The organism is Variovorax sp. J22P240 (genome assembly GCF_030316855.1).
Classification (GTDB): Bacteria; Pseudomonadota; Gammaproteobacteria; order Burkholderiales; family Burkholderiaceae_C; genus Variovorax.
In genome coordinates, this window is record NZ_JASZYR010000020.1 from 1 (window position 1) to 56,087 (window position 56,087).

Here is a 56,087-nt window from a genome sequence, read left to right on the forward strand (position 1 = left end):
AACCCTGAATGACACATAGGACTTCAAAAGTCCGTCAAGGAGATGAGGCGCTCGTCAGCGGATTACATCGGGGCCAGTGGGGCAATCGGGGCAACTCGGCAACCCACACAAGAGGCCGGATACAAGGCAGCAGCCGACTTCTTCACAACACGACGGCGGGTAACTACCTATCGCCGGGAGGCATCCATACAAGATGCGTCATGGCCTCCCACTTTCCTTTCATCACCGACGCGCAATTCGAACTGCTGCTTCGCAATGGCCGCATGGCGCTGGCCTACCAGGCGCAGGGCCAGGACTTCGATCCGCGGCCGGTGGTCAAGCTCTTCACGCCCGATGCGGGCGCGACCTGGCTGCTGACGGAGATCGAGCCCCAAGCGCAGATCGCTTTCGGCCTGTGTGATTTGGGCATGGGCTATCCGGAACTGGGCCATGTGAGCCTGGCTGGGCTTTCCGTGGTGCGCGGGTTGATGAACCTGCCGATCGAGCAGGACCTGCACTTCCGGGCCACGCAAGCGCTGAGCGCCTACGCGCGTGAGGCGCGACTCGCCGGGCGGATCCAGGCCTGAGCGCCTGCCGCCGGCCTGTGCCGGCGGCATGGCCTTCGACTTGACCCGGCGTGGCGCGCGGCAGCGAACTGTCGCGCGCTGTCCTCGATCAGGCCACGCGGTGCGCGGCCGATCCAAGTCGTGAATGCGTGACTCGCGCCTCTGCGTCGCAGAGGAAGACCGAACGGCCTGCGGCCCCGCGCTGCCGGGCGGTGTGCCCGCGTGGTCCACGGTGCGTGCCGCGGCACCTCTGCCTTCAGAGCCACCTCTTGATCGACGCATAGCTCGCTCGGTCCGCTGTCCAGGGCTTCGGGCAACGCCTCCGTCCTCACCCGGTCCTCGCTGCGCTCGGCTGCGGCCTCCGGGCGGTCCCTGGACATCGGCCCTTGCTGCTCGCTCTTCATGCGTCGAGGCGGCTCCGAAAGCAGATGTTCAACCCCCGCGGCACACCCCCCGCAGAAAGGCTTCGCCATGCGTGCAACTCCCTCCTCCGGTCAGCGCAAGGCGCGCACCGCCAACAGCCCAACAGCCCCGGGCGTTCCCCCCGTACCCCCCGAGGACTCACCCAAAGCAGGCGCCTTGAAAAGCCAGAGTTCCGCAGGGCGCACGGGCAGCCGGATGGACGTACGTCAGGCCGTCACCGACCGCATCATTGCGATGCTCGAGAAGGGCGGCAATGTGTTCCGGGAGCGCTGGACACGGGCGGCCTCACGCGGCATCCCTCGCAACGCGAAGACGGGTGCGCCGTATCACGGGGCCAATGTGCTGCTGCTGTGGGATGCAGCCATCGAGCAAGGCTACGCGTCGAACGTCTGGTTGACCTACAAGCAGGCGGCGAGCCTTGGCGCCCAGGTGCGCAAGGGCGAGCGCGCGGTGCTGTGTGCCCACTTCGAACGCAAGGGACGCCAGGGCGGCGCCGAAAGGAGCGATGCGGAAAGCAGTCCGGAAGTCGACGAAGCGGGCGATCACGAAGAAGCCCGACGCGACGGCATGCTGCAGTGCCTGCCGTTCTGGGTCTTCAACGTGGCGCAGATCGACGGGCTGCCCCGCGAGGTGGTCGACGCCTGCGGCGAAGCACCGGTGCCTGCCTGGGCGCCGGTGGAGGCGGCGTGCCGCCTGCTCGGAGGCAGCGGCGCCACCATCCGTCATGGCTTCGAGCGGGCCATGTACTTGCCCGCACTGGACGAGATCCGACTGCCCTGGCCCCAGCGCTTCACCAGCGCCCAGGCGTATTGCGCGACGACCCTGCATGAACTGGTGCATTGGACAGGCCATGCGAGCCGCCTGAGCCGGGCGTTTGGTCGGCGCTTCGGCGATGCGGCGTACGCGTTCGAGGAACTGGTCGCCGAGCTCGGCTCTGCCTTCGCGATGGGACACTGCGGGCTCGTGGACGCGTCCATCGAAGGGCATGCCGCATACCTCGACAGCTGGCTGCAGGTGCTCAGGAACGATCGAACGGCGATCTTCACGGCCGCACGGCACGCGGGCGAAGCGTTCGACTACATCCTGGCCCGGGAGATGCCGGCGCTCGACGGGTCAAGCATCCTGCCCGCGGACGAATGAATCCCGGGCAGTGGCCGCAGGTTCGGCCACCTTCCAATCAATCCCGGCGCGGGCCCATGGGCCTGCGAGATCTCACTAGACTCCAGCCTTTCCACTTCTGATCGTTTCATGACCAAGACCTACGCCCAGTTGGCACGCGAAATCGCGGCACTCCAGGCCTCCGCCCAAAAGCAACTGGCGCTCGAAGCCAAGGGCGCCATCGCGAAGATCAATGCAGCGATTGCGAAGTACGGCCTCACGGCGGGCGATCTGAAGTTCGCGTCGATCTCCGCGCCCATGTCGCCTGCGGCCCGCAAGAAGCCCAAGACGAACGGGAAGGCTGGCGCTGCGTCCAACGGCGCAAGGTTCAGCGACGGCAAGGGCAACCAGTGGGCCGGACGCGGTCCCAGGCCCGCCTGGCTGCGCCAGGCGATGGCAGCCGGCCGGACACTGGCGAGCTTCGCGACAGGCGCGACGCCGGCACCCGTCGCCGCCGTCCCCGCGGCACCTGCCGCGCGCGTTCCAGCCCGGCCGACCCGTTCGATCCAGTCGAAGCGGGTCCCGTCCAAGCGGGTCCCGTCGGTCGCAACGGCCAAAGGCTCTTCCCAGAAGACCACCCCGGCCGCGGCCTCATCCCCCAGCGCTGCGGTTGCACCGGCCACGGTCGCTCCGACGAAGGCGGCCCGCGCGAAGAAGATGGCAGTGAAGACGCCCGCCGCATCCGCTGCCGCTGCGTCTGCGCACGCGGTCACACGGCCGGCAACCCAGTCACCGGCGAAGAAAGCCGCTTCGACCCAGGCGACGGGTGTGCCGAAGTCCTCGACGAAAGGCACCGACCCGAAGGCCTCGGCGGCAAGCTCGAAACCTGTCCGGCCGCCCAAGAAAGCGGCCGCCCCCGCAGCGCGCAAGAAGACCGGGCCCAAAGCCGCGCTGCGCAAGGCCGCTGCGGTGAAGAGCCCGCCGCCGGCGGCGCCCGAAGCGGTCCACGCGACACCGGCGCCCTGACGCTTCCAGCAGAAGGCACGGCCGTCGCGATGGTGGCGGCCTCGACCGCGCGGCAGCTTCGATGCGCAGCCGGCGCCCTGCGAACACCGCGCGGTTGCGCAGTTGCCGCTTGTCGCTCGAGGTGTCCACCCTCTACGCCACCTTCTACGCCACCTTCTTCGATGCTGCTGCACCGTCGCAGGCGGCGTCGCTGGCGCATGCGGCGCATGGGGCGCTCGTCGCGGCGAGCGCCTGTCTCGACGGCAAACCGACCGGCTCGACGGCCAGGATCCGCCGCGCAAGGCGCGACGCCGATTTCTGGTCGTGCGCGCACTGGCACACCGTGCCAGTCGAGACCTGGCGATCCCGCGTCATGACGCTCGCTCTGGCGCGCTACTTCGCCCCAGAGGACACCAGCCATCGCCTTGCTCGGGCCCCTCGCGGCTCGTCACGGCATCTTCCTACTCCAATCGAGCGATCTTTCCTCCAGTCGCGCTGCACTGAAAGGCGGACCGTCAGGCCCTGACCTGACTTTCGGGGTGGCAACATGGAAACCTGGTCCCTTCTCCGACGAAGCGCCGCACTCGCCGCGCTGACGCTGGCTGCATGCGTCTCGGCGCCGCAGCGATGGGGCGAATGGGTCGATCCGACGCTGGGGCCCAACTCCGGCATTCTCAGAGGCGGCAAGGTGCTCATCGCGTGCGACACCTTCGATCTCCTCATGCGCCAGCCCTGCCAGGACGACCTGGCCCGAGCGCTGGCGGCCAGAGGCGTCAATCCCGTCATGGCCCCGGTGGCCACCACCCTGAACGCGCGCGAGTCGGAGGCCCAGCTGGCCACCAGCGCCACGGCCGTCGGCGCCGATACGGTCTTCGTCCTGTCGCTGTCGCCCGCGGCGATGTCCACGGGCTCCGGCATGTCCGTCGGAATCGGCGGCTCCAGTTGGGGACGCAGCAGTGGCTTCGGCATCGGCCTGAGCGCGCCGGTCGGGGGTGGCTGGGGCAGCACCGGGTTCTCGGCCACGGGGCGCGTCACCGATGTGCGCAATGGACGCATGGTATGGAGCACGACCTTCGTGGCGTCGCCATCGTCGGACATCGGTGGACAGGTCCGGGAGCTGACGCGCAACGTGCTCGACTCGGCGCAAGCCGCAGGCCTGCTTTGAAGCCCGGGGCGGGCGAGCCCGGCCACGTCATGCCGGTGTCGGACTGGCCTGCCAAGCGCGTTCGCCCTTCACTGGCCCTCCTCGCATCGCTGTCCCCCGAAAGTGGAGCCTCTTTCCGGCGCCAGACCGCGCCACCCACCACCAGGAGCCAACATGCCAGACGACAAGACCCAACCCGGCGGGCAGGACCGCACGCGCATCAACATCCACGAGGACTACGAGCTGCGGGACTGGTCGGAAGCTGGGCGTCTCGCCCGAGGTCCTCCAGGCCGCGGTGCGCGCTGTCGGGACGCATGCCGCCACGGTGGAACAACACCTCAAGGGTCAAAGGAAGTAATCCGGTGATCGACAACCAGCACAAGGAGCCGTCCATGGCATCTGACGACGTGAAAACCGCCTCCGAACTTGCGGAAGAAGCCAGGCAGGCAGGGCACGATGCGGTCCTCGCCGCACAAGGCCATGCCCAAGAAGGCCAGCGCATCGGCCGGGAGGCCGCGCGGTCGGTTCGCGCGAGCCTCGCCGATGCCAAGGAGACCGGCAGCGAGGCGCTCGACACCGTCCGGGGCCTCTCCAACGACGCGCGCGATCTCGCGACGGACGCGATCAGGTCCGGCCGGTCCTCCGCGCGTGATGCCGTCAGCGCCGTGGGCGAACGGGCCCGGGCCCTGGGCGAACGCATGCAGCACTCGAAGGAGGCGTGCGCGGGCTACATCGCGGACCAGCCCGTACGCGCCACGCTGATCGCCATGGCGAGCGGCGCCGCCGCCATGACGCTGATGCGTCACTTCCTCAAGGGCAGACGCGGCCATTGAGCCTCGCCCGCTCGACATCGAAGACCTCGACGAGCGGGACCTGCGAGCCGCGGCGTTCTACGTCCGCCTGCCTGAAGGTGCGCAGCACCTGGCCGGGGGAGGGCACCCGTTCCATCGACGAAGAGACAATGCCTTCACGCCCGGAACTGCCGGGCCGCAAAAGCCCAGGCCATGCGCGACGCATCGGGCCCGAGGCCGTCGCTGTACAACTGGCGCGCCGCACCACCGCTCCAGGCGTGTCCGAGCCCGTCGATCTCCACGAGCGTCGCGACCGTGCGGCCGCGACGCTTGAAGTCGGTCACGCTCGTCGCGTAGCGCTTTCCGCGCTGGACGCTGCGCGGGCCGGCGGGCGTCGCTCCCGCCGCATCCGCCCACACCTGCACGGCGGCCCGGCCATTCGAGGCCGCGACCACTTTGTCGCGCGTTCCATGGATCACCATCAAGGGCGGCCAGGCCGTCGGCCTGGCCGCCGCCCTGTCCGCGAGGGGCCGGGTCGGCCGATGCCCGTGCATCGCGCCCAGCGCCGACAGCGGCGAGTGCGCGGTCCCCGGCGGAATGCCCGAGTGCATCACCACCGCACCGAAGCGTTCCGGATGCCGCGCGACCAGCAATGCCGCCATGCTGGCCCCCGCGGAAAGTCCCGCCACCGCGATGCGCGCGCGATCCACTGCATACATCAGACACACCTGGTCGATGGCTTTCATAATCAAAGCGGCCTCGCCGTAGGCGCGACCCGACGCGGTGTCGAACCAGTTCCAGCAGCCCTGGGGATTCGACACCAGGTCCTGCTCCGGATAGAGCACGAGAAAGCGCTCGCGCGCCGCGATCCGGTTCATGCGCGTGCTGGTCGCAAAGGTCTTCGCATCCTGGCCGCAGCCGTGGAGCATCACCATCAGCGGCAGGCGCTCGCCGAACACGATGCCCGGAGGGCGGTAGAGCCGAAAGCGGCGCATGCCCGACGCGCCGACCGCCACGCCCGAGATCCACTGGCCCGGACCGGCCGGCGGCCGACGCTTGTCGAGCACCGGCCGGACCGCCTGCTTCACCGCCGCCGAGCCCGTGCGCCACGTGCTGCTGGTCAGCGCCTGCATGCTGCGCGCGAACACGCCGGCCCAACCGCCGGCCTTCCTGCGTCGCGCCATCAGCGGCGCGGCTTGCGCTTCGTCGCCGTCCTGGCCGTCTTGCCGCTCCAGAAGTCAACGATCTGCCGGGTCGCGTCCGCCTGCGCGGCGCCGATCTCACGCTTGGCGGCGCGCGTGGCCTGGCCGCGCGCGGACCCGATCGTCCTGTTGGCCGCGCTGAGCCACATGCTCATCAGGGGATTCTTCTTGGTCCAAGGGTTCTTCATCGCTGCTCCGCTTCGACCGACGGCCGATGCATCGACTGTCTGCCGGGATCGGATGCGGCAGTGCAGCATTCAAGCTCGAATGCAGGTGGCCCGTGTCCTACGCCGTGCGCTTCGTCGCCGACCCCTCGGCCAGCGATGCGCCAGCCCTGGGAGAAGGGGAAGGCAAGCGGAGGCAGGCAGAGGTAGGTAGGGAGTGGAAGCGGGAGGCGTGGTAGGGCAGGGGCATGAGAGAGGAGGGGAGAGGAGGGGAGGGCTTGCCTGTGAGCCCTCACGCTACCCCACCGTTCTCGCGTTCAAGGCCCTGCGCCCGCTGCGCGGGCTCGGCGCGTGCCGCGCGCCTTCGGCGGCCTGGAGCGCTGCGCTGCGGCGGGGTCGGTGCGGGGCCCGCAGGCAATCCCGCCTGTGGCATCCACAGGAGTTCCGCCATGACCGAATCCACCGACCTCAACGCGCAGCAACGCCACGTCCTCGAGGCGCTGCGTCCCTTCCTCGGCCACGAGGCCGACGACCTGTTCGAATCGAACGGCCGGTCCCTGCGGCAACTGGCCCGCTTTGCGCGCGACTCGTCGCTGCCGGGCTGCCAGCGATTCGTGACCGGCCTGGCGCTCGCGCAGGCGCTGCTTTCCGAGGAGCTCGGCGATCGCTCGGTGTTCGATACGCCCCAGGCGGTCGCGGACTTCCTGCAGCTGCATTTCGCCGGCCAGGCGCACGAGAGCTTCGCCGTGCTCTACCTCGACGCGCGCCATGCGTTGCTGGCCTTCGAGGACCTGTTCCGCGGCACGCTGACCCAAACCAGCGTCTACCCGCGCGAGATCATCAAGCGCGCGCTGCACCACAACGCCGCCGGCGTGATCCTGGCCCACAACCATCCGTCGGGGTCGAGCGACCCGTCGCACGCCGACCGCGTGCTGACGCAAGTGCTGCGGACCGCCCTGGCGCTGGTCGACGTGCAGGTGGTCGATCACCTGGTGGTGGCGGGCGCCCAGACGCTGTCGTTCGCGCAGCGGGGACTGCTCTGAGGCACACCGGCCGCCCCGATTCGCGGCGGCCCGACCGCGGTCTCGCGCGCGGTCGCGCGCGACCTCGCGGCTCAGCGCCCGCCCGCCGGACCCGGGCGAGGGAGGGCCGCGCGCACGACCTCCTGCAGCTGGCGCGCCGAGGGCAGCTTGCCCTTCATCTCGGCCGGCAACTTGCCCTGCAGCTGGTACTCGGCCACGCCGATCGGGTTGGACTTGCTCTTGAGCGCGAACTCGACCTCGAGGTTGTCCTTCTCGGCGCACAGGATGATGCCGATCGAGGGGGCATCGTCCGGCGCCCGCTCCTTGTCGTTGAGCAGGTTCAGATAGAAATCCATCTTGCCGGCGTACTCGGGCTCGAACTTGCCGATCTTCAGCTCGATCGCCACCAGCGACTTCAGGAAGCGGTGATAGAACAGCAGATCGATGAAGTACTCGTTGCGGCCCAGGGTGAGCCGGTGCTGGCGCCCGATGAAGCAAAAGCCATAGCCGAGCTCGAGGATGAAGTCGCGCAGCTTGTCGATCAGCTGGTTCTCCAGATCGCGCTCCTTCACGGCCTGACGGATGCCGAGGAACTCCAGGTTGTAGCTGCTCTTGAGCGCTTCCTCGGCCTGCTCGGCCAAGTGCCCCGGCAGCGCGACCGGAAAGTTGTGGCTCTTGCCTTCGGACAACGAGCGTTCGTAGGCCCGCGCCTTGATCTGGTTCAGGAGCACATTGCGGCTCCAGCCGAAGGCCGCGACGGCCCGGAGGTAGAAGAGGCGCTCGGCCGGCTCGGTCACCTTGCCGAGCACCACCAGGTGGTGGCCCCAGGGAACTTCTGCGACAAGCTGTCGCAGAAGTCCGAGCCCCGGCTCGACGCCGGCCGCGACCGCCGAACGCCCGGCGCGGCGCGGCGGCGTGCCCGGGCTTTCTGCGACAAGCTGTCGCAGAAACGGCGTGCCCGCGTAGGCCTCGTACAGCCGACGCATGTCCCACACATTGCGCGCCGAAAAGCCCTGGGTGCCCGGAAACGAGGCCCGCAGGTCGCGCGCAATCTGCTCGACGACCGCCTGGCCCCAGCCCAGCGCCTGCTGCTTGTCCAGGATGGCCTTGCCAATGTCCCAGTACAGCGCGATCAGGTCGCGGTTCACCGCGCGCGCGGCCGACAGGCGCGCCGCGGCGACCCGCCGCTTCAGGTCGTCGATGAAATGTGCGTAATCGCTCGTCGGATCGGGAGTGCGGGTCATCGCACGAGACTGTAGACGACGCCACGACGCGGCCTGGGGTCGCGTGGGCTCGCGTGGCGTCGCCTCCAGCGAGCCGGCCTCACGTTCCCGAGCGTTGCCCCGCCAGGCGCAGCATGCTCAGCTGGCGCGCTTCCTCGGCATCGCGCAGGCTCTTGGCCGCGCGCCTCGCGACGTACTCGACGTACAGCGCATCGATCGTCGCAGCCCATTGCCCGATCGCGGCTCGACGCGACTCGGACACCGATCGCTTCCCGGACCACGCGGCGTTGCCGCGTGCGTCCGGCTCCTGCGCCTTCGACCGAGGAGGGCCGGACGGAAAGTCCGGGACGGCCACCCCGGCCCTGCGCAGGATCGCTTCCTTCTGGTCTGTCGTGAGCATGGCAAATCTCCAGCAAACAGCGTTCCGGCCTGGCGCGAGGAAAGTGGCGAAGGCGTCGATTCGTCTTTCTGCGCCAATCGCCGCCTTCGCGGGGACGGAGGCCGGGCGTCTCCTGCCTATCTGGGGCGCCGCGCGCGCCCCACAAGGCAGGGCTTTCTCTCTTGCCACCGCCATTCGCATCTCCGGGCCTGCATCGCTCCCGCCCGATCCCGGCGCGACACCGCGCGAGGGCAGGGCGGGCCAGGCGAGTGAGCGCGTGGGCAGGTGGCGGACCTGCCGCTCCCTTCAGGCTGCCACGCCGTTCTCGCGGTCAAGGTCGGCGCGCACCCGCGGTGCGCTCGCGGCCCGAGGCCGTCTTCGAACCTCGAGCGCTGCGCTGCGGCGTGCCCGCCGACGGTCACGGGGGCACTTCCGCCCGCAACCGTTCAAGGAGAACGACCCTGTGCACCTTCATCACCGACATGCAGCGCCTGGCGCTGCCAACGGCCATCGGTCGCAACAGGGAGGTTTCCTCGCCTTTGCCACCTTGGCCGCCTTTGCCACCTTTGCCACGGGCCACGAGTCCAGCGTGCCGACCGTAGGCCATGCCCCGGCATCGGAAAGTGCAAGTCAACCCCTGCATCGACGCCTTCTCGCGCTCGGGGCTCTACCGCGGACATCACCGTCGTTTCTTCTCGCGCGTCGCGGCGGCGATGACGGCCTTCCGTTCGCGTCGGCCCGATCGAAGCCCCCGGGAGCGCGCGCCGTCATCGCGCCCGAGGACCCTTGGCGTTCTCGCTGCGCCAGTCGCCTCCGGGGTGCGCTGCTTCCTCATGCAGCCTGTCGATGTCCAGGCCGTCGATCTGAACCAGCAACCGCTGCAGCATCCGCCGGGTCCGGTCGGACTGGGTCGGTCCGCTGACCAGGGCGGCATCGATCTCATGCCAGCTCCCGCCGACCAGCAGGACCCTTGCCCTGTAGTGCGCACGACCTTCCCCGTGCTCGATCTCGACCTCGTAGTTGACCAGCTTGCCGGTCCCAGCCTGTTTCGCCTGGCCGCAGATTCTTGACATGTCCGTCCTTGCCTCACCCCAGCCGTGAGGCCGTCATTGGAAGCCCCGCGCCGGCGCCTTGGCAACTGGCCATAGGGCAAGGGGGCCTCGGCCTGGCGGCCGAAGGCCGGAGCGGCTGCATGTCGCTGGCGCCGGCGCGCCTGCGCGCGAGGCGGCCTGGCCAGGGATCGGGCGCGCGCGGATCTCGTCGCTGACTGCGCGCGGCCCGATAGGCCGCGCGCTGCGAGCGGAGCCGCTGCAGCGAAGAGGTCGATCCCGGCCGTCGACCGGCGGATGTCGCTGCCTGCCGAAATGAAGATCGTCCCCTGCCGCCTGACGTTGGCGGGCGCCCCACCGGCTTCGCCGCTGTCGGGCTGCTCCAGGTTCGCGCCTGCGCGCTCATCCCCTCCCGGGGACGGCCTGCGGCCGCCTTGCGCATCCCTGGCGCAGGGACTGCGTCCCTCGAACTACCCCTGATCAGAGGCGCCTGCGGCGCCTGGGCGCGCTCGCCGCGCGGCGGTTGCGGGACGCGCCGGTGGCGCCGGCGGGCTGCCGTTTGCCTGAGCCCTTCGCTGTCCCCGGGGAGCTTGCGAGCGCGGTGCCGGCTGACCGGCTGCGCCTGCAAGGGGGTGTTCATAACGCTCACGCGTTACGAATGCTTCCCCCTTGCTCCGCCGTCCCAGCGCGCGCCGCTTCTCCCCCGGGCGAAGAACTCAGGAAAACGGCGGCCAGCACCGGGTCGGCGGCCGATGCGTCCCGGAACCCTTTCACGAAGGGCTCCGAATCTAGGAACCCGGCATCACTTCGTTTGATTCATCGAAAGGAACCGTCATGACCGTCATCGACAAGGCAAGGAAGAACACGGGCGTGCGCGCGCGCAAGGGAAGCCCGAAGCGGAGCGGATCGGACGTCGCCGCCGGCGACCCGCACCGTCTGGCCTCCGACGCCCCGGCACGCGACCTGCTCGTGCCACTGGACCGGCTGTGCCTCAGCACGGCGAACGTGCGCAAGGCGAGCCCTCCGCATGGCCTCGCCGAACTCGCAGCACTGATCGATGCGCAAGGCCTGTTGCAGCGCCTGAGCGTCATCGCGCAGGACGATGGCCGCCATGCCGTGGTGGCCGGAGGGCGGCGACTGCAGGCGATCCAGATGCTCGCGGCGCAAGGGCGATGGCCGGCGGATCGACCCGTCGCCTGCACCCTGTTCGAAGCGGACCGGGCCGTCCAGGTGTCGCTCGCCGAGAACAGCGGGCGCGAAGCCATGCACCCGGCCGACCAGATCGAGGCCTTCCAGCGACTCGTCCACGAAGACGGACTCGATGTCGCCCAGATCGCGGACCGCTTCGGCGTGTCGCCACTGACGGTCCAGCGCCGCCTCAAGCTGGCCCGACTCTCGACGCGCTTCATCGACCTCTACCGGGCCGACGAGATCGGCAGCGAGCAGCTGCAGGCCCTGGCCCTCGTCGACGATCCTGCAGCGCAAGAGGCCCTCTGGGACGGACTGCGTCCCTGCGACCGCAGCGCGTGGCGCATCCGCGAGGTCATCACCGCCGAGGCCTGCACCGCCGACAGCCGCCTCGCGCGCTTCGTCGGTCTCGATGCCTACGAGGCCGAGGGCGGCGGCGTGCGCCGCGACCTGTTCGCCTCCGGCGAGGATCCGCGCAGCATCTACCTCGACAACCTGCCGCTGCTGCACACGCTCGCGGTCGACAAGCTGCGCGGCGTCGCCGCCGCACTCCACGAGGAAGGATGGTCCTGGGTCGAGTGCGCGATCGAGCCCGATGGTCTCGCCCTGCGTCGCTTCACGCGAGAGCCGGAAAGCGAACGCGAACCCACCGCCGACGAGGCGGCGGCGCTCGAGGCCCTGGCCATCCGGCTGCGCGAGCAGACCGACGCCTACGACCAGCTTCAGGACGAGGTCGACCCCGATGCGGACGACTTCGACAACCTCGAGCAGCAGATGGCGGACGCGATCGACGCGACGGCTGATGAACTCTCCCGTCTGCGCCAGGCACTGCGGACCTGGCGCCCCGAGCAGAAGGCGCGAAGCGGTGCGATGGCCGGCCTCGACCACCGGGGTGGCCTGCACATCGAGCGCGGGCTCGTGCGTCCCGCCGATGACCTGGGCCCGGACCGCGCGCGCAGACTGGACCCGGACGAGGACGAGGACGAGGGCGACGCGGTCGCTTCCCCTTCCGCCCGGCCCGGTTTCAGCGAACGGCTGATGCGCGATCTCACGGCCCACCGCACCGCAGCCCTGCAGGCCGCGCTGATGCAGAACCCTCGCATCGCCCTGGTCACGCTGGTCCATCGCATGGCGGAGACCGTCTTCGGGCTCTACGGTACCGGCAACGACGTGGTCAAGGTGACGGTCCGGGTGACCGGCGACAGCACCTTGTCGCAGGACGCCAGCGACTATGCGTCAAGCCCCGCCGCGACGCTGCTCTCACAGGCCGAGACCGAATGGGGCGACCGCCTGCCAGGCTCTCCCGCGGCCCTGTTCCAGTGGCTGCTCGGGCAGCCCGATACCGCCCTGCAGGACCTGCTCGCCTACTGCACGGCGCGCAGCATCCACGCGATCACGCCGCGCAGCCGGTCCCGCGACCACAGCGACATTCTGGCCGAGGCGCTCGGCGTCGACATGGCCGACTGGTGGCTGCCCACTGCCGCAACCTACCTGTCGAGCGTGAGCAAGGCCCAGGCACTGGAAGCCGTGAAGGAGGCCACCGGCGTCGGTGCGACGGCGGTCATGGCGAAGATGAAGAAGGGTGAACTCGCCGCCCATTGCGCACGGCAACTCGAAGGCACGCGCTGGCTGCCCGGCCCGTTGCGAGCGATGCCAGCCACCGCCACGCCCGACCCCGACGACGACGCATGACCGATGAAGGCTCCGCCCGATCGGCGGGGCCTCATCGCGATCGCGGACCGCCGTTTCCGTTTCCGTTTCATTCGACTTTGAAGGAGACTTTCATGAAGACCCGGACCCCTCTCATCCTGTCGGCCGCTGTGCTGTCCCTCGCCGGGCTGGCCGCGATCGCCCTGTTCCGTTCCGATGCCGGCGCGCCCGCACCGCAACGCGCCTTCCAAAGCAGGTTCCAGCCCGTGCTGACCGAGGCCCAGATCGGCAGCTTCAAGGAGCTCCCGCCCGTGCCGCTCGAGTTGCCCGCTCGCGAGTACCCCTTGCCGCCTGCGAAGCCAAAGACCGGAAAGGAGCCCACGCGATGACAACGAGCGCACCCCTGCCGAATCCCACTCGCCACGCCGGCGACGCGGCGACGCCGCGTCCGGTGCTGAGTCCGTTCGAAGGGCACTGCCTGTGCCGACGAACGCGGGAATGCGCGGAGCTGCTGCAACTCGCCGTGCTCGGCGTCGAGCAGACCCGTGAGCGGCACGCGCCCGACGCGGATCTCGTCGCGATCGCAGAGCATCTCGCGCAGGCCGAGCACCACGTCGAGCGAGCGCGACAGCTCGCCTCGCGCTGGAGCGAGTGATGGCGACCAAGTCCTGCAAGCCCGTCACCCGGGAGACTTCAGCCATGGTGCGCGAGCGAGGGCTCCGTGCCGTGATGGTGACGCTCGTGGGCGGCGTGATCGAACTGCGCGCAAAGGGCCTGCGATCGACGGAGACGGTCGATGTTGCCTGGTGCTACTACACGGCGGTAAAGCAGCGCGTGGCGCTGGAGCGCGTGCAGCGGGCCCGCCAGGGGAGGGCGGCGCGACGTCCCTCGCGCTGACCGTGGCGCCCGAAGTCCAGCCCGTCCCTCGGGACGGGCCTTTGCCTGGGCGCCCGTGTTCGGCATGCCGAACACGCGGCGCATCGTGCCGAGCGATGCGACCCTGTCACTCGTCGCCCGCGCCGTCAGTCGCAGTCCGCCGGGATGTGTCGCTTCGTCACTTCCTTGGTGCCAGGCCGTCTTGCGTGCAGTCCGGTCCTGTGAGATCCGGCCGCGAGTTCGAGCGCCATCGCCTTTGACAACGAGGGAATTTGCAGGCAAGGTGTTGGTTGGTGCACACTTCGGCACGCCCCATGCGTGCGTCATGTCAGGCGCCGCCCGGCCGTCCCTGTGCTCCGTGACGGTGCTTCGAATGTCTCCTCCACCATCTCTTGGTGGATTGGCCCCGCGGTTCGCGCCCCGGGGCCTTTCTTTTGGTGAGGCTCTTCGCGACGCGAGAACGCACGCCTTCGCCCAAGCGTTCGGCATGCCGAACACACGCACATGCGTTCATGCGAAGGATGAGCGACGGGACCTCCGGTCGCGCGCGTTGCTTGGCTACCGGGCAGCCTGGAGCGATGGTGTCGGCCGCCGGCTCGCATTCGCTGTTCGGCCGACGGCCGTCGGTGTTCGGCATGCCGAACACTTGCTCATCGCGTGCCCGTGACCCGCCCGACTCTTTCGAGAGAGATGTTCGGCATGCCGAACATCCGAGGGCTGAAACCCGAAGCGCGATCGATTTCGCCAGCTTTCTCAGTGCCACGACGCCAACTTGCCGTTGATCGCTGTTCGGCATGCCGAACACTTGCGAGTTGCCTGCGTCGTGTAGCACGTTGGCGGAGCACGGCCGAAGTTGTTCGGCATGCCGAACATGCAAGGTTGCAGGCAATGCGATGCGTTGCGTTGTCGACCCGCTCAATGCCACTCACTCACTCTGATGGTCGCGTTGGCGGGGCTGCACGATCGCCCAGTCGTGTGCGCGAAGCGTGACGATGGAGCGCGGACTTCAATTGTTCGGCATGCCGAACGCTGAGGCCTTGTTTGGCTTTGATGGCAGGATAGACTGGCGTCAGACATTGTTAACGTTTCGTCGTTCACCATGCCCAACGCCCCTCGATCCGTCGTCATCGGCACCCGGACTTCGAGCGATACCAAGGCTCGATTTGCCGCGCTGGCCGCGCGTCAGGGCCTCACTGAATCCGCATTTCTCGCGCAACTGGTCGAACACGTGATCGCGTCGAACTCACCGAGCGATGCGGCTGAGGTACCGCCTTTCGCATCTGATGCGGGTCGCGCCAATGACCGTCTCACCCTTCGCTTGCGGCCAGGCGACCGTGCGCTCGCGGACGCGCGGGCAGCATCACGCCGTATGAAGACCGCGAGCTATGTGACCATGCTCGTGCGCAGCCACGTCCGAGGTACGCCGGTAATGCCACCGAAGGAGTTGGAGGAGCTGCGCTGCGCGGCCGGACTTTTGGCGTCCTTCCACCGCCAGTTCCGCTCGCTTGGTGCTAATGCTGTGGGCTCCTCAATCGCGCAATCCGACGGGCAAGCGCCGTGGGCAGATGTCGGCCGTGTCATCGAAGGCGTCGGCGACGCGGTGGCGTCCGTCGTTCGCGCGAACCTGATCAGCCGGGAGGCCGGACGTGCCTAGGCGCATCGTCACCTTACCGCGCACGGAAGGGATGGAGCTCGACATCGTCAGCTACGGCCGCCGCGGTCCGGGTGCGCGTGCGACGCTCAGTGTGGAGCAGATCGAGCAGGTCAAGCGAACAGTGGGCCGCGCGGCAGAGGTCCTGGTGAAGGTCTCGGGTGGCGCGCGCGATACAGGCGCTGCCAGAGCGCACCTGAAGTACATCGATCGTCATGGAAAGCTCCAGGTCGAGACCGACGAAGGAGTCACGCTGCAAGGTCGGACGGTCGCTGATGGGCTGATCGCAGACTGGCAACTCGACCTGTGCCGAAGCCACTACATAGCGAAGCCTGCCGCAGGCGCGAAGGACTTACGCGCGAAATTGGTCCATCACATCGTGCTCTCGATGCCGGCAGGCACCCCACCCAAAAAAGTGTTGAACGCTGCGCGAAGTTTCGCGCGCGAAAACTTCGCGCTCCAGTATCGATACGCCTTGGTGCTGCACACCGATCAAGCCCATCCCCACGTGCACCTCGTCGTCAAATGCAACCACGAGTTCCAGCCGGGCCGGCGGCTGTACGTGCGCAAGGACACTCTGCGTGCATGGCGGGAGCAGTTCGCCGCCCTGATGCGGGAGGAGGGCGTCGCTGCCAACGCGACGCCGAGACAACTGCGGGGCGCGCGCAAGGGTTTCAAGGACCCGATTCATCATCGCCTGCGTGAGCTGCGGGTTTCCAAGGATGCGAGAAATGAGACGGTTGAGCGAGCACCGGCCGTCTCGAGCTTCATGCGCCGCCGCCTGCAGAGCGTGGCGGAGGAAATTCAGAAGGGCGGCGCGGTCTGGGAGGGCGGTAGGGACAGGTTGTTGGCGACGCGGTCCGAAGTGGTGGGCGCATGGCGTGTGGTGGCCGGCAAGCTGCGAAGCCAAGGAGACCTGCAGCTTGCGAGTGAGGTCGATCGCTTCGTGTCCAGCTTGCCTTCGCCAGCCACCGACCGGGAAGACTTGAAGGCGCGCTTGCTCGCGCACCTGAACGACAGGCGTCGCGCTGCGGCAAGCGTTGAGCGGACTGCCGAGATACCTCCGCGAAATGTGAACTCGCGGTAGGCGTGTTCGTTCGGGCGGTTGACTCACAGGAACCTTTCTCGACCTGAACGAGCGAACCTCAGAGGGCCAGTCGCGAAAGGCGATGAGAGGAATCCTTCGGGGCATCAAATGTGGACAAGCTTTGGAACCTGGCGAAGAGTGTGACCGGAACTCCATCGATGGAAACGATCCGGGTGTGTGTGTGTGTTGATGCTCGTATAAATAAGAACGGTCATTCAAATTAAGAACTGTCACGCCAGCACTTGATTTGAGGCTGTCTGCGGGCTGGACCGACCTAAGGTGGGTTGTTTCTTGCCATTGGTGTCTGAGACAGTCCATTAACGAAGTGCTTGCAGTCAGGAACAGTCGCTCGACGCGGTCGCTTTTGGGGCGATTCCATGTCGCTCTGAATGCTGCTGAGCGGCTGAGCGAGGCAGGTGGCCCTTGAGTCCCATTTCGAAAGTAAGGACCTCAAATGAACAGCGAAAATGCTCCTCCTCTGCCGAGCGGCTACGCGAGCTGGCTCGACTATGCAGTGGACACTTTTGACACCCGCGGGCTCTGGGTCGAATCGTTGTTTGAGGACGGGGCGCCGTTAGATCGTGACGCTGTCCGAAAGGCGGCTCAAGACGAGCTTAGTGAGTTGCGAGCTCTGGCTGCTCGGGCTCGGGAAGGCATTCCCCAGCCGCTCTGACCAATGACCGGGTGGATCAACGAACGATTCGGACAAATACCGGGTTAGCCGGATAAGATTGATTGGTGTTCGACTGAATCCTCGCGAATTTTTGCACTCGAGACCGTCCTATCCGGGACCTGCTTGGGCCCGGTCTCCGGGTGCACGGCCTGAGCTTGGTTCACGTTGAAGGGGATGGTTCGTTCAGTTTCCCTACGCAAGTGGCAGCAGGAAAAACCTATGCAGTCACAACGCAAGGCCCGAGAAATTCTGAAGAGAAGGAGTCAATTCCGAAGAAAGACTGAAAGACTGTCAACTGGCGACGTCGCTACCACAGATCAGTTTGCCTCGGACTTCGCTCGGCAACTCGCGAAAACAGACCCTGGCAACTTCGCTTCAAGACTGAGTGCAGTCCTTCACGAGCGACCGGCTGTAGGGAAGCAACGCTGCTGATAGCAGACCTGCAAACGGACGTTGACGGGTTGACCTCTACACCTGCTTCAGAGGGAGGCGGTGTGGAGTGACGAGCCTTACGGTTGCGAATGGTTTCCCAAGGGAAGATCGCACTGTGTCAGGGGCGCCAGCGGCTCCGGGTTGAGGGATGGACTCAAGCACGCAAGCTACGACTGAGTTCGACTGGCGTTACTTGGGCATCGTTGCATAGTGGGCTACTACGTCCTTGATTCGAGCCAAGAGCGGATCGAAGCCGCTGAAGTCAATGGTGGCTGCGTTCGGTGTGACCACATGCTCGGCGAAATACGCCTTGCCATACTCCTTCGCCTCGTTGATTTGCTTGCTCTTGTAGTTGAACTTTTTGCCACCGAGCGTTGTAGCCAGCGTGGCCGGTTGAAAGCACTCTTCGATGCAGGACGACGTGGCACCGACCGGCAATGGAGACGGCACTAAGTAAAGATTCGCAGCAACGTGCTCGAAAGGCTTGAGCATGTCGAAATGCTTTTTCATTTCCTTGCTTGCAGCCGCGTAGGGGCCCTTGCCACCGTCGTCGTGATCAACGACCAAGATCACAGGATTCTGTGAAACTCCCGGCGCCTTGAAATGTTTGAACACTTCGTCAAGGTACGCCGCGATGAACTTGCTCAGCTCGCCCTGGCCTCCGCTCAGATTCAGCGTCTTGCCGGCGCTCCTGTTGACGTACTTGAATATGCGGAGCAGGAGTTTTATCTCGCCTGCCGCACTGACGGAGGCAAGCTCAGGGAAGGTTGCTGCGCGTGAGCGCAGTGCGTGAAGCAGATATGTGTTGTCGGTCTTTCCTTCGCACAGAATCACCGGCGTCGGAGCGCAAAAAAACTGGCTAAAGAGAAAGAAACGTTTGAACAGCCGGACTCTTCCGGGTGTCCCAGTGTCCTTTTTGTCTCGAACGTCCGCATTGAACTGATCGACGTGCTTGATGTGGGCCAGCATCCCCTGCAGTTGCTCAGCGGTGCCGGGCTCAGCCTTCTTGGTGAGGTTGCCGGCGGCGTCCTTGATCAACGAGTCATGCGTAAATGAGCCTGTGCGGAACAAGGTTCTTGCCATCACCCTCAGCGATGAGCGATAGGTTGCTGCAGTGTTTGCTTTGCGATTCACCACAAGGCCAGTGACTGTCTGTCGACTGTCCTCATACTGCATCCGCACCTTCGCGCTATTGATAGCGAATCCTGACTGCTTGATCACGTTCGCCAACGGGGCTCCTATGGCCCACGCGCCGCCCTCGACGAGCGCGAGGTCCTCAGGAAAGGTCGGGAGGTTAGTGCTAAACGTGAGGTCGTCTGCGTATCGGGTGTAGACGCAGTCGTTCCGACGTGCAAGCTTTATAAGATGAACATCGAGCACGTTTCCGATGAGATTCGAGATAACAGGCGAGGCCGGGCTTCCCTGTGGCAGGCTGTTCTGGAAACATGCGATTTGCGCCAAAACTGTTGCCGCTGCGGGCTTCAAAGCAAAGTCCTTGTCGTTGATAAAAAATCCCCGCACACGACCGAAGTTAATACTGCCGAAGAAATCCTGCAGGTCCAGATTCAGCACATACGCGCGGCCTCGGTGCTGGTGGGCATTCGTGAGTATTGAACGACCGGTGATGAACCCATGGGATGCTCGTCGGTTGTGCTTGATGTTCAACTCGATCAGGCAATCGAGCAGCACATCGGCAAGCTGCCGCTGGATGTGCTTAAGGTCCGCAATCGGAGCACAGATGGTCCGTGAGCCACCGCATCGTTTCGGTATGTCGAACTTTTTGTACTTTGTGGCGTCTGCCTTTTTGTACAGGTTGTACGCAAGATGGGCTGGCTTGAGTGCAAGCAAATGCGCAACGTCATGAAGGCCAGCGCAGTCTTGGAGAAGTTTCAGCTTCGACATAAGTAAGGTGGACCGGCCGACACTCATACGCCAGTCGCAGGCGATGCGGCAATGTCGTAGCTGAAAGGACGTGGAGGGCATAGCCTTCCACATTTGGTTCACATGCTGCGATGTGCGCAGCAAAAGGTCTGTCGACCGGTCCGGCATGGAATCTAACATCCGTCCAATGCGAGTCAGGCCGTGGTGTCGGCATGAGGTCGGGACTATTTGGCGTACCGAAGACTTTTCTCGCGAGAACCTCAAGTCCGGCGGCCCCGCAGGGACCTCGTAGGCCAATGCCCCTGCGTAGAAGGCACGGTCAGGCCCAGGTGCACCTGAGGTCCCGGGATCGCGCCAGCGCTTCCCGTAGCAGCAAGGGAGGCCCCGGGAGGCCCTGGGAGGCCCTGGCGTCACCAGGAGACCCAGGAACAAAAAATCAGTGGCTGGGAAGTGCATGCCACCAGGAGGCGCCGAGACTCACAGGGCTACGTCCGCCCCGGCCTCAGCGACCAATCGGAGCGCTCGATCCGTGATCTTCACGGCGGTGCCTGTCGGATCGCTGCTGGAATATGCTCTGCCGCCCATATTCGGTGACCTAGGACCCTACACGATGTCAGACCTTGAATACGCCAGAAGCCTGCAAGAAAAGTTTGAGCTGTACCTGCTTGCTCTTGTCTTCACGATCCTCGGACTGGCCATCCAGACTGCGAAGCTCGGTGCAGGCAGCTGGCCAGACCTTCTGGAATTCTCAGGCTGGGTAGCGCTGCTGCTCTCGGGCCTTGTCGGTCTCTGGCGAATGGAATGGATTCCGCCGCTGTACAAGTCGCACACCGCAGAGGCGCAGATCGCGAAGGAGCTTGCGGACATGCGAGAAGCCCAAGGGAACGGCCAGCAGCTTGTTCAATTCGAGGATGGGCCCGTGCCCATTGCTGAGGCCATCCAAGGTCGTGAGGCGGGGTTGGCGAAGGCCAAAAAGCAGGTCAAGGAACGCGAGCGAGCGATGCACATCAAGTACAGCTTCCACAAGTGGCTCATGGTCCTCGGATTCATGATGCTGATTGCATCGCGCGGCCAAGGCCCCATACAGCTCATCACGACAGGCATCAGAGGTGCGCTTTCCGCATAGGTTGGTCAGCCGCTCAGTGATGCCGTCCGCTGTTGCTCATGGTGAGAGGTCTGAAGATATTCGAAGAAGGGGCGGGGCACAATGCCTGCCTCCACAGCTATTGCAATCGACATGAATCCCGCATCCCGCCTGCTCGCCATCTATGACAACCTTGTCAGCAGCAATGAGGAACAGCCTATGGTTCGCGTGTGGGCGCGTGTCTTTGATTTCAACTACGACAAGGCCACCATCGAAGATGACCTGACAGCCTGCCTCATTGGATTGCGGGGCGAGATTGACTACGCCCGCTTGCGCCTCAGCGAGCATGGTGTGCCCCTCGAGTTGACCGATCCCGGATTCATGCGGCTCAAGGATGTTGCTGCGCCTGCGCGTTTGCACACCGGTTGGAACTCGTTGAGGGGCAACGTTCAGCCGCCCGAGTGTCGCCAGGCGTTTCTGTGGGGCGCTTGGATTCTCCGCGAGGAGGACGAGGATGTGATGCCGGGCGACGACATGCAGGGCTTGAAAGCCGAACTAGAGGCGCTGGAAGTAGGACTGAAAGATGCCGCCATGTCGCCGTTCCTCCGCGAGTTCGTGCAGAAGCAAGTGGACGCGATCCGTGCAGCCCTACGGCTCTACGCGGTGCAAGGCAGTAGGCCCCTGCATGACGCTTTGCATACGGTTGCCGGGGCTTGGACGGTTTCAGGGGCTAGAGTCGAGGCAGAGAGTGCGAAGGCAACGCCAGAAGCAAAAAGCGTGGTCGCACGAGCTGCCCAGGCCATTAGGAAGACGGCCGAGGTCTGCGACAGTCTCGACAAGATTCGGAAGGCGGGTGAGGGCGCTTGGAGCCTTGCGACTACGGTGGGGCCATTGGTGTTGCCGTATATCGCGAAGCAAATCGGGAATTCCTAGCGGCCCCCTTCAGGGCTCCACAAATGACAACTTCAGCGCGGGATGGATCGCCTCCACGGCCGCTCGAATCTCTGCACGGGTCTTGTGTTCATCGACGGTGGTCCAGATGCTGCCCACGGTCTTGTGGTTCGCTACTTTTTCCATGGTCGCCTCGCTATGCCCCGCCTTGCGTATGAGGGGGCGCAAGGTATGGCCTGAAGCAATGGAAGGGCGAGCGCCCGCATTGGGCTGCCCTCATTTGACCTTTGACCTTAGCAACCGGGGTTGGGGCTACGGGTAAGACGGGAAAGCGCCGGACTGCGGGCGTTCGCGTCGCAAGGTGGGAAGGGCGGCTTTCGCTGCGGAACGGCATTTCCCGGTTGCCCTCTTGACGGCGATTCCGGGCCCAACGCAGTCGGTCAGCATCGACCGTCGCGCGGCTGGTCCACAGCGATAGCCGACCTTCAGCCCGATAGAAATGAACGACTGCAAGCTGCCGCTGTGCAGTCATGCCATCGACGCACTCGGACGCCTCCTCCTCCGTGCCCTGTTGACGGCCTCAGGATCTTGGCCTGAGCGGCATCTTGCGCGTGGACACAAGTCCCGGGAAAAGAGGCGGCGATGCCTCACGGCGCGGCGAGACTAGACCTCTTTCGTCCAAAGGTCGATTGCAGAGCCGAGCATGGGCGTTAACGGTCGGTTTCCCGTGGCGCATCCCCGACGCCTGTTGCCGTCGCGTTGCCGGCTTGCCGACGCCATCATGACCGGGCGACCAGAGTTGGATGGCGTTGCGATGGAGATCGCAGAGCGCCTTCCGGAGTTGCTGCGGCATGCGCGCCTTACAGACACCTCCGACAACCGTCGCAAAGTCATTGAGCTCGTCATGGTCCGATGGGCCGCACCCAAGACGCGCATTCCTCTTCGCACGTATCGCGCACTGGCGCGGCGATGAGAGAAGAACCCCGGCCCTGCGCCCGGCGGCGGCGCTGGGCTTGAAACCGGACAAATCGTGATCTTTCGCACGCCATTCTCTATGTGTGAGTGAGCGGAATGGTGTTGATATGTTAGCATTTTGTATACAATCCATCCTAGGGTGTGACGCCGCATTCGCGGTCGAACAGGTCAAGCGTCGGTCGGGCCGCCACGCAGGAAAGACCGTCTCTGCCCAATCCTTAAAGCGCGCTCGCTCGCGCCACTGTCCAAATTGCTTCCAACGTGCCCGGCAACCTTGCCGGCTTGAGCGAGACACGCTTCAAACATCTGAAGGCGATCCCGCAAGGGGCTGAATGAGGTCTATGCGGACGGCCTCACCGCTCGCCCGATTCGCGCACCACGCCCGCGACCCATACGACTTTAGGAGATTCATCATGTTCAAGAAACTCGCTACCGGCTCCCTTTTTGCTTTCGCCGCCTTTGGCGCCTCCGCTCAGACCTCGCCCATCGAACTGGGCGGCTTCACGCTCGGCGCCCCGATGGCAGCGTGCCCGGCCGACTTCGAGTCGAAGACGACCGGCGTGGTGACCGTTTGCACGAGCGCCACCCAATTGATCGGCGGCCAGTCGGTCGAGCAATTCACGCTGTCGCTGTTCGAGGGCAAGATCAATAGGATGGGTGCCAAGCGCATCGCTGCACCGCAAGACGTGGTCGCGAACTTCGGCAAGCCAAGCGAGACGAACGGCGGGCGCATGCTGCGCTGGAAGGCTGACGCGTACGACGCGATTTTCATGCCCGGCAATGCGAACCTTGCCAACCATCTGTCGATTGGTGTTCCGGGAAATGCGATGTACCAGGCCCAACAGGCGTACAAGGCCGCTACTCTTCCGGCCGTCTATGAATTGAAGGGCTATGCGCTCGGCGCCGAACTGACCGCCGCACCGAAGGGTTTCCGCACGAAGACTGACGGCGCGATGATCACCTACGAAAGCGATACTGAGACGCTGGCTGGCAAGCCGGTCAAGGCCTTCGTGATCAGTACCTATCAAGGCAAGATCGCATCAGTCGGCGCGGCTGGTTTTGACCGACCGACTGAGGTCGCGAACGCGATCAAATTGAAGTTCGGCGAGCCGAATGCTTCAATGTCCAAGCCGCATATTCAGGAGTACACCTGGGCCAAGGGTGGCGACAGCGTCATGATCGTCAAGGCGTACAGCAGCAACACCAGCATGGTGATGCTCAAGGACATGAAGCTGTCCACTGCGGCACAGGACGTTAACGCTGCCGCTGCGCAGTCCGATATCTGATCAACGCCCTGCGCAGCCTTGTACGCCGACCGTTGCAAACAGCGTCACGTCGAAATCAAAAGGCCTCCCGCCTGTCGACGGAAGGCCAGTGTCAACCGAGGGGCGGTCCGACGATGCAACGCGCAGTGTTGCAGCCGCTGTACGAAGGATTCACGGAGGGCTTCGACACCTCGCGATGTTGGCGCGGCGAAGCGAGTGCTCGGCGTGCCCTAGCACACAGTGCGTCGGTTATTGGCTCCAAGATGGCCATCACGTCTGCAGACTGACGGCGAGCAGACACAACGATATGTCCAACGCAAAGACCGCTTTCGCTTGCGCATTCAACCGGTCGATGCAACACCCTGAAAACTGCCGTAGGCACAAGGAGTGTTGCAGATGGCGTACCGGACGCGAACCTACTACACAGACAGCCAGAAGGCATTGATGTGGGAACGATGGAGGCCGGGATGGACCCTCCATCAGATCGCTCAGCTGTTCAATCGACCGCACACGTCGGTACAGGGAATTCTGTCGCGCACCGGCGGCATTCAGCCGCCGGAGCGAAGCCGTTCACCGAAGGCACTGACGCTGGCCGAGCGCGAAGAGATCTCGCGTGCCATGGTGGCTGGCTTCTCGATTCGCTCGATCGCGGTGATCCTCGGGCGAGCTCCCTCCACCATCAGCCGCGAGATCAAGCGCAATGGTGGTCCAGAATGCTATCGGGCGACCCAGGCCGACCAGGCAGCCTGGGACCGGGCTCGTCGGCCCAAGCGCTGCAAGCTGGCCGAGAACCGGGTCTTGGCGCGCATCGTCACGGGCAAACTTCGCCTGCAATGGTCTCCGGAGCAGATTGCGGGGTGGCTCAAACACACCTACCCTTGCGACGAGACCTGCCACGTGTCACACGAGACCATCTACCGCAGCCTGTTCATTCAAGCCCGCGGGGCCTTGAAGAAGGAATTGCTGCAGCACCTGAGACGAACGCGAGGCATGCGACGCTCACGCCAGTATTCGCAGAAGACCGACACCCACGGAAGAATCGTTGACGCCGTCTCGATCAGCGAGCGCCCGGCCACGGTTGAAGATCGAGCGGTTCCTGGCCACTGGGAAGGCGACTTGCTGTTCGGAAGCTCCAACAGCCAGATCGCCACGCTGGTTGAGCGTCAGACACGTTACGTGATGCTGGTGAAGGTCGACGGCAAAGACACGGAGACGGTCGTCAACGCGCTGGTCAAGAATGCTCGCAAGCTGCCGCAGGAGCTCTACAAGTCACTCACCTGGGATCGAGGCAAGGAGATGGCAGGCCACAAGCAGTTCACTTTGGCAACCGACATCCAGGTCTTCTTCTGCGATCCTCAGAATCCCTGGCAGCGCGGCACCAACGAGAACACGAATGGATTGCTCAGGCAGTACATGCCGAAGGGCATGGACATCTCAGGGTTCTCACAGCTTCAACTCAACGCGATCGCGAGACAATTGAACGAGAGGCCGCGCAAAACGCTCGGCTTCCATACACCCGCTGAGATGTTCAGCGAATGTGTTGCATCGACCGGTTGAATCCGCACTGCAATGCGGCCATCCTTGTGAGATCAGCGTTGCAGCGACACGATCAGCCAGAAGATCTGGTCGTACGCAAGCTGGGCGAGCTTGAGCTTGGGATCTACGCCGCCGCCGGTCGATTACAACGGCTACTACCGGAGTGGCAACTACCCAGCGCGCAGATTTGGTTGGCTTGGCGCAATCGCGGTACCAACCGACAGGCCGTAGCCCTTGTTGCGCAGCACCTACGCTCTCACCGGATGTCGCGACTGCAGACTGAATGACCTGGAAAGACCGCAGGACCGAACGAATGCATCGGCAGTACCAGGACTGCCGACGCACTCATACCCTAGATCGCGCGAGCCAGTTCCGGAACGGCCGTGAACAGGTCGGCTTCCAGGCCGTAGTCGGCCACCGAGAAGATCGGCGCTTCCGGATCCTTGTTGATCGCCACGATCACCTTCGAATCCTTCATTCCGGCCAGATGCTGGATGGCACCCGAGATGCCCGCAGCGATGTACAGGTGCGGGGCCACGATCTTGCCCGTCTGGCCCACTTGCCAGTCGTTGGGGGCGTAGCCCGCGTCCACCGCGGCGCGGCTGGCACCCAGGCCGGCACCCAGCTTGTCGGCCAGCGGCGCCATCACTTCCTGGAACTTCTCGGCGCTGCCCAGCGCCCGGCCACCGGAGACGATTATCTTGGCGGCCGTCAGCTCAGGGCGTTCGCTCTTGGTCACTTCACGGCCCACGAAGGCGCTCTTGCCCGAGTCGGCCACGCCAGCGGCGTTTTCCACCGAGGCGCTGCCGCCTTCCTTGGCCGCAGCGCCGAAGCCGGTGGTACGCGCGGTGATCACCTTCACCTTGTCGGCGCTTTGCACCGTGGCGATGGCGTTGCCTGCGTAGATGGGCCGCTCGAAGGTGTCGACGGAGACGACCTTGGTGATGTCGCTGATCTGCGCGACATCCAGCTTGGCGGCCACGCGCGGGGCGACGTTCTTGCCGTTGGCCGTGGCCGGGAACAGGATGTGGCTGTAGTTCTTGGCGATCGCCAGGACTTGGGCGGCGACGTTCTCGGCGAGGTTCTCAGCGAGAGATGGGCTGTCGGCCACGATCACCTTGGCAACGCCTGCCACTTGTGCAGCGGCGTTGCCGGCTTCGGCGGCATTGGCGCCAGCGACCAGCACGTGGACATCGCCGCTGGCACAGGCAATCCCTGCGGTCACGGTGTTCAGGGTCGCCGGCTTGAGCGTGGCGTGGTCGTGTTCGGCAATAACAAGTACGGTCATGTCGTGTCTTCCTTCTTTTGGCCTCAGATCACCTTGGCTTCGTTCTTCAGCTTGTCCACCAGCGTGGCGACATCGGGCACCTTGATGCCGGCGCCGCGCTTCGGAGGCTCGGAGACCTTCAGGGTCTTCAGGCGCGGCTTGACGTCCACCCCGAGGTCCTCGGGCTTCACGGTGTCGAGCTGTTTCTTCTTGGCCTTCATGATGTTGGGCAAGGTCACGTAGCGCGGCTCGTTCAGGCGCAGGTCGGTGGTGATGACCGCGGGCAGGCCCAGCGAGATGGTTTCCAGGCCGCCGTCGACTTCACGGGTCACGTTGACCTTGTCGCCCGAGACTTCGACCTTGCTGGCGAAAGTCGCTTGCGGCAGATCCGCCAGTGCCGCAAGCATCTGGCCGGTCTGGTTGGCGTCGTCATCGATGGCCTGCTTGCCCAGGATGACCAGCGACGGCTGTTCCTTCTCGACCAGGGCCTTCAGAAGCTTGGCCACCGCCAGAGGCTGCAGCTCCTCGGTGGTTTCCACCAGGATGGCTCGGTCGGCGCCGATGGCCATGGCCGTGCGCAGCGTCTCCTGGCACTTGGCCTCGCCGCAGGAGACCGCGACGATCTCGGTGACCACGCCCTTTTCCTTCAGGCGCACCGCCTCTTCGACCGCGATCTCGTCGAAGGGGTTCATGCTCATCTTGACGTTGGCGATGTCCACGCCGGAGCCATCGCCCTTCACTTGAACCTTCACGTTCGCGTCGATCACGCGCTTGACTGCCACCAATACCTTCATAGGTTGACTCCTGAATTCAAGAACGGAACTCTTTGAGGTCGCGGAACATCAATCCTCGCAGCTGCCTCACTCTGACCTCTGCCTGCTTCAGTCTTGCATGCACAGGTACTTCAACTCCAGATACTCATCCAGACCATGGCGCGAGCCTTCGCGTCCAAGCCCCGATTGCTTGACGCCTCCAAAGGGGGCTACCTCATTGGAAATGAGACCCGTATTCACCCCCACCATGCCGCACTCCAGCTGCTCACTGACGCGCCAGATGCGGCGACGATCTTCAGTGAAAAGGTACGCCGCCAGACCGAACTCAGTCGAGTTGGCCATGGCAATCGCTTGCTCCTCGGTTCCGAAGGTGAAGACCGGGGCAAGCGGACCAAACGTTTCCTCACGCGCGACGCGCATGTCATGGGTTACGCCGCTCAGGACGGTTGGCAAGTAGAAGTTCCCACCCGCGGGATGAGGGCCGCCACCGGTACGCAGTTTCGCGCCGCCCGCGAGTGCATCGTCGACGTGCGCTTGGACCTTCGCTACCGCTCTCTCGTCGATCAGTGGCCCCTGTGCCACGCCAGCTTCCAATCCGGGACCAACGGCTAGCGCACGCACACGTTCCGTCAAACGCTCAACCAGAGCATCGTGAATACCATCCTGCACATAGATCCGATTCGCGCACACGCAGGTCTGACCGGTGTTTCGGAACTTGGATGCGAGGATGCCTTCCACCGCAGTCTCCAAGTCTGCGTCATCGAAAACGAGCAATGGTGCGTTGCCGCCGAGCTCGAGCGAGAGCTTCTTCACCGTGGGGGCGCACTGCTGCATGAGTAGCTGCCCCACACCGGTCGAACCCGTAAAGCTGAGCTTTCGAACGGTTTCACTTCTGCAAAGCGCACGACCAATAGCTGCCGCATCACCCGTGAGAATCTGCAGAACTCCAGGCGGAACGCCGGCTTCGAGGGCGAGAACTCCGAGCGCAAATGCACTCAGCGGCGTGAGTTCTGCCGGCTTGACCACAATGGTGCAACCAGCTGCAAGGGCCGGCCCCACCTTGCGGGTGATCATGGCCGCAGGAAAATTCCATGGCGTAATGGCAGCGCAAACCCCAACGGGCTGCTTGATCACCGCAATGCGCTGGCCAGAGCGCTGCGGTTGAAGAAGCTCGCCATCCGCGCGCTTGGCCTCCTCGCCGAACCACTCAAGAAAGGACGCCGCATACGCAATCTCACTGCGTGACTCGGCCAGAGGCTTGCCCTGCTCCAGTGTCATGAGCTTGGCTAGGTCCTCTTGGTTTGCGAGCATGAGATCTGACCACCGGCGCAGCACCTGGGCACGTTCACGAGCCGTACGGCCGCTCCATGCCTGCATCGCCTCCGCTGCCCCTGCAATCGCCCGCTCCGTTTCCATGCGCCCCATTCGCGGAACCCGTGCAAGCAGACCAGCAGTCGCCGGATCGACAACGTCCAGGGTCTCGCCCTCATCGGCGCGAACCCATGCACCGTCGATGAGGCAGGCTTGCTGCAGCAGATTGGGCCGTTTGAGGCTCGATGAAATTGCTTCGGACATGAATGTTGCTACCAGCGCTTGACGCGCTTCAACTCGTTATCGGTGGGGTACTCCCCTACGAGGAGCATTGATTGAGGGAGGCGCGGCGTCTTGGCGGCAGACTCGCCGGTCACTGCGCATTCAGTCTGCACGTGACGCGCACTGGGTGGCGTCCACAGGCTACGGCCGCTTCAGCTCAGAAAGGTCTTTTCAAGAACGCACTGCCTTCCGCGAGTCTTCGTGCGGTTCGAATTACTACGAGCCTCCGGACCTTGAAACCGGCCGACTCGAGGTCCGCGTCTACGTTGATGACCCCGGAGGGGTGCCCGAAGGTCAACGTCGTACCCCCGCGGCGTGCATCGTTGGCTGCGATCAGCCGGTGGGGAAGACTGCCTGGCAGCCGGCATGCAACGCCAGTTGTCGCCGTCAGTGTTCCTGCAAGAGTCTTGCTGGCCGAGCCCGAAGCGTACTGGCGCACGACGAGATCGAAGCTCTCGGCAGCTACCAAGTCACTCTGGGTGCAAGTGCGATAGGACTGGGGACCGCTCAGGACGATGAGCATTGGCGTCGACGGTGCCAGCCGACTGTCCCAGTATTCGCGCAGTCCACAGCGATAGGCCACGACCTTTCGAATCGCGTCCATGCGCGCCTTGAGCTCTTCGTTCGAATCGATTTCATCGGGAGATTCGACGCCACTCATTCCGAGCGATGAGTGATGAACGTAAACGGCCAAGTTCGGACCGTCAACGATGGAGGCTTCAACGTGGCCCACGCCTGGCACGTCCAGGAGATCCAAAACATTGCCGGTAGGGAGCAGCGTTCCCGTGATTGATCCCACTGCCTCGGCAAAGTCGAGTGAAATGGGAGCCCCTGTACCTGGAACTCCACCAATTTGTGCATTGCCCACCGTGACGGGCCTGCCCTGCTTCACCGGAACTTCAACGCGAACGACGCGATTGGTGTTGACCGTGTGAACTCGGACGACGGTCGTCCCTTCCACGGGTGCCACGAATCCTTCTTCAATCGCGTAAACGCCCACCGCGGCGGTCAAATTCCCGCAGTTCAGGTTGTAGTCCACCTCAGGACGGACAGTCCCTACTTGGCCAAACAGATAGTCGACATCGGTACCCCCTCGACTCGGCGGTCCGATGATTGCCGCCTTGCTGGTCAGCTTGTCGGCCCCGCCGAGGCCATCAATTTGACGGCGATCCGGGCTGCCGAACAGGTCGAGTAGCAGGTCTGTCAACTTCGCCCTGTCGGAAGGCACGTCCTCCTCCTTGAGAAAGACGCCCTTGCTTGTGCCTCCGCGCATCAGCACAAAGGGAAGTTTTTCGCGTGACACTGCGCGTTCCTTAGCCGGCGCGTTGGAAGCGAGGGATCGAGATCTCCGGGGTCACCGGATCGAAGACCACCTGCACCCGGTCGCCAACTTTGACCTCACTGGGAGGGAGCCCGACCACATTGCTGATCATTCGGGGCCCCTCTTCGAGCTGGATCAAGGAGACGTTGTATGGTACGTCACCTGCAAACGCCTGGTTGTAGACCTGGTGGAAGACGATGCTGGAGTAGACAGTGCCTCGCCCAGACACTGCCTTCCATTCGAACCGGTCGCTAAGGCAATGCGGGCAGACGTGATTGATGGGGTACCGTACTTTCTCGCAATCGGCGCAGTGTTGCAGTGCCAGCTTGCCGGAGCGCGCGGCGTCCCAGAAGGGCTTGTTGCTTGCCTCGAGGGACGGAAGCGGCTTCGAGTAGTTCAAGGTTTCAGTCATTGGTGAATCTCCTCAGGCGGGGCACAAGATCATTGCGTTCGAGCAGTTGAGCGTCATGCCGCGGCCGGTCACCAGGCAGGTCTCCGCGTCCTTCACCTGGCGATCACCGCACTCACCTCGCATTTGTCGGACGCCTTCGACGACATGGAGCCAGCCTTCCATGTACGACTCCGAAAGGTTCCCGCCGGCCGTATTGACGGGGAGCTGCCCACCCAGTTGGATCCGACCACCTTCGGTGAACGGACCGCCTTCGCCCACGCCGCAGAATCCGGCGTGCTCCAGCCAGAGAATCACGCTCATGGAGAAGTTGTCATAGAGCTGGGCGACATCAATGTCTTTGGCGCTCATGCCGGCCATTGCGAATGCGCGGTCCAAGGCATCCTTCTGGTGAGGTACGTACCACCAGTTCTCCCGCTCCATGTTCTGTGTGGTGTAGGCCTGGCCCATGCCGGAGATCAGAACGGGCTTTTGCTTCAGATCTTTGGCGCGCTCGGCCGACGTCAAAATCACACACACACCACCGTCGCTGATCAAACAGCAATCGAGCAGATGGAACGGCTCGACAACCCAGCGAGAGTTCTGGTGGTCATCGATGGTGATGGGGTCGCGCATCACAGCGTTCGGGTTCATGGAAGCGTGCTTCCGGCATGCGACCGCGACATTGCCAAGGTGGCGACTGGTGGTCCCATACAGCGCCATATGCCGGCTTGCCGCGATGGCACTGTTTGCGGCAGCACCGAACATCCCCCAGATGCCCCAGGAATCGCCCCAGCCAGAGGCGCGCGAGAACCGATAGTTGCCGGTACGTGCCGTATCGGCAAAGACGCAGGCAACGTAGTCGGCCATCCCGGATTCGATCGCCATCGCTGCGTTCTGGATCAGGGCGCCGCACGTGCCTCCGCCCATCGTCATGCTGCCCGTGTACTTTGGATCGATTCCCAAGGTCTCGCCCATCCTCAGGTAGTTCAGCGAAGCTTCCGGCGAGGTGGTGCCGGGCATGGTCAGCAAGCCGTCGATCTGATCCTTGTGCAAACCGGCGTCATCTAGCGCACGTTTGAAGGCTTCGGTTCCGAGCGTAATAGGGGTAGAGCCCGGGAGCTTGCCTTGTGCCGTCGCTCCGACGCCAACGATGGCAATTTTGTCTTTCAATGTGTTGGTCATGGTCCTTCAGTTCTCCTTAGCGTCCTCGGTAGACAGGTGGGCGCTTCTCTTGGAACGCACGCCTGCCTTCAATGCGGTCTTCCGTGTCTCTCAACATGCTGAACACGTAGCTCTCCATTGCGATGGCCTGGTCGAGGGGCAGGGACGAGCCATCACGAACGAGTCGCTTCACGGCTCTCACGGACAGCGGCGCGTTCTGCGCGATGCGGTCGGCGATCGTCAATGCTGTGTCGAGCAACTGCGCTTGAGGCACGACCTTGCTGACCAAGCCCATGCGCAGGGCCTCCTGTGCGTCAAAGCGCTCGCCCGTAAGCAGCATCAACATCGCGTCGCTTCGGCCTATCAGCCTGGGCAGGTTCTGGGTTCCACCCGCGCCAGGAATGCTTCCGATGCGAACTTCGGATAGCGCGAACTGCGCGTTGTCAGAGGCGATGCGAACGTCGCAGGCCAGCGCCAGCTCCATGCCGCCCCCCATCGCATACCCGTTGATGGCGCAGATGAACGGCGTGTCGATGTCCATGCCTGCAAGCAGATGGTTCGAATCGACCTGGCCGAACGCCAACTGAGCAGTGCTTTCCTTGGGGGGCATGGTCTTCTTCAGATCCGAACCCGTGCAGAAGGCTTTCTCGCCGCTGCCCGTGAGGACGATGCACCTTACTTCCGAATCCTGCGCGGCTCGACGCCAGGCATCCCGCAGTTCGGCCCGCGTCTCCGGGTCAATCGAGTTCATGGCTTCGGGACGGTTCAACGTGACGATGGCCACGCCTCCACGCTTTTCGTAGAGCAACGACATTTCTGTCTCCTTCAGTGATTCTTGGGAATGGCGAGGTCGAGCCAACGACGCATCGATACCTGATCAAGCGACAGCGCACCCTTGATCACTTGGTCGACGTCAAGCGCGGCACCGCCCCATGAGAAGCAGTCTCGGACCTTGGTCTCAAGCTCCTGCGAGGTGAGCGGAGCGCGGGCCGATCCACGGAGAACATCGACGCGCTTCTCGAGCCGCTGGCCGCCGCGCAAGGCAATCTCGATCTCTGACCAGCGAGGGAACGTCGGTCCGTCGTGCTTGTCGTCAGTCGTGACGCGAGAGAAGAACGCCTGCGCGTCGGGACGGCGCACGGCCTCGTCCGTGAAACTCGACAATGTCACTGATCCGTCCAGCAGAGCCGCTGTCACGGCGTACTGCATGCTGAACTTGGCTTCCAGACCAGTCTGTGGGCGCAGGTGAATCAGCGGCGTCAAGGCACCTGCACTCGCACGGATATGTACCGACTCCACATCCGCCAGCGTCACCTGGTGGCTGGCCCGGAGGTCGAGCACGCCGTCGAGCGTCAGATGGGTCGCGTAGCAAAGCGGATATTTCTTGACCTCAATTCCGCTGGTGACGATCTCAAGCGGGTGTTGCCCCAGCGCTTGGAGCTGGGGAAGCAGCTCTTCATTGTGGGCGTAGAGTTCCATGTACCCGAACGGCCCATCCAGAGCGGCTTCGGCTGCGTCGAACCCCTCGGCGGCCAAGAGAGCTGCACGCAGGCCGGCCGCGTTGCTATGTGCAGCCTGGAATGACTTTGCGTGGGTACCAAAGTTCGCGCGGCAGCCGGAGGCCTGAGCGACCGCCAGGCCGACGGCATGAGTAGTCCGTTGCGCATCGAGCCCGAGCAACCTTGCGCACGCGACCGCTGCACCGATTACCCCGATGCTCGAGGTCGAGTGCCACCCTTGGGCGTAGTGCTTGACCGCGATGGCTCTCGCCAGCTTGCAGATCACCTCGAATCCAGCGACGTAGGCAGCGATGAACTCTGTACCGTCGGCGTCCATGGCCTCAGCGAGCCCGATGAGCGCAGGAATCATCGCAACGCTCGGGTGACCCCGCAGCGGCGACGTGACATCGTCGTAGTCGAGGACGTGCCCTGCGACCGCATTTGTCAGGGCGGCCATTTCTACTGGCAGCACCTCACCAGAGCCCCAGTCCCGCGCAGCGCGGCCAGGCGCGGCGAGCGCACCGGAACGCGCATAGCGCAGAGCAAGCGTGTAGGCATCCTCGGTCCTGCCAGCAACGGCTACCGAGTAGGTATCCAGCAGAACCCGGCCAACAGCTTCCACGATCTGCTGGGGCGGGCTCCCCAGCCGAAACGTGGATACGAACTCCCCTATGAGTCGGGCAGCGCTCACCGGAGTGGTCATTGCAGAGCTCCCTGCGATCTCAGCGCCTCGATCTCGTTGGGCTTCAACCCAAGCATCGACTTGAGTACCTCGTCAGTGTGTTCACCGAGAAGAGGCGCGGGACGATTGGGATACCCCGGCGTCCGCGACATCCGGAACGGCAACGCGTTGTAGACGGTACGGCCCATCTCTGGATGCTCGAGGTAGACCCAGTGGCCGCGCGCCTGCAGCTGCGGGTCCCGCAGGACATCTGCGGCGTCGTGGACCGGCGCGGCAGCAACGCCACTGTGCTGCAGCTGCATTGCCAAGGGTTCAGCGTCATGGCCCGCCGTGATAGTGGAAAGCAGCGCGTCGAGCGCTTCTCGGTGCTCCCACCGGCCGACAGATGTGCGGAACCTGGCGTCCTGCCCCAGGGCGGGATGCTCCAGCACTTTGGTCAACGCCGACCAAGCCGCTTCCGTAGGCGCGGAAATCGCAATCCAGCGATCCTCGCCACGTGTCGGGTACACGCCATGTGGAGCAGCCGTGATGTGCTGATTGCCGACGCGGCCGGCAACGACGCCGTTGGCCGTGTAGTTGAGGACTGCCGGTCCCAAGAGGGCGATGGTGGGCTCGATCTGAGCGACGTCGATGAACTGTCCCACGCCAGTTCGGCGACGGTGACGCAAGGCAGCGAGGATGGCAAAGGCCGAATGCGCCGGATTGGGCACGTGGTCCGGGAAGTTGGTGCCCGTACCCGCCGGATCAAGTTCCGGGCGGCCGCACAGATGATGCAGGCCGGTGACTGCGCCCATGGTCAAACCGTACCCCAGGTACTTGGACTCCGGCCCGGTTTGACCATGCATGGACATCGAGATGTAGACGAGGTCCTTCTTGAACTCGCGAACCGCTTCATACCCGAGGCCAAACTTCTCCATCGTGCCGGGGGTGAAATTGTTGGCAACGACGTCGCTCTTGGCGATGATTTCGCGTGCGAGCTTCCGTCCTTCCTCGGACTTCAAGTTGAGCGTGACACTGCGCTTGCTGGAGTTGCGATCAGCGAAGTACCCGCTTCGATTGAGGCCTCGGATGCCGCCTTGGAATGGCTTGGCATCTCGCAGGGTGTCGATGCGCTCGGTGCTCTCGATCTTGATGACGTCTGCACCGAAGTCCGCAAGGATCTTCGTTGTGTACGACCCGGCACCAATCCAGGTGAAATCAGCAACCGTAATGCCGGCTAGTGGAAACTTGCTCACGCGATCACTCCCTCACGCAAAAGAACTGCCTGCTGCTCGTTCGACAGGCCAAGCTCCGCCAGAACTTCATGGGTGTGTTCGCCCAGTTGAGGCGCGGGACGCCCGAGCGTCCACGGAGACTGGCTCAGTCGATACGGAGCTCCGGGGACGAAGAATGAGCGCCCGGAATGCGGGTGAACCGTCTCCTCAAAGAACTGCCGATGCGTCAGCTGCCGGTTCTGCAGCAGGTCGGCAGTCGTGCTGACTGGGCAGATCGGAATGCGGCGCCGTTGCCCCTCTTCATAGAGCTCAGCCTTGGTGCGCGTTGCTGCATAGGGAAGGAAGATGCCAGCGAAGAGCTGCTTGGCTTCCGCTGTTTGGAGGAACGCATGATCGAACCAACGGTCGTTCAAGAGCTCCTCGGCGCCGGCCGCCCCGGTTTCCACGAGCCAGTTGGCGGTTGTCTTCCAGAACTTGTTGGATGCAACGCCGCCGGCCATCAGGTAGATCATCCCGTCACCGCAGGGGAAGACACCGGTCCCCGCCTGGCGCTGCTCGCCGCCGTTACGCTTTCGGATAGAGCCCTCGAGCTCCACGAACTGCACTGCGTTCTCGAGCGCCATAGCGACGCTTTCCTGGATGGAGACGTCGATATGCTGGCCGGTCCTCGGCTCCGACTGTCCCTCGACTTCCCATAGGGCCATCATTGACGCAACTGCGGCGAATTGAGCAGCAGACAAGATGGCCTGATTTCCGTAGGGCGCGGTGGGAGCCATTTCGGGATAGCCACCGAGCGACAGCAGTCCGCCGAACGCCAATGTGACAAGGTCTCCACCTTCGAACTGCGCGTAGGGCCCCTCCTGACCAAAGGGAGTGATGCTGGTGACCAAGAGCGATGGATTGGTCTGCGACAACGATTTTGCGTCGAGGCCTCGCTCTGTCATCAGCCCTGGACGCTCGCTTTCGATCACCAGGTCAGCCCCGCCTGCAAGCTTCAGCAGAACGTCCTGACCCGCACCGGAATCCAGATCCAGTGCGATGCCGCGCTTTCCTTGGTTGAAGTAGGCGAAAGACAGGCTCGTTTCCGGATGGGCGCTCCCATCGATGAACGGGGCCTCTCTGCGCTGGCTGGAGCCAGCAAGCGGCTCTACGAGCAGAACATCTGCGCCAAGTTGCGCGAACAGCTTGCCACAATACTGTTCGGCGCCACCGGACAAATCGAGGACTCGAATTCCCGCCAAGGGACCGAGTTGGGGTTGCATTACGTCTAACGTCATCTTGGCGTCGATCGTAGGTTCGGGCACTGCTCAAAACAATCTGTCCGCGGGTCAATAGCGTCCATATAGTGAGAATGCACAGGACGACCTTCGATCGGCTGGCCTCCCTTCGAATCTCGCTATATGGACGTATTCATGTCTCGACCCAGTTCCCAGCGCGCGCCGGCTACCAGAAACTTGAGTCAATCATTTCCAGGAGCCTCAAGTGACCTTCAATCCGCGCCGTAGGCAGTGCATGCACATGGCCGTCGCTTCTTTTTGCCTTGCCGTCGCCTCTGCGTCGAACGCTCAAGACTTTCCAACCAAGCCCATTCGACTGATCGCGCCCTTCGCTGCAGGCGCAAGTACCGACCTGCTCGCCAGAACAGTCGCGCAATCGATGTCCAAGGACTTGGGGCAACCTGTCATCGTCGAGAACAAACCCGGCGCGGGTGGCATTCTTGCTGCCGAGCAAGTCGCCCGCGCCGCACCCGATGGGTACACGTTCCTGCTGACCTCTGCAGGTATCGTGACAATGAACCAGCACATCTATCCGAGGCTGCCGTACGACCCGATCAAGGACTTCACGCCGTTGACCATTGCAGTCCGCATGCCAATCGTTACGGTGGTGCATCCGTCGCTGCGAGTGCGAAATGTTCAGGACCTTCTCGCGTACGCGAAGGCGAATCCCGGCAAGCTGAATTACGGCTCCGCTGGAACCGGCACCTCCCAGCACTTGGCCGGAGAACTGTTCAAGTCGATGGCGAATGTGAGCATGCTGCATATCCCGTACAAGGGAGGTGCCCCTGCGATGAATGACCTACTGGCTGGGCAGGTGCAACTCATGTTCGTTCAGGTGCCTTCGGCGCTGCCGCAGATCAAGGCCGGAAAGATTCGAGCGATTGCCGTGGGTAGCGACAAGCGAGATCCAAATCTGCCTGATGTGCCGACCGTGAGCGAGAGCGGCGTGAATGGCTACAACTCCGATACCTGGTATGGTTTTGTGGCCCCATCGGGAGTTGCCGAGCCGATCATTCAAAAGCTACACGCTTCAATCGTGAAGGCATTGAAGGAGAACGCATCGCGCTTGCAGGAGCAGGGCTACATCGTTGATGGAGGCTCCGCCAAACAAATGGGCGACACGATCAAGGCCGAATCAAAGAAGTGGGAGACCGTGATCAAGGCAGCGGACATCAAGCCGGAGTAGTGCCGAAGGCGACTTTGAATGCACTACAAGCACACGTTCCGCGCTACGAGCCACGCCCTGCGAATCTACAGCGGCCAGGGCGCACTGGCGAATTTGCCGTCTGAGCTTGCGCGCTCGCAGGCACGGCGAGCTGTGATCGTTTGCGGTCGCACTATCCGAGAAAAGTCTTCGTTGGTAAACGACGTTCTTGCAATGGCCGATGGCCGGGTCGCTGGCGTTTTTGCCGAGATCTCCGCAGGGGCGCCTCGAAGTGAGGTCGAGGCTGCTGCTGCCTATGCGCAGCGACTTGAAGCTGATGCCTTGATTGCGATAGGCGCAGGGAGTGTGACGAAGGCCGCGAGGGTAGTTGCGATTCGCCTAGGAGAGGCTGGAGCACTTGAAGACCTGGCCACTCAGTACGTTGACGGGAGGGCGGTCGGTACCAAGCTCCGGGCTCCTAAGGTGCCGATCTACAACGTGCTCACCGCGGCCACAAGCAGCCAGAACCGCTCGGGGGCGTCGATTCGCGATGTCGACGCGGACCGGCAGTTGGAGTTCTTCGACCCGAAGACTCGACCGCAAGCTGTCTTTTGGGACGCGCAGGCCCTTCTGACTGCGCCGCCTAGCCTTGTGCGCTCTTCCGCTGGGATGGAGTATTGGTGGGCATCGATGGGTCTTGCCGGCTCGTCCGCCGCCAATCCGCTCGTCCTCGCCAGCCGAAGGCAGTGCTGGGAGATTGCACGCAATGCTGCCAGCCGCATCGATGACCCCACCGATTGGACAGTGCGGGCCGAACTGTGTGCCGCTGCAATGCTTCGCACCCGAGACGAAGATGACGGAGGTGCCCCGCTAGGTGCGGCCGCCGGCAGCGTGATTCGCATGCACGCCATCAGTCGGGCGACCTACATGCTCGCACAGGGCCTATTCAACAGAGGTCTAGGACCAAGCCAGTCCGAAGTGACGCTGGCGGTCACCGGAGCAGCCATTCGCGCATTTGGCGACCTCTGTCCAGAAGCAGTTTCGGACCTTGGTCGACTGCTGGGCGCGAAGGACGAGTCATTGGATCACGTCGCCGATGCAGTCGAGGTGGCCCTCAGCATGTATGGGCCCAGTAGACGTCTCACCGGGCTTCAACTAACCCAGCGTGCCACTGACGCGGTACTGCAGGAGGCGCTACGAACGTTCAACTGCAATGCCGATGGCTGGATGGACGACAAAACCGAACGTCTAGCACGGATGCTGAACTCTGTGACCTCAAATTAACCGTAAGCAACTGAAGTCAATGAACCGAAAGCAATTCACCAGAGTGCTAGCTACGCTGGCAATGTCCGCGGTAGCCATGAGCTCGGTCAGCGCACAAGATTTTCCGACTCGCCCGATCAGGATGATCGTTCCGTTCAATCCTGGCGCATCAGTTGACACCATTGCTCGCTACATGGCTCAGTTGATGGCAAAACGCTTGAATCAGCCGATCGTTGTGGAAAACAAGCCAGGCGCAAACGCAGCGATTGCGGCACAAGCAGTCGCCAATGCTCCGGCCGACGGGTACACGCTCTTCTTTGCGTCGGACTCGGCACTTGTATTGAACGGCCTGCTTTACAAGAAGCTGGGTTACAACGCGGATCGGGACTTCGCCGCGGTGGCCTTGGCTGCAAACGTTCCGTTGGTCCTGCTCGTGAACGCCTCGCTACCGGTCAACAACCTTCAGGAGTTCATAGCCTATGGGAAGGCGCACCCAGGGAAGCTGAACTACAGTTCCACAGGCACGGGAGGAGCATTTCATCTCGCAGGCGAGATGTTCGCACAGGGTACGGGCATCGACATGACACACGTCCCCTATACGGGGGGCGCTCCGGCAATCCAAGCGTTGCTCGGAGGTCAAGTGCAGGTAATGTTTGGAATCGTGGGCTCCTCGTTGCCCTACGTGAAATCAGGAAAGCTCAAAGCCCTCGCTCTTGTCACCAAGGAGCCTGTGAATGTTCTTCCCAACGTTCCGACGCTGAAAGATGCCGGCTACCCGGGCCTGGAGGCGATGGTGAGGTATGGCATGGTGGCCCGCAAATCCACTCCGCCTGAAGTTCTGGCAGTCTTGAATGATGCGGCCAACTATGCACTTTCTGATCCTGGCTACAAGGAACGCTTCCTCGGCGAGGGCTACCTCGTTCCCGCACCTCACAAGCCGTCTCAGTTCGACCAGATCCTGGCTGAGGACAAGGGCCGGTGGTCTGCGGTGATCAAGGCCAAGAACATCACATTGGAGTAACTCAATGGCTGCTCAAGGCTATACCAGGGTGCCCATTCACCTGCGAGACGTGTCCTACCGAACCTTCCTTCGCAAGGATGAGCTGTGGGACATTGAGGGCTCACTCTTGGACACGAAGGGGTACGACCAGATGGCCACCGAACGTGGCCCCCTTGCCGCGGGCGATCCCATTCACAAGATGAAGATCCGCTTGACCATCGATGATGATTTTGTCATTCGAGAGGTATCCGCCGAGATGGAGGCAACCCCTTTTGGAGAGTGTCAACAGGCCAAGGCTCCACTTGAGAAGCTGATTGGGCGCTCGATCAAGTCGGGTTGGCGCAAGGTGATTGCGGAGACGATGGGAGGCGAGGCCGGCTGTACTCATTTGCGAGAGCTGCTCTTCGGGATGGGAACTGCTGCCTTCCAGACGGTTGGCCGATACCGGATGCATCAGCGTCGGCTCGCGGGCATTCCTGAGAAGGTGATGGCAACACCAAAGGCCCCGCTTGGCGAGTGCCTGGGATGGGCATTCGACGGTGAGCCGGTTCGGCGCTACAGACCGGAGTTCTTTGGCTGGCGCCCTCCGGAGACGCCTACCTCGGGGCGCTGAGTCTTTGCAAGAGGCGCCTGCTCTCTTTCAATCAGCGCAGCCTGGATAGCATCGACTGCTCTACGCAGCACCTCAGCAACTTCTTCTGCGCGTGCCTCCGGCATCCGACTTGACACAGTTGACACACTGACCGCCGCGATGGGAGACCCGCCTGGATCACGAATAGCTACGGCGACCGTTCGCACGTCGGGCAACTCGATCACCTTGCTGTAGACGTAACCGAGCATGCGTGCTCGCGCAACGTTCCTGCGAAGCGAGGTCTCGGAGTACCGCGGAAACCGCTTCAGGGTGCGTTCAAGATTGCTGCGGCAGACTCTGTCGAATTCGACGTTGTCCATCGCGCTGAGGATCGCGCACGAGCCTCCTCCCACGGTCAGTGGTCTACGCTTGCCGACGTCGAGAACGTACGCCTTGATTGGTGCGTTGCCTTCGGCCCTATCAATGCATACGCCATCCAGACCAGAGCGCTCTGTGAGGAAGACAGTATCGCCGGTGAGCTGAGCGATGCGCTCCAACTGCGGATGGCAAATGTCTCGCAATGCGAGCTGTGGAGACGCCGCCAAACCCATTTCGTACATCGCGGGACCCAGAAAATAGCGACGATTCTGGCCGTCTTGCCGCAGCAGCCGTTCCGCGACCAGCGCCTGCAGTAGACGATGGGCCGTCGGTCTCTCGAGCTGGGCGGTGCGATAGAGGTCCGCAAGGCGCAGGCCCGAGCGCTGCGAGGCAGCAACCAGGCGCATCAGTAGTGCAACTCGCTGTACCACCTGGCTGCCCCCTCCTCCGCGTGCCGCGGACCCGCTCTCTTCTTGTCTCATCTGATGGACTCCTTTTGCCTGTCTCTGGCGCCAAGTCTAGCGTCATTGTTCCTATGATTGTCCATGTCGGACGCGAGCAGTCTGTCCACTTTATGGAACATGGTAGAGAAGGAAAGCGCAGATGAACTTTGAGATGCCGGAAACAACAAGGATGATTCGCGACACCGTGCGCGAGTTCACCGAAAGAGAACTCAAGCCCCTGGAGAGCCTCGTGATTCGACGCGAATCCGAGAGGGGTATGAAGGACGATCCGCTGTTGCCGCCGGAGGTCGAACATGCCCTGCAAGAGAAGGCTCGATCGATCGGCCTTTGGGGGATCGATGTTCCTGAAGAATTCGGTGGCCAAGCCTTCGGCATGCTCGCAAAGTGCGTGGTGACTGAGCAGCTCAAGCACTCGATCATCCCATTCGTGCCTCCGCCAGACAGTCCGAACCTCTACTTGCTGAAGGAGCAATGCAAGGGAGCTCAGATCGACAAATATCTGATGCCCTATGTCCGCGGAGAAAAGAAGAGTTGTATTGCCCTGTCCGAGGAGGGAGCGGGTTCGGATGCGGCGGGAATCCGCACCCGCGCCGAGCGACGCAACGGGAAGTGGGTGATCAATGGCGCCAAGATGTGGATCAGCAACGCAAGGCGCTCCCACTTCATGATTGTGGTGGCCGTTACCGATCCATCCAAGGGCTCAAGAGGAGGCATGACAGCATTCCTCGTGGATCGCGACCACCCAGGCGTGAGCATCCCAACCTCCTACCCGATGATTGGGGAGTATCACCCGTATCAAGTGTTCTTCGACAACGTGGAACTGGACGACGGCCAGGTCCTCGGGGAAGTGGGCAATGCGTTTGTTCCCATCACCAACCGCCTGGGCGTGCGGCGCCTGGACATCGCGTCCCGTTGTCTGGGCCTTGCCGAGCGCTGCCTGCAGATGATGATTGAGCAAGCAAACACGCGGAAGACCTTCGGCCAGATCCTCGCGGATCGGCAGGCCATTCAATGGATGATTGCAGATAGCTGGCAGGAGCTTGAGATGGTGCGTCTGCAGGTCTATCAGCTCGCTTGGAAGATCGACCAAGGCGCGAAGGATTTCCGCCGAGATGGCTCCATGGTGAAGGTGCAAGCCACCGAACTCATTCAACGAGTCGTCGACCGCGCCATCCAGTTGTTTGGCGGCATGGGCTTGTCCAAGGAGCTGCCGCTCGAGTACATCGCGCGCTCTGCGCGTGTGCTTCGAATCGTCGAAGGCCCCAGTGAGGTCCACCGCTGGGTCATCGCCCGAGACCTCCTGAAGAACGGCCTGCCCTCGGCGTAGCAAACCAAGCTGCGGTCTCACTCCGCAGCTATTGCCACACGATGAGCTTGATCTCATTACGGTATTCGTCGTGGCGTACTTGCTTGGTCTCGACCGGCGAGATCGAGGGCATGTTGACCCTTTCTCGGACTTGCGCCCCGCGGCAAGAGATCTCGCACGCGGCTCTTTTCCTCGTCCGCAGTGCTCGCTCTTCATGGACCACCATCCTAAGTGGCGACCCTGAGAACAGGGCGGCGACAACCCTGACGGCGTGGAGCAATCTGCGCCCTGTATGCTTTGTGGCTTCATCCAACCACCAGCGCACGGGTATGTTTGACATCCGGAAAAGTGATAAGGCGAATTTCGACAGTAAGGAGCACTTCATCGTCGTACGGGAGGGCGTCGTCTTCCTGCGATTTGCCGGTAGCGAGGGGGCCTACTCGATGATGACCGCAACGGCCGACGAGGATTCCGGACGCATCGTCGCGTACTGGAATCAGCGCGAGCTGATGGACGCGGCTATCAAGGTCTGTGAAGAATTCGGGTTCAAGCATTCCGCGGAGCAAGACAGCAGCGGTCGGGCCTACGTGAATTTTGGGAGCACCTGCGAGTACCTGTCCGATGCCTATCGAGTGGCGGAAAGCTTCTTCCGGCACTTGGGTCCTATCGAGAGACGAAGCAGCGGAGCTGACGGCAATCTCTACGACGAGCTGGGACTGGGCGACTCGGGCGAAGACGTCTACCTCAGCGATGGCGTGTATCTGAAGAGCGACGGCTCGCTCGACGATCGCGGTCGGTGAGACGTGTCGTCCCGGGTCGGCTCAAAGACGATGACGACGCGCAATCGCCTCTAAGAATTATCTGTGCGCGCGAGATGGTCCGCGGTCGAGCTTGTCGACATCGTCGCTTGCGAGCACCCGGACGCATCGCACAATGCTCAAGGTGCATTCGCGGGTGATTGCCACGACGATAGCGGGCATCTTCACGATCACCTGAACGGCCGCTTTCGCTGCTTCGGGCGCGGAGCCATCTGCTGGGAGTTCCTCGTGGATCGTCGTCACTCCGCCGCTGGGCGACGGTACGGGTAGTAAGCGAGCGCGGCGACAATGCCCCCTGACAAAAGGCAAGCGCATATCGGAAGACATCGACGGTGACGCCCTGCACTCGATCCGGGAATTGGGCGCGGCGGCTGGGCTGGCCGAACGACGGCCGGTGAAGAAGGCGAGCACGCTTGAGGCCGAAAATCTGAACGGGAGGAATCAACAGTTGCGAGATGCTTCTGAATCCGCTACGCAAGGAAGGTGCGGTCTAGTTGCTTATCGCGATCCGATTCCTGTAGGCGACGCCTCCCTGCGCAACAAGTCATCTATGCGCTCAGTGCGACTTGATTAAAGCAACGAGGCTGCTGGGCAAGACTTGATTGAAGCATTCGTTTCTTCCACCGAAGCGCCTGCCGGTCCGACTTTTCTTGAGGGGGAGGTACTTGTGATTTGCCACGAAGGACACTAACAAGTACTTCTCAAGTTCGTGAGCAGCACCAAGCGGCAACGTCGCAGTGGCTAGGACCTCTAGGCGATACCCATAACTGCCTTTGTACCCGGCGAACCTCTTTTCCGGTCGGCCATTCGAGATTCCAATCTTGTAGAAGGACTCGCCGTCGTCAGCGTGGAATCGCACGTAGTAAAGTGTGCCCATCCGCTCCGCAAGAGCCGTATCGTCCCGAAAACGTTTGGTTGAGTAGGCTCCTGGCAGTGCTTCATCGGCACATTTCCTGCAACCCGCCTTCAGATGCCTGTCAGGGACTTGTTCGAACGGGCCGTGCTTCGGGCACACGATCGTGACTGGACGTCTAGCAGTGGTGTACTCGACAAGTGAATAATCGTACTTGTCACCATGAGCAAGGCGTGCTCGTTCGATGAATTTGCTTGTCGGTTGACGCTGGCGTTCCGCGAACTCCTTGAGGCTACATTTCTTACACCCGCGCCCAGTCAGGTGATCAGTTGGACTTTGCTCGAAAGGTCCGTGTTGGCGGCAAACGATGGTTACCTTGCTTTTGAAGTCCGTGACTACTGCTTGCCCGTAGTCATACTTTTCGCCGTGAACTTGATTAGCTCTGCGCAAGAACTCTTCTTGGCCCAGCCGTCTTGAAGTTGAATTTCGATTTTCAGGGTAGGTCTTGTGGTCAAGTGCGCACCTTGGACAACCATACTTACTGCGAAGGTGACGTGCCGGCGGCTGGTGAAACGATCCATGCGCCGGGCACACGATCTCAATTGGTGTCCAAGCGTCGACATAACCAGCCTTTGAGTAGTCGAACCGGTTGCCGAATCGAGCCACCGCATTGCCAACAAATCGCTCAGTTGACCAACTGCTGACGTCGCCCCGTCTTTTCCTGCCGCACACTGGGCACCCCTGTGCTCCGTTCACATGGGCATCAGCGGTTTGCTCAAATGAACCGTGCACGGGGCATTGAATGACCAATTTCTTGTGAGCGCCCTGGTATTGGGCCGATGAATAGTCGTATCGATCTCCATGGATGGCACGTGCCTTCTCGACGAATTGCTCTTTGGATTGCGTATACCGTTCCTTGGCAGCATCTACGGCGCACCTTCGGCATCCCTTGCCTGCAAGATGATTGTTTGGCGTCTGCATGAAAGGGCCGTGTGTTGGGCACCGAATCTCCACCTTTGTCGCTGAGTTCACGTAGGCGACCTGCGCATAGTCATACTTCTGACCATGCCGAAGCCTTGCGGCCTCGATGAACGCAGCAGTTTTCGATACTCCAATTGGACGCCCCATCGCGGTTGCTATGCAATTAGTCAGGCGAACGGAAGAGCTCGGATACGCAGCATCTTCGCAGGTTGTTGTCGCAGCGTACTACATCTGGCATGGCCGAACAGCCCCTTAGCCGTCATTTGCGATCACCAGGCTCAAGTTCCGCTAACGCTGCGCAGCGGACTGCGCGGACATCCGCCCCAAACCAATACTCACGGCTTCGGCTCATCGATATAGGCCTTGAACTTGGGACACTCCACAAGCGGCTCGTGCCTGCAAATCGCCGCGTGGCGCAAGCTGTTTCGCATCCGGATGAGCTGTGCAATCTGTGCGTCAAGTTCTCTCGCGCGCTGCCCCATCTGCTTTCGAAGCTCGACATCACCAGGGGTCGCCACAAGGAAGCGGCCGATCTGGGCCAGTGTGAACCCCGCGGCTCGGGCGCAGTTGATCAGCGCCAATCGAGCGAGCACATCGGGCTCGTAGGTTCGGCGCAATCCATTGCGACCAGTTGATCGGATCAGCCGCCGCCGTTCGTAGTATCTGAGCGCCGACGCGGTGAGGCCCGAACTCCGAGCGACTTCTGCTATGTCCAAAAACATGGCCTTGACTTGAAGCGTGGTTCAAGTTGCATAGTCTAGTCGCTCATTCAACTCAAGCACATCGAAGGACTTTGAAATGGCACTCGACCCACAAGTGGCTACGCATCTGCAGCGACTCGCAGCAACTGGCTTTGCCAGTATGCACACCCTCCAACCCGGGCAGGTCCGGGAAGGAATGCGCCGGATGGCGCAGGCGCTCTCGCCCGGGAAGCCGGTTCGACAAATCGACAACCGCACCATCTCAACGGACGCTGGCGATCTCCAGGTTCGCATTTACCACCCCGACGTGCAAGGCGGGCGACCGGTCATGGTTTTCTTTCATGGGGGAGGCTTCGTATTGGGGGATCTCGATACTCACGACGGCTTGGCGCGCTCGCTCGCTCTTGCCACGGACTGCATCGTGGTGTCGGTGGACTACCCCCTATCCCCGGAGAACAAGTACCCTGCCGCGCGAAACGCTGCCTACGCGGCGACACAATGGGTGTCGCAGCATGCGTCCGAGCTCGGTGGTGACCCGTCACAACTGGTGGTGGCTGGCGATAGTGCGGGCGGCAACCTTGCCGCCGTCGTTGCCTTGATGGCCCGCAACTCGGGCGGGCCGGAAATCTGCTTTCAGTTGCTGATCTACCCCGATCTCGATTTCCGCCGTTCGAACGGCTCGATCCAGGCTTTCGCCGGCCAGTACGGCAATGTCAGTCGCGAAACTCAGGACTGGTTCATGGACCACTACCTGAACGGCGAGGAGGAGAAGCTAGAACCGCTCGTATCACCGCTGCTGGCCGAGGATCACGCTGATTTGCCTCCGGCACTTGTTGTCACGGCGGAGTATGACGCCCTGCGCGACGAAGGAGAGGCCTACGGACACAAACTGCAGCGCGCCGGCGTCGACACGGTCGTGATGCGGTGTGAAGGAATGATCCACGAGTTCCTAAGGTGGCCGTTCGATGCGAGCCATCGAGCGTTGCAGGAAATAGGACATGCCGTTCGTGGCGTCCTTCGGCGCCGCGGGGCGGTAGGAGTGCATGACGCCAAGTTGAACTTTGAATGACGACTGCTGCCCACTCGGATGTGATGAGCGGTCATTCGGGTTTCTCAATCTGGAAGCTCACGCGCTGAAGACGTCGATAGCGCGCGGCGAGGCGAGTTGTACGGAACCGCGGAGTCGTCTTTTCGCCGACCGATCCGCATTACGCCCGGCTATTTGCTTCCCCGAAAAACTCGGCGCGCACGAAAAGGTACGGCATTTCGACATACCGGTTCACGGTCCACCAATGCAATGATGCTCGGATCCTGCATCACCTGGTGGTGTGCTTCGCGCGGCAGCACATCCGCATCCAGAACCCCTACTTTCTCCCCGACAGCGAGGCAATCGATGCGCTGTGCGCGGCGGCGAAGCGCGGCGTCGACATGCGAGTGATGATGCCGTCGGCCGAAGCTTCCGACATGCCCATGGTGCAGCACGCCGCGCACCGTAACTCCACCAACTGCTCGCCGGCGGCGTGCGCATCTTCAAGTACCAGAAGTGCCTGCTGCACCAAATGCCGGTCAACTACGACTCCGAGGCGAAATTGGAAACCAGGGCCCCTGCTGCACTACCTAGAAGTGCAACGCTAAGCTGGCCGCATCGACCCCGGCCACTCCATGGTCGGCAAGCGCGGCCCGGGTGTTAGCCTCCAGTGTGTGGGGACGGCTTTCTGATGCGCATGGAGAGGCAATGCCAACGGGTCGGTTGCAGTCAATATCGATGAAATATCGCAGGTCATCGGACGAGCACAATCGCACCGGTGATCGCCTCATGCGATTTCGTCCCCGCCAGCTCGGCACCAGGCATCCGGATCGATTCCCGCGTCACGTTCCATGGCCGAGGCCCGGGTGCCGATGCTGCACGCCGCGCCAGTGCACACCCCGTGGTGGCAGAAGCGGCACACGTGCCGGGCATAGGCCCGATCCGTCACGGGTGCGACGAGAATCTTGCTCACGAGGCGCTCGAACTCGGCACGCTCCGGCGCATCGAGCGCTTGCAACAGGCGCGTCAGAAGCTCCTCCCGCCTCAGCTGAAGCGCGTTCGCGCGCCGCCGCCCCGAGACCGTCAGGTCGACCCTGACCTCGCGACCGCTGACGGCGGTGCGCCGGACGAGACCTCGTGCGACCAGGCCGTCGATGAGCCTCGTCGTAGCCGGCTGGGATAGGCCCAGAATGCCGGCCAGCGCGACCACGCGCAGCTCCGTCCAATGGAGCATCGTCAACAGCGTAGCGGCCGTTGACGCGGACTCCTCGCCGAAGCCGCGGGTGACGACCTGCTCTAGGGTAGCCCAAAGCGCGCCCAGCTGGTTGGCCTGCAGGGCCGCGGCATCAGCCGGCCTGCTCATCGCACACCGGGTGGTCGTCCGCGTGGCACGTGCGCAGGGAGCGGGCGTACCTAGGCATCAACTCCGCCATCATGGACGCGCCGGCCGGCGGACGCTCCATGCCGAACACGAACCTGGGAAAGTCCAGCGGCTTCTGGATCGCCCAGATGTCGTCGTGCTGTTCGGCGGGCAAGATGCGCGCCGGCGTGCCCACCGCCACCCAGCCGATTGGCACGGTGGCGTGGGCGGGAAGGGTCGTCCTGAGGTGGACCACGCCGTTGATGCGAACCTCCGCTCCTTCACCCAGATGTGCGCCCGAGAAGATGGTCGCGCCCGTCGCGAGAAATACGTCGCTATCGACGCGGCAGCCGACCAGGTGGGCGCGCGGACCGACCAACACGTGGTCGCCGAGCACCGTGTCCAGGTTCGGTACGCCACGGATGACGGCCGAGTCCATCACGACGCAATGCGCGCCGATGCGGATCGGGCCGCCCTCGTCCACGATGACCGCGTGATGCCCGATGTAGCAATTCGGGCCAATCTCGATGTCCCCGGAGATCACCGCGGAGTGCGCGACCCGGGCTTCGGGATGAATGCGGGGTGACTTGCCCCGGGACACATAGTTCATTTGAAAGTCTCCGTTAGGAAGGTGTCAAGCGTGATTGCGCGTCGGCGATGCCCGCTCGGCACATTCGTTGTGTGTCGCCTCGAGTAAGTCACCCTCAAATGCAAGTGAAATGCATGCATGCATCATGCATGCTTAATGTAGTCCTCGCAACAGAGGCACGCAAGTGCAACGCTGCGAATACGGCTACGACCGGACCTTCCCGACTACGCCACATTCAGTTACGGTGCCTTCCGCCGCACTGCCCCGCGCCGACCCCGACTGCTGTCGGTAATGGCCCTTCGAGATGACGAGGCCGAAGTCGCCGAGCAGGCTACGAATCAGGTTCCGTCATCTACGCAAAGTTCACGCCTTTTGACGTGCGACGTGGAGCGCGGAGAACGCGACACTGCAGAGAAGAACCCCCGCAAAGGTAGTGGCGCCGCCACGCAGGCCGAAGGTGTCTATCGCAAGCCCGCTCAGCATCGGCAGCACACCGGCACTGACGTACGCGCCCATGTTCAGAAGCGAGATGGCCTCGGCACGACGCGTCTCCGGCACGTGGAGGCTGATCAGCGTCAGGCCGCCAAGTTGACCGAGGCCCTGACCGGCACCGGCGAGGATTGCGGCTGCAACCAGGAGCACCGGGTTGGAGAAATAGATGGCACCCAGCAAGCCGACCATTGCGCCGGCTGTCGCGGTACAGCTCAGGAAGAACATGGCGCGCACCGACACGCCGCGCCCCGCGAACTGCACGCCCGTGGCGGTAAGAAACATGGCGCAGGCGGTCAGTCCGGCCACAAGCGGACTGGTAACGCCGAGCAGCCGGGACAGCAGTGACGGGCCCAGGGCCAGCACGAAGGAAGTTGCCGTCAGCCCTGGCGCAAACACGGCCGCGCCCTGGATCAGGTGCGCGCGATTCGCAGTCGGAATGGTCGGCAGGCGCAAGGCGAAGCGGTCCATGCCAGTCGCGGCGCAAGGCCTTGGATGGCGGCGAAGCGGCAGCGTCGCCACGACAACCGCGGCCAACACGACAAGCGCTGCCTCGATGGCAAAGATTATCGGGATAGGCGAATGTGCCCATTGCGCGACCATGCCAGCACCCAAGGGGCCGAGGCCGGCGCCAATGACCATCGCGACCGACGCCGCGAGCGAGGCCTGGCGCTTGCGTGTGTGGCCACCGACGTCCACCACAGCCGTCATTCCGGCCGAAACGATGACGCCCACAGCCGCTCCAGTGAGGAAGCGGCCAGCCAACAGCGCGCTTATGGAGCCCGCGGTCGCGAAGAGCGCGCAGGCCACGAGCGCGCTCACGAGGCCGGGCAGGAGGACGGGTCGGCGCCCCAGTCGATCGGAGAGCTGGCCGGCGACGGGCAACGTCACCAGCAAGCCGACGATGTACGCGGCAAAGATGGCCGTCAGCGTGCCCGAGGAAAAGCCGAACCTGTGCTGCCACAACATGTAGAGCGGAGTCGCGGAATTGGACAGAACGAATACCGCGGTGATGACGCCGGATGCCAGAAGAATGGAACGCCCGCTAGACGATGCGTCCTCGCATGTGGGGGGGCCGGAGCGCTGTGATGGAAGAATGACGGTGTTCATGACGGTGCTTTGGAAAGACGAGATGTCGATGCAGCTACTGTGGTGACAAAGGCCGGCATTGATAAGCCGTTGTTTTCCAAACGGGCCTTGTAGCCGCGCTACATAATCGGCCGGGTGCGCATTGCTGCCACCCCCTTTGAGTGATCGAAAAAGAAATGCGCCAGGAAAATCTTGAAGGCCTCGTGGCGTTCGTCCAGGTGGCCGAGACCCGCAGCTTCTCAGGGGCCGCGGCACGCATGGGGCTCACGCCGTCAGCGGTCAGCCAGTCGATCCGGCAGCTCGAGCAACGCGTGGGGATTGCGCTCTTCACGCGCACGACCCGTAGCGTCCGATTGACCGAAGCGGGTGAGAAATACCTGCAGCGCGTGCGTCCCGCGGTCCTGGAACTCGATCAGGCCGCAGACGCGCTCGGTCAGACAAATGCGCGTCCGACGGGCACGCTGCGCCTGAACGTGCCCCGTGTCGCTCACATGGTTGTGCTGCAGCCGATTCTTCGCAGCTTTCTCGATGTGTATCCCGAGGTCAGCATCGAGATCTCGATCGACAGCACATTGATCGATCTCGTCGAAGGCGGCTTCGACGCTGGAATCCGGTACAGCGACATCGTCGAGCGCGACATGAACGGTGTTCAGGTCGGGCCGGCGATGACGCGGCGCGTGGTCGCCACGGCGGAGCATTGGGCGAGGTATGGCCTGCCGTCCACGCCAGGCGACCTGCTGACGCATCGCTGCATTGGCTTCCGATACAAAAGCAGTGGCGCCCTTGAACGATGGGCCTTCGTGCAAGACGGCAAGTCGTTCTCCCTGTCTCCAACGAATGCTCTGGTCGTCAATGACGTTGCCTCGATCGTGCAGGCGACATTGGACGGCATCGGCGCCGCCTACGTCACGAGCTGCTACGTCGATGGGCTGGTGGAGCGTGGCCGCCTGGTGCGTGCGCTCGACGACTGGATGCCATCGCTTCCCGCACTGACCCTCTACTATCCAGGCCGTCGGGGCGTCACGCCAAAACTTCGCGCGCTCATCGACTTCCTGAAGAAGCGCAGCGGCGAACCGGCGGGACTCGACGCTATGCTGTGCTGAACGAGCACCTCCGAAGGCTGCAGTGCCTTGGGCAAAGCTCCGATGAAGGGAACCTGTTCAGGATGCGGGTCTGCTCTCAAGGCACCAGCACGACCTTGCCGCGCGTGCGCCGCGACTCGATGGCCGCGTGCGCGGCGGCCGCCTGATCCAGGCTGAAGCGTTCCGCGGGCAACAGCTTGAGCATCCCGCTGGCGGCACGTTCGAACAGCTCGGCAAGATCTGCCGTCAACGTCTCGGGCTTGAGCAGCGGCAGCAACGCGAAGCCGCGCAGCAATTGGTTCTTTTCGAACATGGCTTCCAACTGCTGGGGCATCAGCGCAAAGCGGTTCAGGGCCGCGAACATCAGTTCGCCGCCATCCTTGAGCGCATCGAGCGCCTCCGCCGTGAAAGAGCCGCCCACCGTGTCGCAGATCAGATCGACGCTGCCGCCGGATTCCCGCAAACGCGTGGCCCAACCTGGTCGCGTGTGATCGATTCCGACATGCGCACCGACCGCGATGGCCGCTTCGATCTTCGCGGGCGAGCCGGCGACTGCGATGATGTGTTGTGCGCCGGCGGCCGCAGCCAATTGCACGAGCAGCGACCCTACGCCGCCAGCAGCGGCGCTGATCAGCACCGTCTTGCCCGATGGCCGGCTCTGGCGCACGAGATGCCATGCGGTGAGGCCCTGGACCATCAACGCTGTGGCGTCCTCGAAGGCGAGACCGGCGGGCAGCCTGATGACCGACGTCGCTTCGGCCACGACGTATTCGGCGTAACCGCCTGACGGCCGTCCCAGCGCAAACAGCGGCACAGCCACGCGAGCGCCAATCCACCCGGCATCGACGCCCGCCCCCACAGCGTCCACTTCGCCGGCCACCTCGACACCGGGCACCATGGGTAGGGCGGGTGCGGGCGGGTAGCGTTCCTGCCGAACCAGCGTCTCGAAGAAGTTAACGCCTGCAGCCCGGACCCGGACACGCAATGCGCCGGACGGAAGCGCGGGCATGGGGAGCGTCACCTGCCGCAGGACCTCTGGGCCGCCGAAGCGGTTGAAGTGGACTGCTTTCATCATCATGGTCATGGAATTCCGTGGTGTGCTGAACGAGCGGCGGATTCTTCAGTACATTCGCGGGAACGAATAGCCACTCTTTGGTGGCTTACTTACCTTCAGGTAACCATGGCGGAAACGACCAAGAAATTGCCGAGTCTTCCGGCAGAGCGCGCACTCAAAGTGATCTCTGGGCGTTGGAAGGCCGTGATCCTGTACCACTTGTTCGACCAGCCCAAGCGCCTGTCCCAATTGGCCCGCCTGATTCCGACGGTGAGCCAGAAGGTGCTCGTTCAACAACTCCGCGAAATGGAGGAGCACGGGTTGGTGAAGCGTGAAATTTTCCGCGAAGTGCCGCCGCGAGTTGCATACTCGGCCACAGCACTCGGACGCAGCCTCGAGCCGGTGTTGCTGGCGTTGTGCGAATGGGGCCAGCACCACGCGAGCGCACTCGACGAACTTAATCAAACGGCCCATTGCATCATCCGGCCAAGGTGCCCCAGTCGCACGCGGTCTGATCGCGCTGAATGCCACCCTTGAACTCAGAGCTCGACCGCTGAGTAGTTGCAAGTCCGACCCGGAGTCGATATAGCAGTTCGGCCCGAGGGCCAGCGTCGGGCCCTCGACGCGCCGGCGCGGTCAGACGAAGCGCAACATTCAAATTGCGGAGGCCACGCAGGGAATGACCGAGCCCAGGCCTGGCGCCTGAGAGGATGGCCGCCAGAGCCTGCAGCCGGCCACAAGCAGCCGCTGGCGAACGACCGCTTGTCGGCGTGCCCGTTCGCAACGTAAAACACCTCGGCGCTAGCGACCCGGGCCTTTTGCCGCTGCGTCCTCTAGCTTCCGTAGCACGTCATCAACGTTGAAGCTCGATGGCTTCTGTCGCGGCGGGAAGTCCTTGAAAGTGCCAAGCCATCGGGCCACCACCGCCTGCGCCGGAACGATGAAGAATAGCTGGTTGGAAGTCTGGAAAGGCATGGCGCTCTCGTCAGCCCGCTCGAAGGGATCGGAGCGCAGGTTGTAGGCGCGCGGGATGCGGTAGTTGGTGAACTCCTTCGTCCACACGTCCAGCCCCTTGCCCAGTTGCTGCAGGAAATTCAGCTTGATGTTCTTCAGGCGGATGCCACAGAGCTGCCCGTCGTCGTTCCAATAGATGAACTCCTGTCGCGGCCACTCCTTCAACTCGCCTTTGAAGGCCGGCAGAAGGTTGTAGCCGTCGAGATGCACATGGAAGGTCTTCTCACCAAACTTGGAGCCCTTGAGACACTTCTCTTTGACGTCGGGGTCGCCCGCCGCCGCTGCGAACGTCACCAGCAAATCTTCGTGTGCGCAGATGTCGTTGACGATTGTTCCGGCCTTGATGACACCGGGCCAGCGCATGACCATTGGTACGCGGAACGCGCCTTCCCAGTTGGTGGCTTTCTCGCCGCGAAACGGCGTCTGTCCGCCGTCGGGGTAGCTCACCACCTCCGCGCCGTTGTCCGTCGTGAAGACGACGATGGTGTTTTCTGCGATGCCAAGCTCGTCCACCTTGTCGATCAACTGACCGACGAACCCGTCGAGCTCGACCATTCCGTCCGGATATAGGCCCAGGCCAGTCACCCCCTGCGAGGAAGGCTTCAGGTGGGTCCATACATGCATGCGTGTGGTGTTGACATAGCAGAAGAACGGCTTCTTCGCCTTGGCATGGCGATCCATGAAGTCGAGCGCGGCACCGACGAACTCCTCGTCCACGGTTTCCATTCGCTTTTTCGTCAGCGGGCCGGTGTCCTCGATCGTCTGCTTGCCGATAGGGCCCCAACGCGGCTGATCGGTCGGGTCGTCCTTGTCGGAAGACTTCGACTTGAGCACACCGCGCGGTCCGAACATGGCCTTGAAACGAGGGTCCTTCGGATACTGCGGATCTTCAGGCTCTTCTTCGGCGTTCAGGTGATAGAGGTTGCCGAAGAACTCGTCGAACCCATGCACGGTCGGCAGGAACTTGTTCTTGTCGCCGAGGTGGTTCTTGCCGAATTGCCCGGAAACGTAGCCCAGCGGGCCCAGGACTTCCGCGATCGTCGGGTCCTCGAACTGAAGGCCGATGTCGGCGCCGGGCAGGCCCACCTTGGTCAGCCCTGGGCGAATGGGGCACTGGCCTGTGATGAAGGCGCAACGGCCGGCAGTGCAGCTTTGCTGCCCATACCAATCCGTGAACATCGCCCCCTCGTTTCCGATGCGATCGATGTTGGGCGTTCGGTAGCCCATCATGCCGCGGTGATAGATGCTCGTATTCATCCATCCGATGTCGTCCCCCATGATTACCAGGATGTTCGGTTGGTCGGCCATCGAGTCTCCAAAATGGGTTGGTGGTGACCTGTTTCGGCCGGCCCTGAAAGCAGCCGAGGCACAGGCGTCAGGCAATCTAACCGGAGCTCGGGTCCTGCGCTATTGCACCTTCGGGCATCGGCGGGAGTCATTCGGAATCCGCTGCTTGCTTGGCAAGGGTCCGCTTTGCGGCAAACAGATGCAGCAATGGGAAAGCCCAAACTTCCATTTCGACGGCGAAGACAGCGGACGTTCGATACTTCCATGGCACGGTCGCCAAAGGGCAGGGGGCTATGACTGCAATGCCTCGGGACCGGCGGTTGATACCGGGGCGTCCATCGCTGTTGAGCGACCGGTGTCGGCCTCACAGCGTGAATTCACCCCGGGGCAGTCAAGGACCGCAAACGCTGCAACCCGGATCGACCGATACCAGCATCGGAGTAAAGGGCCTCTTCCTCCCGCGAGGCTATCGAAAGGGCGGCAGGTGTCCCACCTGCTTCGTGTTCATCAAAGTTGAGTAGGTCACATAACTTCCGATCAGTAGACAACGCGGAACAGACAGGCGGATCATGATTAGCAACGCCAGTGGAGGCCGCCATGTCCACAGATTCTGCAGAAAGTCAGATCGAACTGGCCCGCATTCAAGCAGACCTGCAGCGAGACATTACCAAGTACGCGCTGTTCGGATTGCTAGTTGGTTTCGTGCTGAGCATCGTCTCGATCTGCGCATTCTTCTTTGCCGGGTTGGTCTTTGACCGCTGCGTGCCCTCGGGACAAGACCACCTAATCATTGCCCTCATGGTTGTGATTTTCTCGAGCTCAGTTTGGGGCGCGGCCAAATTCAACCGTTCGCTTGGCATTAGTGTCGGCAGTTTCCTGAAGGCGAATACCAAGCCTCCATAGGAGCATCACAGGGGCCCGCCGAGCGAGGTTAGGTCCTTAACGATGCCGGAGTGCTTACGAACGTCGGCCGAGTGACTGTCTGCATGCTTGATCTAGGCGCGCGCGCCGGTTGGGGCGAGTGACCGACGGCGGGTCGATCCTGACATAATCGCCCCCCTTTCACCGCCGCCGGAGTCAGACCATGCGCGTCGTCGTCGCCCGAATGCAGCACGAGACCAACACGTTCTCCCCCGTGCCCACGCCCCTGGTTGCTTTCGGCTCGGGCAACGGCACCGGTCCCTACTACGATGCCGACGCCAGGC

53 protein-coding genes and 2 pseudogenes (1 of these 55 running past the window's edge) are annotated in these 56,087 nt (G+C 63.1%); 30 read left to right on the forward strand and 25 right to left on the reverse strand.

All coding sequences use genetic code 11. From position 1 onward, the window contains the following. Nucleotides 1–200 precede the first annotated feature (200 nt). The 7 genes and pseudogenes from QTI24_RS28310 to QTI24_RS28340 all read left to right on the forward strand — a co-directional run bounded on the left by QTI24_RS28310 (nucleotide 201) and on the right by QTI24_RS28340 (nucleotide 5,048). Nucleotides 201–566, forward strand: a complete 366-nt coding sequence (locus tag QTI24_RS28310) for a DUF2958 domain-containing protein (RefSeq protein ID WP_286605004.1) — start codon at nucleotides 201–203, stop codon at nucleotides 564–566. Nucleotides 567–1,124: 558 nt separating this feature from the next. Continuing rightward, entirely contained in the window at nucleotides 1,125–2,108 is a 984-nt protein-coding gene (locus tag QTI24_RS28315) for an ArdC family protein (RefSeq protein ID WP_286605006.1), read from the forward strand. Nucleotides 2,109–2,216: 108 nt separating this feature from the next. Continuing rightward, the gene (locus QTI24_RS28320; RefSeq protein WP_286605008.1) at nucleotides 2,217–3,092 is read left to right on the forward strand and encodes an H-NS family nucleoid-associated regulatory protein; all 876 of its coding nucleotides are present in this window, start codon (nucleotides 2,217–2,219) and stop codon (nucleotides 3,090–3,092) included. 109 nt (nucleotides 3,093–3,201) lie between these two features. Next, nucleotides 3,202–3,597: a hypothetical protein gene (locus QTI24_RS28325; protein ID WP_286605009.1), complete on the forward strand. Its 396-nt coding sequence runs from the start codon at nucleotides 3,202–3,204 to the stop codon at nucleotides 3,595–3,597. 21 nt (nucleotides 3,598–3,618) lie between these two features. Beyond that, nucleotides 3,619–4,236, forward strand: a complete 618-nt coding sequence (locus tag QTI24_RS28330; protein ID WP_286605011.1) for a hypothetical protein — start codon at nucleotides 3,619–3,621, stop codon at nucleotides 4,234–4,236. Between the two features lie 153 nt (nucleotides 4,237–4,389). Next, nucleotides 4,390–4,573 (forward strand): annotated as a pseudogene (locus QTI24_RS28335) (DUF3606 domain-containing protein). 34 nt (nucleotides 4,574–4,607) lie between these two features. Beyond that, a complete protein-coding gene (locus QTI24_RS28340) occupies nucleotides 4,608–5,048 on the forward strand; it encodes a hypothetical protein (protein ID WP_286605012.1) in 441 nt (146 codons plus the stop codon). Nucleotides 5,049–5,182: 134 nt separating this feature from the next. Here QTI24_RS28340 and QTI24_RS28345 read toward each other — a convergent pair whose 3' ends face one another. Both QTI24_RS28345 and QTI24_RS28350 read right to left on the reverse strand, forming a co-directional pair. Then, nucleotides 5,183–6,190, reverse strand: a complete 1,008-nt coding sequence (locus QTI24_RS28345; protein WP_286605013.1) for an extracellular catalytic domain type 1 short-chain-length polyhydroxyalkanoate depolymerase — start codon at nucleotides 6,188–6,190, stop codon at nucleotides 5,183–5,185. After that, complete coding sequence (locus tag QTI24_RS28350; protein ID WP_286605014.1) at nucleotides 6,190–6,396, reverse strand: hypothetical protein; 207 nt, start codon at nucleotides 6,394–6,396, stop codon at nucleotides 6,190–6,192. Before QTI24_RS28350 ends, QTI24_RS28345 begins: the two co-directional genes overlap by 1 nt. A 599-nt stretch (nucleotides 6,397–6,995) precedes the next feature. Here QTI24_RS28350 and radC point away from each other — a divergent pair. After that, nucleotides 6,996–7,415, forward strand: a pseudogene (gene radC, locus QTI24_RS28355) (RadC family protein); the annotation flags it as partial. A 71-nt stretch (nucleotides 7,416–7,486) separates the two neighbouring features. On the opposite strand, the gene QTI24_RS28360 reads toward radC, so the two are convergent. The 3 genes from QTI24_RS28360 to QTI24_RS28370 all read right to left on the reverse strand — a co-directional run bounded on the left by QTI24_RS28360 (nucleotide 7,487) and on the right by QTI24_RS28370 (nucleotide 10,069). Continuing rightward, nucleotides 7,487–8,638: a PDDEXK nuclease domain-containing protein gene (locus QTI24_RS28360; protein ID WP_286605015.1), complete on the reverse strand. Its 1,152-nt coding sequence runs from the start codon at nucleotides 8,636–8,638 to the stop codon at nucleotides 7,487–7,489. 79 nt (nucleotides 8,639–8,717) lie between these two features. Next, on the reverse strand, nucleotides 8,718–9,017 hold the full coding sequence (locus tag QTI24_RS28365) for a hypothetical protein (protein ID WP_286605017.1): 300 nt from the start codon (nucleotides 9,015–9,017) through the stop codon (nucleotides 8,718–8,720). Nucleotides 9,018–9,763: 746 nt separating this feature from the next. After that, nucleotides 9,764–10,069, reverse strand: coding sequence for a hypothetical protein (locus QTI24_RS28370; protein ID WP_286605019.1), 306 nt, complete (start codon nucleotides 10,067–10,069; stop codon nucleotides 9,764–9,766). Between the two features lie 810 nt (nucleotides 10,070–10,879). Between QTI24_RS28370 and QTI24_RS28375 the strand changes: the two genes are divergently transcribed. The 6 genes from QTI24_RS28375 (at nucleotide 10,880) to QTI24_RS28400 (ending at nucleotide 16,497) form a co-directional block, all read left to right on the forward strand. Then, nucleotides 10,880–12,925, forward strand: coding sequence for a ParB/RepB/Spo0J family partition protein (locus tag QTI24_RS28375; protein ID WP_286605020.1), 2,046 nt, complete (start codon nucleotides 10,880–10,882; stop codon nucleotides 12,923–12,925). Nucleotides 12,926–13,017: 92 nt separating this feature from the next. Beyond that, on the forward strand, nucleotides 13,018–13,272 hold the full coding sequence (locus QTI24_RS28380; RefSeq protein WP_286605022.1) for a hypothetical protein: 255 nt from the start codon (nucleotides 13,018–13,020) through the stop codon (nucleotides 13,270–13,272). Then, nucleotides 13,269–13,538, forward strand: a complete 270-nt coding sequence (locus QTI24_RS28385; RefSeq protein WP_286605023.1) for a hypothetical protein — start codon at nucleotides 13,269–13,271, stop codon at nucleotides 13,536–13,538. The genes QTI24_RS28380 and QTI24_RS28385 overlap by 4 nt, the downstream gene beginning before the upstream one ends. Continuing rightward, nucleotides 13,538–13,780 (forward strand): hypothetical protein, encoded by a 243-nt coding sequence (locus tag QTI24_RS28390; RefSeq protein ID WP_286605024.1) that lies wholly within the window; start codon nucleotides 13,538–13,540, stop codon nucleotides 13,778–13,780. The genes QTI24_RS28385 and QTI24_RS28390 overlap by 1 nt, the downstream gene beginning before the upstream one ends. A gap of 1,078 nt (nucleotides 13,781–14,858) precedes the next feature. After that, nucleotides 14,859–15,413 (forward strand): hypothetical protein, encoded by a 555-nt coding sequence (locus QTI24_RS28395; protein WP_286605027.1) that lies wholly within the window; start codon nucleotides 14,859–14,861, stop codon nucleotides 15,411–15,413. A gap of 31 nt (nucleotides 15,414–15,444) precedes the next feature. Then, on the forward strand, nucleotides 15,445–16,497 hold the full coding sequence (locus QTI24_RS28400; protein ID WP_286605029.1) for a relaxase/mobilization nuclease domain-containing protein: 1,053 nt from the start codon (nucleotides 15,445–15,447) through the stop codon (nucleotides 16,495–16,497). Between the two features lie 1,294 nt (nucleotides 16,498–17,791). On the opposite strand, the gene QTI24_RS28405 is transcribed toward QTI24_RS28400, so the two are convergent. Then, nucleotides 17,792–19,504: a retron Ec67 family RNA-directed DNA polymerase/endonuclease gene (locus tag QTI24_RS28405; protein ID WP_286605030.1), complete on the reverse strand. Its 1,713-nt coding sequence runs from the start codon at nucleotides 19,502–19,504 to the stop codon at nucleotides 17,792–17,794. Nucleotides 19,505–20,012: 508 nt separating this feature from the next. On the opposite strand from QTI24_RS28405, the gene QTI24_RS28410 reads away from it, so the two are divergent. Beyond that, nucleotides 20,013–20,609, forward strand: coding sequence for a hypothetical protein (locus tag QTI24_RS28410; RefSeq protein WP_286605032.1), 597 nt, complete (start codon nucleotides 20,013–20,015; stop codon nucleotides 20,607–20,609). A gap of 111 nt (nucleotides 20,610–20,720) precedes the next feature. Beyond that, nucleotides 20,721–21,500 (forward strand): hypothetical protein, encoded by a 780-nt coding sequence (locus tag QTI24_RS28415; protein ID WP_286605033.1) that lies wholly within the window; start codon nucleotides 20,721–20,723, stop codon nucleotides 21,498–21,500. Between the two features lie 9 nt (nucleotides 21,501–21,509). On the opposite strand, the gene QTI24_RS28420 is transcribed toward QTI24_RS28415, so the two are convergent. Next, a complete protein-coding gene (locus QTI24_RS28420) occupies nucleotides 21,510–21,644 on the reverse strand; it encodes a hypothetical protein (protein WP_286605034.1) in 135 nt (44 codons plus the stop codon). Between the two features lie 1,202 nt (nucleotides 21,645–22,846). Between QTI24_RS28420 and QTI24_RS28425 the strand changes: the two genes are divergently transcribed. Continuing rightward, on the forward strand, nucleotides 22,847–23,719 hold the full coding sequence (locus tag QTI24_RS28425; RefSeq protein ID WP_286605036.1) for a hypothetical protein: 873 nt from the start codon (nucleotides 22,847–22,849) through the stop codon (nucleotides 23,717–23,719). Between the two features lie 375 nt (nucleotides 23,720–24,094). Beyond that, nucleotides 24,095–25,255, forward strand: a complete 1,161-nt coding sequence (locus QTI24_RS28430) for an IS30 family transposase (protein WP_286605037.1) — start codon at nucleotides 24,095–24,097, stop codon at nucleotides 25,253–25,255. Between the two features lie 331 nt (nucleotides 25,256–25,586). On the opposite strand, the gene QTI24_RS28435 is transcribed toward QTI24_RS28430, so the two are convergent. From QTI24_RS28435 to QTI24_RS28480, 10 genes are all read right to left on the reverse strand, one after another. Beyond that, nucleotides 25,587–26,522, reverse strand: coding sequence for an electron transfer flavoprotein subunit alpha/FixB family protein (locus QTI24_RS28435; protein WP_286605039.1), 936 nt, complete (start codon nucleotides 26,520–26,522; stop codon nucleotides 25,587–25,589). A gap of 23 nt (nucleotides 26,523–26,545) precedes the next feature. After that, the gene (locus QTI24_RS28440) at nucleotides 26,546–27,295 is read right to left on the reverse strand and encodes an electron transfer flavoprotein subunit beta/FixA family protein (protein WP_286605041.1); all 750 of its coding nucleotides are present in this window, start codon (nucleotides 27,293–27,295) and stop codon (nucleotides 26,546–26,548) included. Between the two features lie 87 nt (nucleotides 27,296–27,382). Continuing rightward, complete coding sequence (locus QTI24_RS28445) at nucleotides 27,383–28,849, reverse strand: NAD-dependent succinate-semialdehyde dehydrogenase (protein ID WP_286605043.1); 1,467 nt, start codon at nucleotides 28,847–28,849, stop codon at nucleotides 27,383–27,385. Between the two features lie 175 nt (nucleotides 28,850–29,024). After that, complete coding sequence (locus tag QTI24_RS28450) at nucleotides 29,025–30,170, reverse strand: PrpF domain-containing protein (protein ID WP_286605045.1); 1,146 nt, start codon at nucleotides 30,168–30,170, stop codon at nucleotides 29,025–29,027. A gap of 10 nt (nucleotides 30,171–30,180) precedes the next feature. Further along, entirely contained in the window at nucleotides 30,181–30,600 is a 420-nt protein-coding gene (locus QTI24_RS28455; protein WP_286605047.1) for a Zn-ribbon domain-containing OB-fold protein, read from the reverse strand. Between the two features lie 12 nt (nucleotides 30,601–30,612). Beyond that, nucleotides 30,613–31,761 carry a thiolase family protein gene (locus QTI24_RS28460; protein WP_286605049.1) on the reverse strand — a complete coding sequence of 383 codons (1,149 nt, stop codon included), beginning with the start codon at nucleotides 31,759–31,761 and terminating at the stop codon, nucleotides 30,613–30,615. A gap of 16 nt (nucleotides 31,762–31,777) precedes the next feature. Continuing rightward, complete coding sequence (locus tag QTI24_RS28465; RefSeq protein WP_286605051.1) at nucleotides 31,778–32,554, reverse strand: enoyl-CoA hydratase/isomerase family protein; 777 nt, start codon at nucleotides 32,552–32,554, stop codon at nucleotides 31,778–31,780. 11 nt (nucleotides 32,555–32,565) lie between these two features. After that, on the reverse strand, nucleotides 32,566–33,942 hold the full coding sequence (locus QTI24_RS28470) for an MmgE/PrpD family protein (RefSeq protein WP_286605053.1): 1,377 nt from the start codon (nucleotides 33,940–33,942) through the stop codon (nucleotides 32,566–32,568). Further along, a complete protein-coding gene (locus QTI24_RS28475) occupies nucleotides 33,939–35,156 on the reverse strand; it encodes a CaiB/BaiF CoA transferase family protein (protein ID WP_286605054.1) in 1,218 nt (405 codons plus the stop codon). Before QTI24_RS28475 ends, QTI24_RS28470 begins: the two co-directional genes overlap by 4 nt. Then, on the reverse strand, nucleotides 35,153–36,397 hold the full coding sequence (locus QTI24_RS28480; protein ID WP_286605056.1) for a CaiB/BaiF CoA transferase family protein: 1,245 nt from the start codon (nucleotides 36,395–36,397) through the stop codon (nucleotides 35,153–35,155). Before QTI24_RS28480 ends, QTI24_RS28475 begins: the two co-directional genes overlap by 4 nt. 220 nt (nucleotides 36,398–36,617) lie before the next feature. Here QTI24_RS28480 and QTI24_RS28485 point away from each other — a divergent pair, with 220 nt between their 5' ends. The 4 genes from QTI24_RS28485 to QTI24_RS28500 are packed head-to-tail and all read left to right on the forward strand — an operon-like array spanning nucleotide 36,618 to nucleotide 40,432. Further along, complete coding sequence (locus QTI24_RS28485; protein ID WP_286605059.1) at nucleotides 36,618–37,598, forward strand: Bug family tripartite tricarboxylate transporter substrate binding protein; 981 nt, start codon at nucleotides 36,618–36,620, stop codon at nucleotides 37,596–37,598. Nucleotides 37,599–37,616: 18 nt separating this feature from the next. After that, complete coding sequence (locus QTI24_RS28490) at nucleotides 37,617–38,840, forward strand: iron-containing alcohol dehydrogenase (protein ID WP_286605061.1); 1,224 nt, start codon at nucleotides 37,617–37,619, stop codon at nucleotides 38,838–38,840. Nucleotides 38,841–38,859: 19 nt separating this feature from the next. Next, nucleotides 38,860–39,840, forward strand: coding sequence for a Bug family tripartite tricarboxylate transporter substrate binding protein (locus QTI24_RS28495; RefSeq protein ID WP_286605063.1), 981 nt, complete (start codon nucleotides 38,860–38,862; stop codon nucleotides 39,838–39,840). Between the two features lie 4 nt (nucleotides 39,841–39,844). Next, entirely contained in the window at nucleotides 39,845–40,432 is a 588-nt protein-coding gene (locus QTI24_RS28500) for a DUF2889 domain-containing protein (protein WP_286605065.1), read from the forward strand. Here QTI24_RS28500 and QTI24_RS28505 read toward each other — a convergent pair. Next, complete coding sequence (locus QTI24_RS28505; RefSeq protein WP_286605067.1) at nucleotides 40,375–41,250, reverse strand: IclR family transcriptional regulator; 876 nt, start codon at nucleotides 41,248–41,250, stop codon at nucleotides 40,375–40,377. The genes QTI24_RS28500 and QTI24_RS28505 overlap by 58 nt on opposite strands. 121 nt (nucleotides 41,251–41,371) lie before the next feature. Between QTI24_RS28505 and QTI24_RS28510 the strand changes: the two genes are divergently transcribed. Beyond that, the gene (locus QTI24_RS28510) at nucleotides 41,372–42,559 is read left to right on the forward strand and encodes an acyl-CoA dehydrogenase family protein (RefSeq protein WP_286605069.1); all 1,188 of its coding nucleotides are present in this window, start codon (nucleotides 41,372–41,374) and stop codon (nucleotides 42,557–42,559) included. Between the two features lie 308 nt (nucleotides 42,560–42,867). After that, entirely contained in the window at nucleotides 42,868–43,338 is a 471-nt protein-coding gene (locus QTI24_RS28515; protein ID WP_286605071.1) for a hypothetical protein, read from the forward strand. A 574-nt stretch (nucleotides 43,339–43,912) separates the two neighbouring features. On the opposite strand, the gene QTI24_RS28520 is transcribed toward QTI24_RS28515, so the two are convergent. Both QTI24_RS28520 and QTI24_RS28525 read right to left on the reverse strand, forming a co-directional pair. Next, nucleotides 43,913–45,337, reverse strand: a complete 1,425-nt coding sequence (locus QTI24_RS28520; RefSeq protein ID WP_503011325.1) for a DUF723 domain-containing protein — start codon at nucleotides 45,335–45,337, stop codon at nucleotides 43,913–43,915. Between the two features lie 188 nt (nucleotides 45,338–45,525). Beyond that, complete coding sequence (locus QTI24_RS28525) at nucleotides 45,526–45,912, reverse strand: MerR family transcriptional regulator (protein WP_286605075.1); 387 nt, start codon at nucleotides 45,910–45,912, stop codon at nucleotides 45,526–45,528. A 76-nt stretch (nucleotides 45,913–45,988) separates the two neighbouring features. Here QTI24_RS28525 and lipP1 point away from each other — a divergent pair, with 76 nt between their 5' ends. Both lipP1 and QTI24_RS31540 read left to right on the forward strand, forming a co-directional pair. After that, complete coding sequence (lipP1, locus tag QTI24_RS28530; protein ID WP_286605077.1) at nucleotides 45,989–46,960, forward strand: LipP1 family hormone-sensitive lipase; 972 nt, start codon at nucleotides 45,989–45,991, stop codon at nucleotides 46,958–46,960. A 257-nt stretch (nucleotides 46,961–47,217) separates the two neighbouring features. Further along, the gene (locus QTI24_RS31540) at nucleotides 47,218–47,526 is read left to right on the forward strand and encodes a phospholipase D-like domain-containing protein (protein ID WP_353506119.1); all 309 of its coding nucleotides are present in this window, start codon (nucleotides 47,218–47,220) and stop codon (nucleotides 47,524–47,526) included. A 179-nt stretch (nucleotides 47,527–47,705) separates the two neighbouring features. On the opposite strand, the gene QTI24_RS28540 is transcribed toward QTI24_RS31540, so the two are convergent. From QTI24_RS28540 to QTI24_RS28550, 3 genes are all read right to left on the reverse strand, one after another. Continuing rightward, entirely contained in the window at nucleotides 47,706–48,281 is a 576-nt protein-coding gene (locus QTI24_RS28540; protein WP_286605081.1) for a MarR family winged helix-turn-helix transcriptional regulator, read from the reverse strand. Then, a complete protein-coding gene (locus QTI24_RS28545) occupies nucleotides 48,265–48,888 on the reverse strand; it encodes a gamma carbonic anhydrase family protein (RefSeq protein WP_286605083.1) in 624 nt (207 codons plus the stop codon). Before QTI24_RS28545 ends, QTI24_RS28540 begins: the two co-directional genes overlap by 17 nt. Nucleotides 48,889–49,230: 342 nt before the next feature. Beyond that, on the reverse strand, nucleotides 49,231–50,466 hold the full coding sequence (locus tag QTI24_RS28550) for an MFS transporter (protein ID WP_286605085.1): 1,236 nt from the start codon (nucleotides 50,464–50,466) through the stop codon (nucleotides 49,231–49,233). A gap of 155 nt (nucleotides 50,467–50,621) precedes the next feature. On the opposite strand from QTI24_RS28550, the gene QTI24_RS28555 reads away from it, so the two are divergent. Continuing rightward, entirely contained in the window at nucleotides 50,622–51,548 is a 927-nt protein-coding gene (locus tag QTI24_RS28555) for a LysR family transcriptional regulator (protein WP_286605087.1), read from the forward strand. Between the two features lie 76 nt (nucleotides 51,549–51,624). Here the strand turns inward: QTI24_RS28555 and QTI24_RS28560 are convergent, their stop codons facing one another. After that, a complete protein-coding gene (locus tag QTI24_RS28560) occupies nucleotides 51,625–52,605 on the reverse strand; it encodes a quinone oxidoreductase family protein (RefSeq protein ID WP_286605088.1) in 981 nt (326 codons plus the stop codon). Nucleotides 52,606–52,707: 102 nt separating this feature from the next. Between QTI24_RS28560 and QTI24_RS28565 the strand changes: the two genes are divergently transcribed. Then, on the forward strand, nucleotides 52,708–53,118 hold the full coding sequence (locus QTI24_RS28565; RefSeq protein WP_286605089.1) for a winged helix-turn-helix transcriptional regulator: 411 nt from the start codon (nucleotides 52,708–52,710) through the stop codon (nucleotides 53,116–53,118). Nucleotides 53,119–53,382: 264 nt separating this feature from the next. Here the strand turns inward: QTI24_RS28565 and QTI24_RS28570 are convergent, their stop codons facing one another. Next, nucleotides 53,383–54,903: an arylsulfatase gene (locus QTI24_RS28570; protein WP_286605090.1), complete on the reverse strand. Its 1,521-nt coding sequence runs from the start codon at nucleotides 54,901–54,903 to the stop codon at nucleotides 53,383–53,385. 576 nt (nucleotides 54,904–55,479) lie between these two features. On the opposite strand from QTI24_RS28570, the gene QTI24_RS28575 reads away from it, so the two are divergent. Both QTI24_RS28575 and QTI24_RS28580 read left to right on the forward strand, forming a co-directional pair. After that, nucleotides 55,480–55,785 (forward strand): hypothetical protein, encoded by a 306-nt coding sequence (locus QTI24_RS28575; RefSeq protein WP_286605091.1) that lies wholly within the window; start codon nucleotides 55,480–55,482, stop codon nucleotides 55,783–55,785. A 181-nt stretch (nucleotides 55,786–55,966) separates the two neighbouring features. Further along, nucleotides 55,967–56,087, forward strand: partial view of a M81 family metallopeptidase gene (locus QTI24_RS28580; protein ID WP_286605093.1) — the 5' end (the start) only. It continues 1,394 nt past the right edge of the window; only the first 121 of its 1,515 coding nucleotides appear in the window; it begins with the start codon at nucleotides 55,967–55,969; its stop codon lies beyond the right edge, outside the window.

Bases quoted from the DNA above. Each gene is read 5' to 3' on its own strand.
- QTI24_RS28310 (WP_286605004.1), top strand. From the start codon at position 201: ATGGCCTCCCACTTTCCTTTCATCACCGACGCGCAATTCGAACTGCTG.
- QTI24_RS28320 (WP_286605008.1), top strand. From the start codon at position 2,217: ATGACCAAGACCTACGCCCAGTTGGCACGCGAAATCGCGGCACTCCAG.
- QTI24_RS28330 (WP_286605011.1), top strand. From the start codon at position 3,619: ATGGAAACCTGGTCCCTTCTCCGACGAAGCGCCGCACTCGCCGCGCTG.
- QTI24_RS28340 (WP_286605012.1), top strand. From the start codon at position 4,608: ATGGCATCTGACGACGTGAAAACCGCCTCCGAACTTGCGGAAGAAGCC.
- QTI24_RS28345 (WP_286605013.1), bottom strand. From the start codon at position 6,190: ATGGCGCGACGCAGGAAGGCCGGCGGTTGGGCCGGCGTGTTCGCGCGC.
- QTI24_RS28350 (WP_286605014.1), bottom strand. From the start codon at position 6,396: ATGAAGAACCCTTGGACCAAGAAGAATCCCCTGATGAGCATGTGGCTC.
- QTI24_RS28360 (WP_286605015.1), bottom strand. From the start codon at position 8,638: ATGACCCGCACTCCCGATCCGACGAGCGATTACGCACATTTCATCGAC.
- QTI24_RS28365 (WP_286605017.1), bottom strand. From the start codon at position 9,017: ATGCTCACGACAGACCAGAAGGAAGCGATCCTGCGCAGGGCCGGGGTG.
- QTI24_RS28370 (WP_286605019.1), bottom strand. From the start codon at position 10,069: ATGTCAAGAATCTGCGGCCAGGCGAAACAGGCTGGGACCGGCAAGCTG.
- QTI24_RS28375 (WP_286605020.1), top strand. From the start codon at position 10,880: ATGACCGTCATCGACAAGGCAAGGAAGAACACGGGCGTGCGCGCGCGC.
- QTI24_RS28380 (WP_286605022.1), top strand. From the start codon at position 13,018: ATGAAGACCCGGACCCCTCTCATCCTGTCGGCCGCTGTGCTGTCCCTC.
- QTI24_RS28385 (WP_286605023.1), top strand. From the start codon at position 13,269: ATGACAACGAGCGCACCCCTGCCGAATCCCACTCGCCACGCCGGCGAC.
- QTI24_RS28390 (WP_286605024.1), top strand. From the start codon at position 13,538: ATGGCGACCAAGTCCTGCAAGCCCGTCACCCGGGAGACTTCAGCCATG.
- QTI24_RS28395 (WP_286605027.1), top strand. From the start codon at position 14,859: ATGCCCAACGCCCCTCGATCCGTCGTCATCGGCACCCGGACTTCGAGC.
- QTI24_RS28400 (WP_286605029.1), top strand. From the start codon at position 15,445: ATGGAGCTCGACATCGTCAGCTACGGCCGCCGCGGTCCGGGTGCGCGT.
- QTI24_RS28405 (WP_286605030.1), bottom strand. From the start codon at position 19,504: ATGTCGAAGCTGAAACTTCTCCAAGACTGCGCTGGCCTTCATGACGTT.
- QTI24_RS28415 (WP_286605033.1), top strand. From the start codon at position 20,721: ATGAATCCCGCATCCCGCCTGCTCGCCATCTATGACAACCTTGTCAGC.
- QTI24_RS28420 (WP_286605034.1), bottom strand. From the start codon at position 21,644: ATGGAAAAAGTAGCGAACCACAAGACCGTGGGCAGCATCTGGACCACC.
- QTI24_RS28425 (WP_286605036.1), top strand. From the start codon at position 22,847: ATGTTCAAGAAACTCGCTACCGGCTCCCTTTTTGCTTTCGCCGCCTTT.
- QTI24_RS28430 (WP_286605037.1), top strand. From the start codon at position 24,095: ATGGCGTACCGGACGCGAACCTACTACACAGACAGCCAGAAGGCATTG.
- QTI24_RS28435 (WP_286605039.1), bottom strand. From the start codon at position 26,522: ATGACCGTACTTGTTATTGCCGAACACGACCACGCCACGCTCAAGCCG.
- QTI24_RS28440 (WP_286605041.1), bottom strand. From the start codon at position 27,295: ATGAAGGTATTGGTGGCAGTCAAGCGCGTGATCGACGCGAACGTGAAG.
- QTI24_RS28445 (WP_286605043.1), bottom strand. From the start codon at position 28,849: ATGTCCGAAGCAATTTCATCGAGCCTCAAACGGCCCAATCTGCTGCAG.
- QTI24_RS28455 (WP_286605047.1), bottom strand. From the start codon at position 30,600: ATGACTGAAACCTTGAACTACTCGAAGCCGCTTCCGTCCCTCGAGGCA.
- QTI24_RS28460 (WP_286605049.1), bottom strand. From the start codon at position 31,761: ATGACCAACACATTGAAAGACAAAATTGCCATCGTTGGCGTCGGAGCG.
- QTI24_RS28465 (WP_286605051.1), bottom strand. From the start codon at position 32,554: ATGTCGTTGCTCTACGAAAAGCGTGGAGGCGTGGCCATCGTCACGTTG.
- QTI24_RS28470 (WP_286605053.1), bottom strand. From the start codon at position 33,942: ATGACCACTCCGGTGAGCGCTGCCCGACTCATAGGGGAGTTCGTATCC.
- QTI24_RS28480 (WP_286605056.1), bottom strand. From the start codon at position 36,397: ATGCAACCCCAACTCGGTCCCTTGGCGGGAATTCGAGTCCTCGATTTG.
- QTI24_RS28490 (WP_286605061.1), top strand. From the start codon at position 37,617: ATGCACTACAAGCACACGTTCCGCGCTACGAGCCACGCCCTGCGAATC.
- QTI24_RS28495 (WP_286605063.1), top strand. From the start codon at position 38,860: ATGAACCGAAAGCAATTCACCAGAGTGCTAGCTACGCTGGCAATGTCC.
- QTI24_RS28500 (WP_286605065.1), top strand. From the start codon at position 39,845: ATGGCTGCTCAAGGCTATACCAGGGTGCCCATTCACCTGCGAGACGTG.
- QTI24_RS28505 (WP_286605067.1), bottom strand. From the start codon at position 41,250: ATGAGACAAGAAGAGAGCGGGTCCGCGGCACGCGGAGGAGGGGGCAGC.
- QTI24_RS28510 (WP_286605069.1), top strand. From the start codon at position 41,372: ATGAACTTTGAGATGCCGGAAACAACAAGGATGATTCGCGACACCGTG.
- QTI24_RS28515 (WP_286605071.1), top strand. From the start codon at position 42,868: ATGTTTGACATCCGGAAAAGTGATAAGGCGAATTTCGACAGTAAGGAG.
- QTI24_RS28520 (WP_503011325.1), bottom strand. From the start codon at position 45,337: ATGGGGCGTCCAATTGGAGTATCGAAAACTGCTGCGTTCATCGAGGCC.
- QTI24_RS28525 (WP_286605075.1), bottom strand. From the start codon at position 45,912: ATGTTTTTGGACATAGCAGAAGTCGCTCGGAGTTCGGGCCTCACCGCG.
- lipP1 (WP_286605077.1), top strand. From the start codon at position 45,989: ATGGCACTCGACCCACAAGTGGCTACGCATCTGCAGCGACTCGCAGCA.
- QTI24_RS28540 (WP_286605081.1), bottom strand. From the start codon at position 48,281: ATGAGCAGGCCGGCTGATGCCGCGGCCCTGCAGGCCAACCAGCTGGGC.
- QTI24_RS28545 (WP_286605083.1), bottom strand. From the start codon at position 48,888: ATGAACTATGTGTCCCGGGGCAAGTCACCCCGCATTCATCCCGAAGCC.
- QTI24_RS28550 (WP_286605085.1), bottom strand. From the start codon at position 50,466: ATGAACACCGTCATTCTTCCATCACAGCGCTCCGGCCCCCCCACATGC.
- QTI24_RS28555 (WP_286605087.1), top strand. From the start codon at position 50,622: ATGCGCCAGGAAAATCTTGAAGGCCTCGTGGCGTTCGTCCAGGTGGCC.
- QTI24_RS28560 (WP_286605088.1), bottom strand. From the start codon at position 52,605: ATGATGATGAAAGCAGTCCACTTCAACCGCTTCGGCGGCCCAGAGGTC.
- QTI24_RS28565 (WP_286605089.1), top strand. From the start codon at position 52,708: ATGGCGGAAACGACCAAGAAATTGCCGAGTCTTCCGGCAGAGCGCGCA.
- QTI24_RS28570 (WP_286605090.1), bottom strand. From the start codon at position 54,903: ATGGCCGACCAACCGAACATCCTGGTAATCATGGGGGACGACATCGGA.
- QTI24_RS28575 (WP_286605091.1), top strand. From the start codon at position 55,480: ATGTCCACAGATTCTGCAGAAAGTCAGATCGAACTGGCCCGCATTCAA.